This window comes from Dyella sp. 01L423 (genome assembly GCF_056399945.1).
The window spans coordinates 1,204,384-1,261,010 of the sequence record NZ_JBFTSI010000001.1; the positions used below are offsets into that span (position 1 = coordinate 1,204,384).

At 63.4% G+C, this 56,627-nt stretch carries 49 protein-coding genes and 5 tRNA genes (2 of these 54 only partly in view); 36 read left to right on the top strand and 18 right to left on the bottom strand.

All coding sequences use genetic code 11. The features are described 5' to 3' along the window. Together AC1DMY_RS05510 and AC1DMY_RS05515 are read right to left on the bottom strand one after the other, a co-directional pair. Positions 1–542, bottom strand: the beginning of a protein-coding gene (locus tag AC1DMY_RS05510; protein WP_477163981.1) for an amino acid permease. Its footprint begins 901 nt before the window's first position; the window shows 542 of its 1,443 coding nt (coding positions 1–542); it begins with the start codon at positions 540–542; its stop codon lies beyond the left edge, outside the window. 75 nt (positions 543–617) lie between these two features. Beyond that, complete coding sequence (locus AC1DMY_RS05515) at positions 618–2,123, bottom strand: amino acid permease (protein ID WP_477163982.1); 1,506 nt, start codon at positions 2,121–2,123, stop codon at positions 618–620. A gap of 245 nt (positions 2,124–2,368) precedes the next feature. Between AC1DMY_RS05515 and AC1DMY_RS05520 the strand changes: the two genes are divergently transcribed. Further along, positions 2,369–2,902 (top strand): NUDIX hydrolase, encoded by a 534-nt coding sequence (locus tag AC1DMY_RS05520; RefSeq protein ID WP_477163983.1) that lies wholly within the window; start codon positions 2,369–2,371, stop codon positions 2,900–2,902. Between the two features lie 12 nt (positions 2,903–2,914). Here AC1DMY_RS05520 and AC1DMY_RS05525 read toward each other — a convergent pair whose 3' ends face one another. From AC1DMY_RS05525 to AC1DMY_RS05535, 3 genes are all read right to left on the bottom strand, one after another. Further along, entirely contained in the window at positions 2,915–3,448 is a 534-nt protein-coding gene (locus AC1DMY_RS05525) for a 3-hydroxyanthranilate 3,4-dioxygenase (RefSeq protein ID WP_046971474.1), read from the bottom strand. 267 nt (positions 3,449–3,715) lie between these two features. After that, on the bottom strand, positions 3,716–5,605 hold the full coding sequence (gene parE, locus AC1DMY_RS05530; protein ID WP_477163984.1) for a DNA topoisomerase IV subunit B: 1,890 nt from the start codon (positions 5,603–5,605) through the stop codon (positions 3,716–3,718). 151 nt (positions 5,606–5,756) lie between these two features. Continuing rightward, positions 5,757–7,556, bottom strand: a complete 1,800-nt coding sequence (locus tag AC1DMY_RS05535; RefSeq protein ID WP_477163985.1) for an aminopeptidase P family N-terminal domain-containing protein — start codon at positions 7,554–7,556, stop codon at positions 5,757–5,759. 223 nt (positions 7,557–7,779) lie between these two features. Here AC1DMY_RS05535 and cyoA point away from each other — a divergent pair, with 223 nt between their 5' ends. The 12 genes from cyoA (at position 7,780) to truD (ending at position 20,082) form a co-directional block, all read left to right on the top strand. Further along, positions 7,780–8,763, top strand: coding sequence for a ubiquinol oxidase subunit II (cyoA, locus tag AC1DMY_RS05540; protein WP_477163986.1), 984 nt, complete (start codon positions 7,780–7,782; stop codon positions 8,761–8,763). A gap of 3 nt (positions 8,764–8,766) precedes the next feature. Beyond that, positions 8,767–10,791, top strand: coding sequence for a cytochrome o ubiquinol oxidase subunit I (gene cyoB, locus AC1DMY_RS05545; protein WP_477163987.1), 2,025 nt, complete (start codon positions 8,767–8,769; stop codon positions 10,789–10,791). A 3-nt stretch (positions 10,792–10,794) separates the two neighbouring features. Next, positions 10,795–11,427 (top strand): cytochrome o ubiquinol oxidase subunit III, encoded by a 633-nt coding sequence (gene cyoC, locus AC1DMY_RS05550; protein ID WP_477163988.1) that lies wholly within the window; start codon positions 10,795–10,797, stop codon positions 11,425–11,427. Further along, the gene (gene cyoD / locus AC1DMY_RS05555) at positions 11,427–11,795 is read left to right on the top strand and encodes a cytochrome o ubiquinol oxidase subunit IV (protein WP_426271526.1); all 369 of its coding nucleotides are present in this window, start codon (positions 11,427–11,429) and stop codon (positions 11,793–11,795) included. Before cyoC ends, cyoD begins: the two co-directional genes overlap by 1 nt. Before the next feature lie 313 nt (positions 11,796–12,108). Further along, complete coding sequence (locus tag AC1DMY_RS05560) at positions 12,109–13,779, top strand: CTP synthase (protein WP_441603372.1); 1,671 nt, start codon at positions 12,109–12,111, stop codon at positions 13,777–13,779. Beyond that, positions 13,776–14,609, top strand: coding sequence for a 3-deoxy-8-phosphooctulonate synthase (gene kdsA / locus AC1DMY_RS05565; protein WP_121879494.1), 834 nt, complete (start codon positions 13,776–13,778; stop codon positions 14,607–14,609). The genes AC1DMY_RS05560 and kdsA overlap by 4 nt, the downstream gene beginning before the upstream one ends. A 141-nt stretch (positions 14,610–14,750) precedes the next feature. Continuing rightward, positions 14,751–16,064, top strand: a complete 1,314-nt coding sequence (gene eno, locus AC1DMY_RS05570; protein WP_477163989.1) for a phosphopyruvate hydratase — start codon at positions 14,751–14,753, stop codon at positions 16,062–16,064. A gap of 18 nt (positions 16,065–16,082) precedes the next feature. Beyond that, positions 16,083–16,409 carry a cell division protein FtsB gene (gene ftsB / locus AC1DMY_RS05575; protein ID WP_477163990.1) on the top strand — a complete coding sequence of 109 codons (327 nt, stop codon included), beginning with the start codon at positions 16,083–16,085 and terminating at the stop codon, positions 16,407–16,409. Beyond that, on the top strand, positions 16,406–17,098 hold the full coding sequence (ispD, locus tag AC1DMY_RS05580) for a 2-C-methyl-D-erythritol 4-phosphate cytidylyltransferase (protein WP_477163991.1): 693 nt from the start codon (positions 16,406–16,408) through the stop codon (positions 17,096–17,098). Before ftsB ends, ispD begins: the two co-directional genes overlap by 4 nt. Positions 17,099–17,125: 27 nt before the next feature. Further along, positions 17,126–17,599 carry a 2-C-methyl-D-erythritol 2,4-cyclodiphosphate synthase gene (gene ispF / locus AC1DMY_RS05585; RefSeq protein ID WP_477164195.1) on the top strand — a complete coding sequence of 158 codons (474 nt, stop codon included), beginning with the start codon at positions 17,126–17,128 and terminating at the stop codon, positions 17,597–17,599. Continuing rightward, positions 17,596–19,014, top strand: a complete 1,419-nt coding sequence (gene mgtE, locus AC1DMY_RS05590) for a magnesium transporter (RefSeq protein WP_477163992.1) — start codon at positions 17,596–17,598, stop codon at positions 19,012–19,014. Before ispF ends, mgtE begins: the two co-directional genes overlap by 4 nt. Before the next feature lie 51 nt (positions 19,015–19,065). Beyond that, the gene (truD, locus tag AC1DMY_RS05595; protein ID WP_477163993.1) at positions 19,066–20,082 is read left to right on the top strand and encodes a tRNA pseudouridine(13) synthase TruD; all 1,017 of its coding nucleotides are present in this window, start codon (positions 19,066–19,068) and stop codon (positions 20,080–20,082) included. 605 nt (positions 20,083–20,687) lie between these two features. Here the strand turns inward: truD and AC1DMY_RS05600 are convergent. After that, entirely contained in the window at positions 20,688–21,239 is a 552-nt protein-coding gene (locus tag AC1DMY_RS05600; protein WP_477163994.1) for a Smr/MutS family protein, read from the bottom strand. A gap of 196 nt (positions 21,240–21,435) precedes the next feature. Between AC1DMY_RS05600 and surE the strand changes: the two genes are divergently transcribed. The 4 genes from surE (at position 21,436) to AC1DMY_RS05620 (ending at position 24,619) form a co-directional block, all read left to right on the top strand. Further along, the gene (surE, locus tag AC1DMY_RS05605) at positions 21,436–22,230 is read left to right on the top strand and encodes a 5'/3'-nucleotidase SurE (protein ID WP_477163995.1); all 795 of its coding nucleotides are present in this window, start codon (positions 21,436–21,438) and stop codon (positions 22,228–22,230) included. A 4-nt stretch (positions 22,231–22,234) separates the two neighbouring features. Continuing rightward, positions 22,235–22,930 carry a protein-L-isoaspartate(D-aspartate) O-methyltransferase gene (locus AC1DMY_RS05610; RefSeq protein ID WP_477163996.1) on the top strand — a complete coding sequence of 232 codons (696 nt, stop codon included), beginning with the start codon at positions 22,235–22,237 and terminating at the stop codon, positions 22,928–22,930. A 25-nt stretch (positions 22,931–22,955) separates the two neighbouring features. Beyond that, positions 22,956–23,564: a YqaA family protein gene (locus AC1DMY_RS05615; protein ID WP_046971491.1), complete on the top strand. Its 609-nt coding sequence runs from the start codon at positions 22,956–22,958 to the stop codon at positions 23,562–23,564. Positions 23,565–23,629: 65 nt separating this feature from the next. Then, a complete protein-coding gene (locus tag AC1DMY_RS05620) occupies positions 23,630–24,619 on the top strand; it encodes a peptidoglycan DD-metalloendopeptidase family protein (protein ID WP_477163997.1) in 990 nt (329 codons plus the stop codon). 108 nt (positions 24,620–24,727) lie between these two features. Here AC1DMY_RS05620 and AC1DMY_RS05625 read toward each other — a convergent pair whose 3' ends face one another. Together AC1DMY_RS05625 and yhbY are read right to left on the bottom strand one after the other, a co-directional pair. Then, the gene (locus AC1DMY_RS05625; RefSeq protein ID WP_477163998.1) at positions 24,728–25,102 is read right to left on the bottom strand and encodes an Mth938-like domain-containing protein; all 375 of its coding nucleotides are present in this window, start codon (positions 25,100–25,102) and stop codon (positions 24,728–24,730) included. 13 nt (positions 25,103–25,115) lie between these two features. After that, positions 25,116–25,412: a ribosome assembly RNA-binding protein YhbY gene (yhbY, locus tag AC1DMY_RS05630; protein ID WP_477163999.1), complete on the bottom strand. Its 297-nt coding sequence runs from the start codon at positions 25,410–25,412 to the stop codon at positions 25,116–25,118. Between the two features lie 79 nt (positions 25,413–25,491). Here yhbY and rlmE point away from each other — a divergent pair, with 79 nt between their 5' ends. The 8 genes from rlmE (at position 25,492) to AC1DMY_RS05670 (ending at position 30,626) form a co-directional block, all read left to right on the top strand. Continuing rightward, positions 25,492–26,142, top strand: coding sequence for a 23S rRNA (uridine(2552)-2'-O)-methyltransferase RlmE (gene rlmE, locus AC1DMY_RS05635; protein WP_477164000.1), 651 nt, complete (start codon positions 25,492–25,494; stop codon positions 26,140–26,142). Continuing rightward, on the top strand, positions 26,139–28,085 hold the full coding sequence (gene ftsH, locus AC1DMY_RS05640) for an ATP-dependent zinc metalloprotease FtsH (protein ID WP_441603169.1): 1,947 nt from the start codon (positions 26,139–26,141) through the stop codon (positions 28,083–28,085). The genes rlmE and ftsH overlap by 4 nt, the downstream gene beginning before the upstream one ends. 380 nt (positions 28,086–28,465) lie before the next feature. After that, positions 28,466–28,542 (top strand) — tRNA-Arg (locus tag AC1DMY_RS05645). 174 nt (positions 28,543–28,716) lie between these two features. Continuing rightward, positions 28,717–28,793 (top strand) — tRNA-Pro (locus AC1DMY_RS05650). A gap of 27 nt (positions 28,794–28,820) precedes the next feature. Beyond that, positions 28,821–28,897, top strand: a tRNA-Arg gene (locus AC1DMY_RS05655). 14 nt (positions 28,898–28,911) lie between these two features. After that, positions 28,912–28,988: transfer RNA gene (locus AC1DMY_RS05660), tRNA-His, on the top strand. 26 nt (positions 28,989–29,014) lie between these two features. Then, positions 29,015–29,090, top strand: a tRNA-Lys gene (locus AC1DMY_RS05665). 546 nt (positions 29,091–29,636) lie between these two features. Beyond that, on the top strand, positions 29,637–30,626 hold the full coding sequence (locus AC1DMY_RS05670; RefSeq protein ID WP_477164001.1) for a hypothetical protein: 990 nt from the start codon (positions 29,637–29,639) through the stop codon (positions 30,624–30,626). A gap of 222 nt (positions 30,627–30,848) precedes the next feature. Here AC1DMY_RS05670 and AC1DMY_RS05675 read toward each other — a convergent pair whose 3' ends face one another. Beyond that, positions 30,849–31,649 carry a glucose 1-dehydrogenase gene (locus tag AC1DMY_RS05675; protein ID WP_477164002.1) on the bottom strand — a complete coding sequence of 267 codons (801 nt, stop codon included), beginning with the start codon at positions 31,647–31,649 and terminating at the stop codon, positions 30,849–30,851. A gap of 356 nt (positions 31,650–32,005) precedes the next feature. On the opposite strand from AC1DMY_RS05675, the gene AC1DMY_RS05680 reads away from it, so the two are divergent. From AC1DMY_RS05680 to AC1DMY_RS05720, 9 genes are all read left to right on the top strand, one after another. Then, the gene (locus AC1DMY_RS05680) at positions 32,006–32,629 is read left to right on the top strand and encodes an XrtA/PEP-CTERM system exopolysaccharide export protein (protein ID WP_477164003.1); all 624 of its coding nucleotides are present in this window, start codon (positions 32,006–32,008) and stop codon (positions 32,627–32,629) included. Positions 32,630–32,682: 53 nt separating this feature from the next. Then, on the top strand, positions 32,683–34,206 hold the full coding sequence (locus tag AC1DMY_RS05685) for an XrtA system polysaccharide chain length determinant (RefSeq protein ID WP_477164004.1): 1,524 nt from the start codon (positions 32,683–32,685) through the stop codon (positions 34,204–34,206). A gap of 2 nt (positions 34,207–34,208) precedes the next feature. Then, on the top strand, positions 34,209–34,988 hold the full coding sequence (locus AC1DMY_RS05690) for a P-loop NTPase family protein (protein WP_477164005.1): 780 nt from the start codon (positions 34,209–34,211) through the stop codon (positions 34,986–34,988). Between the two features lie 83 nt (positions 34,989–35,071). Further along, positions 35,072–36,418, top strand: a complete 1,347-nt coding sequence (locus tag AC1DMY_RS05695; protein ID WP_477164006.1) for an outer membrane beta-barrel protein — start codon at positions 35,072–35,074, stop codon at positions 36,416–36,418. After that, positions 36,415–37,188: a serine aminopeptidase domain-containing protein gene (locus tag AC1DMY_RS05700; protein WP_477164007.1), complete on the top strand. Its 774-nt coding sequence runs from the start codon at positions 36,415–36,417 to the stop codon at positions 37,186–37,188. The genes AC1DMY_RS05695 and AC1DMY_RS05700 overlap by 4 nt, the downstream gene beginning before the upstream one ends. Further along, on the top strand, positions 37,188–38,009 hold the full coding sequence (locus tag AC1DMY_RS05705) for an alpha/beta hydrolase family protein (RefSeq protein ID WP_477164008.1): 822 nt from the start codon (positions 37,188–37,190) through the stop codon (positions 38,007–38,009). Before AC1DMY_RS05700 ends, AC1DMY_RS05705 begins: the two co-directional genes overlap by 1 nt. Before the next feature lie 2 nt (positions 38,010–38,011). Then, a complete protein-coding gene (gene galE / locus AC1DMY_RS05710) occupies positions 38,012–39,016 on the top strand; it encodes a UDP-glucose 4-epimerase GalE (protein WP_477164009.1) in 1,005 nt (334 codons plus the stop codon). Between the two features lie 92 nt (positions 39,017–39,108). Continuing rightward, positions 39,109–40,761, top strand: a complete 1,653-nt coding sequence (locus AC1DMY_RS05715; protein ID WP_477164196.1) for a hypothetical protein — start codon at positions 39,109–39,111, stop codon at positions 40,759–40,761. A gap of 58 nt (positions 40,762–40,819) precedes the next feature. Next, positions 40,820–42,352 (top strand): oligosaccharide flippase family protein, encoded by a 1,533-nt coding sequence (locus AC1DMY_RS05720; protein WP_477164010.1) that lies wholly within the window; start codon positions 40,820–40,822, stop codon positions 42,350–42,352. Between the two features lie 669 nt (positions 42,353–43,021). On the opposite strand, the gene AC1DMY_RS05725 is transcribed toward AC1DMY_RS05720, so the two are convergent. From AC1DMY_RS05725 to AC1DMY_RS05740, 4 genes are all read right to left on the bottom strand, one after another. Continuing rightward, a complete protein-coding gene (locus AC1DMY_RS05725; RefSeq protein WP_477164011.1) occupies positions 43,022–43,774 on the bottom strand; it encodes a glycosyltransferase family 2 protein in 753 nt (250 codons plus the stop codon). Then, a complete protein-coding gene (locus tag AC1DMY_RS05730) occupies positions 43,771–44,715 on the bottom strand; it encodes a methyltransferase domain-containing protein (RefSeq protein ID WP_477164012.1) in 945 nt (314 codons plus the stop codon). Before AC1DMY_RS05730 ends, AC1DMY_RS05725 begins: the two co-directional genes overlap by 4 nt. A gap of 5 nt (positions 44,716–44,720) precedes the next feature. After that, complete coding sequence (locus AC1DMY_RS05735) at positions 44,721–45,965, bottom strand: hypothetical protein (protein WP_477164013.1); 1,245 nt, start codon at positions 45,963–45,965, stop codon at positions 44,721–44,723. Positions 45,966–46,031: 66 nt separating this feature from the next. Beyond that, positions 46,032–46,664, bottom strand: a complete 633-nt coding sequence (locus tag AC1DMY_RS05740; RefSeq protein WP_477164014.1) for a polysaccharide deacetylase family protein — start codon at positions 46,662–46,664, stop codon at positions 46,032–46,034. Positions 46,665–47,102: 438 nt separating this feature from the next. Here AC1DMY_RS05740 and AC1DMY_RS05745 point away from each other — a divergent pair, with 438 nt between their 5' ends. After that, the gene (locus tag AC1DMY_RS05745) at positions 47,103–48,293 is read left to right on the top strand and encodes a glycosyltransferase (protein WP_477164015.1); all 1,191 of its coding nucleotides are present in this window, start codon (positions 47,103–47,105) and stop codon (positions 48,291–48,293) included. Then, positions 48,290–50,389, top strand: a complete 2,100-nt coding sequence (locus tag AC1DMY_RS05750) for an NAD-dependent epimerase/dehydratase family protein (RefSeq protein WP_477164016.1) — start codon at positions 48,290–48,292, stop codon at positions 50,387–50,389. The genes AC1DMY_RS05745 and AC1DMY_RS05750 overlap by 4 nt, the downstream gene beginning before the upstream one ends. A gap of 892 nt (positions 50,390–51,281) precedes the next feature. Here AC1DMY_RS05750 and AC1DMY_RS05755 read toward each other — a convergent pair. The 5 genes in view from AC1DMY_RS05755 to AC1DMY_RS05775 are tightly spaced (at most 46 nt apart) and all read right to left on the bottom strand, a layout consistent with a single transcriptional unit that may run on beyond the window. Then, positions 51,282–52,463 carry a glycosyltransferase family 4 protein gene (locus AC1DMY_RS05755; protein WP_477164017.1) on the bottom strand — a complete coding sequence of 394 codons (1,182 nt, stop codon included), beginning with the start codon at positions 52,461–52,463 and terminating at the stop codon, positions 51,282–51,284. Then, the gene (locus tag AC1DMY_RS05760; protein ID WP_477164018.1) at positions 52,460–53,575 is read right to left on the bottom strand and encodes a glycosyltransferase; all 1,116 of its coding nucleotides are present in this window, start codon (positions 53,573–53,575) and stop codon (positions 52,460–52,462) included. Before AC1DMY_RS05760 ends, AC1DMY_RS05755 begins: the two co-directional genes overlap by 4 nt. After that, positions 53,572–54,930 carry a phenylacetate--CoA ligase family protein gene (locus AC1DMY_RS05765; protein ID WP_477164019.1) on the bottom strand — a complete coding sequence of 453 codons (1,359 nt, stop codon included), beginning with the start codon at positions 54,928–54,930 and terminating at the stop codon, positions 53,572–53,574. The genes AC1DMY_RS05760 and AC1DMY_RS05765 overlap by 4 nt, the downstream gene beginning before the upstream one ends. A gap of 46 nt (positions 54,931–54,976) precedes the next feature. After that, positions 54,977–56,242 carry an O-antigen ligase family protein gene (locus AC1DMY_RS05770; RefSeq protein WP_477164020.1) on the bottom strand — a complete coding sequence of 422 codons (1,266 nt, stop codon included), beginning with the start codon at positions 56,240–56,242 and terminating at the stop codon, positions 54,977–54,979. Beyond that, a protein-coding gene (locus AC1DMY_RS05775; protein WP_477164021.1) for a polysaccharide deacetylase family protein crosses the window boundary here: on the bottom strand, positions 56,230–56,627 show its final stretch. The gene runs 709 nt beyond the window's last position; the window shows 398 of its 1,107 coding nt (coding positions 710–1,107); its start codon lies off the right edge, out of view; its stop codon occupies positions 56,230–56,232. The genes AC1DMY_RS05770 and AC1DMY_RS05775 overlap by 13 nt, the downstream gene beginning before the upstream one ends.

The window sequence follows — 56,627 nt, forward strand, 5'->3', positions numbered from 1 at the left end:
CACAGCCAGGTGAGCGCCAGCACGATCGCCACGGCGGGAAGATTCATCAGATGCCCGGTGGTGACCAGGTGTCCGTCGGTGAACGCCAGCGGCGCTTCAGTCAACGACACGGGCAGGTGGATGCCCACCTGATCCAGCATGCTGGTGAAGTAACCGGTCCAGCTGGCCGCGACGGCCGAGGCTGAAATGCCGTATTCCAGCACCATGTTCCAGCCGATAAACCAGGCCAGCAGCTCACCGAGCGTGGCGTAGGCGTAGGAATAGGAACTGCCCGAGACTGGAATCAGCGTCGCGAATTCGGCGTAGCACAGCGCGGTAAAGCCGCTGCACAGCGCCGCGAGCATGAAGGAGATCAGCACGGCGGGGCCGGCGTGTTCGGCGGCGGCCTGGCCGGTCACCACGAAGATGCCGGTGCCGATCACCGCGCCAATACCCAGCGCGGTGATGCCCCAGGGGCCAAGGGTGCGGCGCAGGGTGGGGCCGTGGGACGCGTCGTCGGCGTCGGAGAAATCGGTTTTGCGAGCGAATAACTGTTTGAGCATGCGTCGACCTGGTGCCACGAGAGGCGCGGGATTCAAAACGAGAGGGCCGGCGCTAAGCCGGCCCTTCGTGTCAGATCAGGAGTTTTGCTTGCGTAGCTTGCTATGGGAATACCCATAGAAGAAATAGATGAGCATGCCGATCACGGTCCAGCCCAGCATCAGCGGCCAATTGGCGCGGAACGACTGCCAGAACAGATACAGGCAGATCACCGAACCGAGCACCGCCACCATCCACACGCCGATCATGCCGCCCGGCACACGGAACGAGCGCGGCAGTTCCGGACGCGTATAACGCAGGATCAGCACGCCGATGCACACGGTGGTGAACGCCAGCAGGGTGCCCATCGAGACCAGTTCACCCAGGATGCTCACCGGGAACAGGCCGGCGATCACCAGGGCAGCGACGCCGGCGATGATGGTGGCGACGTGCGGCGTGCGGTGCGAGGCGTGTACGCGCGACATGCCCTTGGGCAGCAGGCCATCCCTCGCCATGCTGAAGAAGATGCGCGAGGTGCCCAGCAACATCACCAGGATCACCGAGGACAAGCCAGCCAGCGCACCGAACGAGACGATGGCCTTCAGCCAGGTCAGCTGCGGATAGAGGCTCAACGCCGTGGCCACCGGTTCCGGCGTGCCCAACATGTGGTACGGGGCGATGCCGGTGAGCGTGAGCGCCATCGCGATGTACAGCACGGTGCAGATGGCGAGCGAACCGAGAATGCCGATCGGCATGTCGCGCTGCGGGTTCTTCGCTTCGCCGGCGGCGGTGGAAACCGCATCGAAGCCCACGTAGGAGAAGAACACCAGCACCGCGGCGCGGAAGATGCCGCTCGTGCCAAAGCGACCCGGGCCTTCTTCCGGCGGAATGAACGGATGCCAGTTGGCCGGATTGATATAGCGGAACGAGAAGATCAGGAACAGCGAGATCACCAGCACCTTGATCGTCACAATCAGCGAGTTGACGAAGGTGGACTGGGTGATGCCCACGTAGCAAAGCCAGGTCAGGCCAGCCACGATCAACACCGCCGGCAGATTGATCAGCGCACCGGTGGTCACGATCTGATGCGTGTCGGTGAACTTCAGCGGCGCGCTCGACAGATAGTCGGGGAGCGCCAGCGGCAGTCCCGTCCAGTGTCCGAGAATTGACAGGCACTCGTTGAAATATCCCGACCAGCCCGCCGCCACCGTGGCGACGGCAAAGAGATACTCGAGGACGAGATTCCAGCCGATGAACCAGGCGACGATTTCGCCGAGCGTGGCATAGGAGTAGGCGTAGGCGCTGCCCGAAACCGGGATCATCGCGGCGAATTCGGCGTAGCACAGGCCGGCGAAAGCGCAGGCGATACCGGCGACGATGAAGCTGATGACCAGGGCAGGGCCCGCGTGTTCGGCGGCGGCCTGGCCGGTGATGACGAAGATACCGGCGCCGATCACCGCACCGATGCCAAGCGTCACCAGGTGACGCGCGGTCAGTACGCGCTTGAGGCTGGTTTCGCCTTGCAGGCCGTCGTGGGGCAGTTCGCCCGCGTCGACGTGTGGCGACGCTTCAATGGGATGCGTCGCGAACAGGTTTTTCAGCATGTTTCTCCCCTACCGCCGGAATGCTCGTTTCTTAAAAGCGTGAAACCGTGACTTTCGCCATGGCCATTAACGTCGCTTCCCCTGCGACGACACGGAACCATAGCCCAGCGGGCCTTGGGGGTACAAGCTGCATTGCGGCTGGCCGGGAACGCGCAGCTGGCCCGTGCCAGTCTCGGCGGCGTCTGGAATAATGCGGCCCGCCGTGCCGCAGCTGCGCGGCCGGTTTTGACTGACACGGACTATCGATGGACATGTTGTTTGCACAGCTCCAGCACTATCGCCAGCAATGGCCGCAGGAGAGCGATGCCGGGCATTTCGAGGCATTTCTGGAGGAAGGGCAGCGCGTGTTCTTTCGGGAGGCGCTGGAAGGTCACTTCACCGGGTCGGCATGGCTGGTGAGCGCCGACGGCGAGCGGGTCCTGCTCACCCACCACCGCAAGCTGGGTCGCTGGTTGCAGCTGGGCGGTCACGCCGACGGCGACACGGATCTGGCGCGCGTGGCGTTGCGCGAAGCCGAAGAGGAGTCCGGTCTGGTTGATTTGAGTGTCGAAGCTGAGCCGTTCGACCTGGATCGCCACCGCATTCCTGCGCGCGGCAACGAGCCTGAGCACTGGCATTACGACGTGCGTTACGTCGTTCGTGCGGGCACCAACGAAGCCTATGTCATCAACGAGGAATCGAATGCGCTGGCGTGGCGTTCCATTCTCGAGATCGCCGAAGATCCATCGGCCGATGCCTCGTTGGCACGCATGGCGCGCAAGTGGTTGTTGCGCGCCTGAGCGGCGCTGAATTCAGGCGGGCTGCCCGGAATACTTCGCCGGCGCCGGATTGAGGTGACCGCATTCGACGCAGGTGCGCGCGTCGATCGAGCGGTAGAAGCGCTCAAAAACCGGCGGAAAATCCCGCTCGATGCTGTCGAGGGTGAAGTACTCCTCGTACAGCTTGTGGTTGCAGCGCTCGCAGTACCACATCAGGCCGTCTTTCTCGCCCGCCAGTCGGCGGCGTTCGATCACCAGCCCGATCGATTCGGGCAGGCGCTGCGGCGAATGCGGCACGCACGGCGGCAGATAGAACATCTGCCCGGCGCGAATGGGAATGTCGCGCGCTACGCCTTCATCCTGCACCTTCAACACCATCTCGCCTTCGAGCTGGTAGAAGAACTCCGGGCCCTCGTCATAGTGGTAATCGGTGCGGGAGTTCGGCCCGCCCACGATCATCACGATGAAATCGCCATCGACGATGCATTTGTTGCCGACCGGCGGCTTGAGCAGATGCCGATGCTCGTCGATCCAGCGCTGCAGGTCGATGGGAGGCGTGAGGGCCATGGGTACTCCGGGGGCGGGAGATCATCAAGATAACGCCGGCCGCATCCTTTGGGAAAGGGTGTCTCACGGTGTAGTTGCCCCGGGGCGCCGCTATTTGTAGGAGCGCGCAGAGGCGGATCAAACTTGCCGGTCGGTTTTTTGTGTGGGAGCGCACCCTGTGCGCGACAAGCCTGCGGAGCGATACACCCAGGCGTGGCCGTCGCGCACAGGGTGCGCTCCCACAGACAAGCGCTAAGCGCGTGATCTGCGGGGGCCAGCTAAGCGAACTCAGACCTCCAGCGTCGCCAAGTCGCCCTTTTCCTCAAGCCAAGCCTTGCGATCACTGGCGCGCTTCTTGGCCAGCAACATATCCATCAGCTTGGTCGTGCCGTCGTCGCCATCCACGGTGAGCTGCACCAAACGGCGCGTGTCCGGATGGATGGTGGATTCGCGCAGCTGCGGCGGATTCATCTCGCCCAGGCCCTTGAAGCGGGTGGTATTGACCTGGCCTTTCATCTTCTCGCGTTGCACGCGTTCGAGCATCGCGTTCTTCTCGTTCTCGTCCAGGCAATAGAACACCTGCTTGCCCACGTCCACGCGGAACAGAGGCGGCATGGCGACGAAGACATGGCCCTCGCGCACCAGCGACGGGAAGTGGCGCAGGAACAGTGCGCTCAGCAGGGTGGCGATATGCAGGCCGTCGGAGTCGGCATCGGCAAGGATGATCACCTTGCCGTAGCGCAGGCCGGAGAGATCGTCCTTGCCCGGATCGCAGCCGATCGCCACGGCGAGGTTGTGCACTTCTTCGGAAGCGAGCACCGAGCCCGATTCCACTTCCCAGGTATTCAAGATCTTGCCGCGCAAGGGAAGAATCGCCTGGAATTCCTTGTCGCGCGCCTGCTTGGCGCTGCCGCCGGCCGAGTCGCCCTCGACCAGGAACAGCTCGGTGCGGGTGAGGTCGGTGGCGGTGCAGTCGGCCAGCTTGCCGGGCAGGGCGGGGCCCTGGGTGATCTTCTTGCGCACCACCTGCTTGGCGGCTTTCAGGCGCGCACTGGCGCGCTCGATGGCGAGCTGCGCGATGCGTTCGCCCAGATCCACGTGCTGGTTGAGCCACAGGCTGAAGGCATCGTGGATGACGTTCTCGACCATGCCCGCGGCGTTGCGCGACGACAGGCGCTCCTTGGTCTGGCCGGCGAACTGCGGATCCTGCAACTTGGTCGACAGCACGAAGGCGAGGCGTTCCCACACGTCTTCCGGCGCCAGCTTCACGCCGCGCGGGAGCAGGTTGCGGATGTCGCAGAATTCGCGGATCGCATTGGTGAGGCCTGAGCGCAGGCCGTTCACATGCGTGCCGCCTTGCGCGGTGGGAATCAGGTTGACGTAGCTTTCCTGCACCAGCTCGCCTTCCGGCAGCCAGGCAAGGGCGACGTCGAGGCCGTCCGCCTCGCGCTGGATGTGGTGAACGAACAGTTCGGCGGGAATGGCTTCGGCGCCGTCCAGCTCATCGCGCAGGTAATCGCGCAAGCCGTCCTCGTAATACCACTCGTTGACTTCGGCGGTCGCCTCATCGGTGAGCTTCACGCTCAGGCCGGCACACAACACGGCCTTGGCGCGCAGAAGGTGGCGCAGCTTCGACAGCGAGATCTTCGGCGAGTCGAAGTATTTCGGATCGGCCCAGAAGCGCACGGTGGTACCGGTCTTCTTCTTCGGTACCGAACCGATGATTTCGAGGTCGCTGGCGCGGTCGCCGTTTTCGAACGCCATGCGGTATTCGTTGCCGTCGCGGCGGATGGTGACTTCCACGCGGTTGGACAGCGCGTTCACCACCGACACGCCCACGCCGTGCAGGCCGCCGGAGAAGTTGTAGTTCTTGCCGGAGAACTTGCCGCCCGCATGCAGGCGCGTGAGGATCAGCTCGACGCCCGGCACACCTTCTTCCGGATGGATATCCACCGGCATGCCGCGGCCGTCATCGCTCACTTCCACCGAACCGTCGGTATGGACGATTACGTCCAGCGTCTTGGCGTAGCCGGAGATGGCCTCGTCCACCGAGTTGTCGATGACTTCCTGCGCCAGATGGTTCGGGCGCGAGGTGTCGGTATACATGCCCGGGCGGCGCTTGACGGGGTCAAGGCCAGAGAGGACTTCAATGTCGGCGGCGTTGTAGCGACTGCTCATGGGGAAGGATCGGGTTGGCTAAGACGGGGAGGATGGGTTGCCGGGGGCGGGAAGGTCAAGCATCCCTTTGTGGGAGCGCACCCTGTGTGCGAACCGGCCTTCGGCCGGCCCGGTTCGCACACAGGGTGCGCTCCCACAAGGAGGGGCAGTGTTAAAGGGGAGCGCAGTGCCGCTCCAGCCACACCAGGTCGGCATCTTCCAACAGCGGCGCCAGGGCAGCGCGTACGGTGGCGTGATAGTCGTCCAGCCATGCCCGTTCCTCCGGATTGAGCAGTTCCGGCTCCAGCGCGCGGCGGTCGAACGGGCACAGGGTAAGTGTCTCGAATGCGTAGAACTCGCCGAATTCGGTCTTGTCCGCCTCAATCACCACCGCCAGGTTTTCGTGGCGGATGCCGTGGCGGCCCGGTTTGTACAGGCCCGGCTCGATCGAGGTGATCATGCCCGGATCCAGCGGCACCAGGGTGGCGCCCGACGCCGGCGGGCGGATGCCTTGCGGGCCTTCGTGCACATTAAGGAAGTAACCCACGCCATGGCCGGTGCCGTGGCCATAGTCCATGCCGCTGGCCCAGAGCGGCGCGCGGGCCAGGGCATCGAGCTGCGGACCGCTCGCGCCCTTGGGGAAACGGGCGCGGCTGAGGGCGATCAGGCCCTTCATCACTAAAGTAGAGTCGCGGCGCTGTTCGGCGGTGGTGTCGCCCAGCGCCAGCACGCGGGTGACGTCGGTCGTGCCGCCCAGGTATTGGCCGCCGGAATCGACCAGCAGCAGGCCCTGTGGCTTCAGCGTGCTGTGGGCCTCCGGGGTGGCGCGGTAATGGGGCAGGGCGCCATTCGCCTGATAGCCGGCGATGGTCGAGAAGCTTTCGCCGACGAAATTCGGTTGCGCGGAACGCTCTTCGCGCAGCAGGGCATCGACGTCGAGCTCGGTCTGCTTCATGCCGGCGATGACGCGCTCCTCCAGCCGGCGGAACGCGCGTACCAGGGCTGCGCCATCCCGGCGCATGGCGTCGCGGACGTGTTCCAGCTCGGCTTCGCTTTTGCGCGCCTTGAACAGTGTCGACGGATTGGCTGCTTCGACCAGTGGCGTGGCTGCCGGAATCGCCGACGCCACGGCCACCACGACGCGGTTGCCGTCCAGCAGCAGTCGATCTTGCGCACCCAATTCGGCCAGTGTGTCGGTCACCGTCGCGTAGTAGGCGATGCGCACCTGGTCGGCGTGGAGCGCCTGCACCAGGGCGTCGCTGAGCTTGCCCCGGTCCACGAACAAGGTGGCGTGCCCTTCGGCCTGCACCAGCAGATGCGCGAGGAACACCGGATTGCATTCCACGTCGCTGCCGCGCAGGTTGGTGAGCCAGGCGATGTCGTCCAGGCTGGACACCAGATGATGGCTGGCGCCCAGTTTGCGCATGGCGGTGCGCAGGCGGCTGAACTTGTCGCTGCGCGACTGGCCGGCGTAGCGGGCCGGATGTTCCACGACAGGAGCGGCCGGCAGGGCGGGACGATCCGGCCAGATCAGTGCCGGCAGGTCGAGGTTTGTGCGCAGCTTCGCGCCGTTGCGTTCCAGGCGTCGCTCCAGCTGCCGCGCGGCGGACAGCGAGAAACTGTCACCGGCAACGGCCAGCACCTGGTCCTCGCTCAAACGCTCAAGCAGCCACTCGATATGTTCCGGCGCATGCGCGACGCGCTGCTTCATCAATTCGATGCCACTGCCCGCCAGTTCCGTGCCGGCTTGCGCGAAGTAGCGGCTGTCCGTCCATAGGCCGGCGTGATCGGCCGTGACCACCAGGCTGCCGGCCGAGCCGGTAAAGCCGGACAGCCATTCGCGAGCCTGCCAGTGCGCGGGCAGATATTCAGAAAGGTGGGGGTCGGCGCTGGGCACGAGGCAGGCGGCGATGCCGTGTTGCTGCATGGCTTGCCGCAGGGCGGCCAGTTTCATCGGCGTGGTGAGGTCCATCGGCGCATGTTAGCAGGGCGCTGCGCGGACGAAATTCTTCGTTTTTCGACCAAGGTCGACGCACGAATGCGGGTGCGCGCGCTTGCTTTTTCAAGTCAAGTGGTCGCGACCTCATGCGCAAAATGTTGCATGTGCGGCATTGTGTCTCTAGGAGGCGAAAACGCTCAGACAAATCGCTACCATGCCGCCCGTCCCCACGCTGTACCCCAGGTAGTCAGTGAACATGCATGCCCTTATTTCGCGCTTGCGCTACGCAGGCGTTGGCGCCGCTGTATTGCTCAGCGGTTGCAACTTGGAAGTCCTCACGCCCAAGGGCGACATCGGTGCCCACGAGAAATCCCTGATCCTGATCGCGCTGGGCCTGATGGCCATCGTGGCGATTCCGGTGATCGCGATGACGCTTTGGTTTCCTTGGCGCTACCGCAAGGCCAACAAGAAGGCCACCTACGCGCCGACGTGGTCGCACTCGAGCAAGATCGAAGTGGTGGTGTGGACGATCCCCGCGATCATCGTGGCGATCCTTGCGGTGATCACCTGGACGAGCTCGCATGCGCTCGATCCGTACAAGCCGCTGGAGTCGGAAGCCAAGCCGGTGACCGTGCAGGTCGTCTCGATGGACTGGAAGTGGCTGTTCGTCTATCCGGAATACGGCGTGGCCTCGGTCAACGAGCTGGCCTTCCCGGTCGATCGCCCGGTCAATTTCCAGATCACCTCCGATTCGGTGATGAACGCCTTCTTCATCCCGCAGCTGGGCAGCCAGGTCTACGCGATGGCGGGCATGGAAACCAAGCTGCACCTGATCGCCCGCGAGCAGGGTGCGTACGACGGCCTGTCGACCAACTTCAGTGGCGAAGGCTTCTCGGACATGCACTTCAAGGCCATCGCCACCTCGGAAGACGGCTTCAAGGACTGGATCGCCAAGGCCAAGGCCACGCCGGCCACGCTCGACGCCGACAGCTACAAGACGCTGGCCAAGCCCAGCGAGAAGACGCCGGTTGCCTACTACGGCAACGTCAGTAACGGCTTGTTCTCCAGCGTGCTCAACCAACACATGGACGGCATGTCGCATGACGCCGGCACGCATGAAGCGATGTCGATGGATATGGATCACGACGCGCCGGAAGAAAGCATGCAGATGGACATGCACGAACACCAGGACGGGGGCGCTGTGTCCTCGAACATCACCCCGGCCAAGGCAGAGAAGTAAGCCATGTTTGGAAAGCTCACCCTTGACGCGATTCCCTATCACGAGCCGATCGTGATGGTGACGCTCGCCGCCGTCCTTCTTGGCGGCCTGGCGATGCTCGCGGCTCTTACCAAGTTCCGTCTGTGGGGTTACCTGTGGAAGGAGTGGTTCACCTCGGTGGACCACAAGAAGATCGGCATCATGTACATCATCGTGGCGCTGGTCATGCTGCTGCGCGGCTTTGCCGATGCCCTGATGATGCGCTTGCAGCAGGCGACGGCAGCGGCCGATTCGGCCGGTTACCTGCCGCCGCACCACTTCGATCAGGTGTTCACCGCCCACGGCGTGATCATGATCTTCTTCGTGGCGATGCCGCTGATCACCGGCCTGATGAACATGGTGGTGCCGCTGCAGATCGGCGCGCGCGACGTGGCGTATCCGTTCCTCAACTCGCTCAGCTTCTGGCTGTTCCTGTCAGGCGTGTTCCTGGTGATGGTGTCGCTGTTCGTCGGCGACTTCGCCGCGACCGGCTGGCTGGCGTATCCGCCGTTGTCCGGGCTTGATTACAGTCCAACCGTCGGCGTCGATTACTACATTTGGGCACTGCAGCTATCGGGTCTAGGCACCACGCTGAGCGGCATCAACTTCATCGTCACTATCATGAAGATGCGCACGCCCGGCATGACGCTGATGAAGATGCCGGTGTTCACCTGGACGGCGCTGGTCACCAACATCCTGATCGTCGCTGCGTTCCCGATCCTCACGGTGACGCTGGCGCTGCTCACGGCCGACCGTTATCTCGGCATGCATTTCTTCACCAACGATCTTGGCGGCAACGCCATGATGTACGTGAACCTGATCTGGATCTGGGGCCACCCTGAGGTCTACATCCTGGTGCTGCCGTGCTTTGGCGCGTACTCGGAAATCGTCGCCACGTTCTCGAAGAAGCCGCTGTTCGGTTACAAGTCGATGGTGTACGCCACCTCGGCGATCGGCGTGCTGTCGTTCCTGGTGTGGCTGCACCACTTCTTCACCATGGGTTCGGGTGCCAACGTCAATGCCTTCTTCGGCATCATGACGATGATCATCTCGGTGCCTACCGGGGCGAAGTTGTTCAACTGGTTGTTCACCATGTACCGCGGCCGCGTCGAAATGACCGTGCCGATGCTGTGGACGATCGGCTTCATGGTCACCTTCGTGGTGGGCGGCGTCACCGGCGTGCTGATGGCGGTGCCGGGTGCGGACTTCGTCCTGCACAACAGCGTGTTCCTGATCGCGCACTTCCATAACGTGATCATTGGCGGCGTGGTGTTTGGCTGCCTGGCGGCGATCAACTACTGGTTCCCCAAGGCGTTCGGCTTCCGCTTGAACGAGGCCTGGGGCAAGGCGTCGTTCTGGTGCTGGCTGGTGGGTTTCTACGTGGCCTTCGTGCCGCTGTACATCCTCGGCCTGAAGGGCATGACGCGTCGCATGAACCACTATGCGAACCCCGATTGGCAGCCCTACTTGGTCGTGGCCGCCATCGGCGCGGGAATCATCGCAGTCGGCATCTTCTGCATCCTCATGCAGTTCTACGTCAGCGTGCGCGACCGCAAGAAGCTCACCGATCCCAGCGGCGACCCGTGGGGTGGCCGCACCCTGGAATGGTCGATCAGCTCGCCCGCACCGTTCTACAACTTTGCAACGCTGCCCCAGGTCCGTGAACTGGACCAGTTCTGGGAAGACAAACAAAACGGAGTCGCCTACGTGCAACCTGCCAAGTACGAAGACATTCACATGCCCCGCAACACCGGCGTCGGTGTGGTCATGGGCGCGTTCGGTACGGTCCTGGGTTTTGCCCTGGTGTGGCACATCTGGTGGATGGCGGCGATCGGCCTGCTTGGCATGATTGCCTCCTTCATCGTCCGCGCCTACGACCGCGACATCGATTACTGGGTGCCGGCGGCCGAAGTGGAGCGCATCGAGCGTTCGCGTCACGCCCAGCTCAAGCAGTTCCAGACCACGCAGGTGGCTCCGGTGGGCGCGCCACAGCGTCAGAAGGTGGCGTAAGTCATGAGCAGTCCTGCAGTAAGCGCCACCCACGGCGCGCTCGACGGCATCTCCCACGGGGGAGATGCCCATCACCACGACGATGGATCCAAGACCCTGCTGGGGTTCTGGATCTATCTGATGAGCGACTGCCTGATCTTCTCGGGCCTGTTCGCGACCTTCGCCGTGCTGGCCAACGCCACCGCGGGCGGCCCTGGCGGCAAGGAGCTGTTCGAGCTGCCGTACGTGCTCGGCGAGACCATGCTGCTGCTGATCTCGTCGGTCACCTTCGGCATGGCCATGCTCGCCATGCATGCCGGCAAGAAGAACCGGCTGCTGGCGTGGCTGGCGGTGACGTTCGTGTTCGGTGCCGGCTTCATCGGCATGGAAGTGCATGAGTTCGCCAAGCTGATCGCCGACGGCGCCGGCCCGAGCCGCAGCGCGTTCCTGTCGAGCTACTTCACCCTGGTCGGCACGCATGGTCTGCACGTGACCTGTGGCCTGATCTGGCTGGTGGTGATGATGGATCAGATGCGCCGCTATGGCCTGACTGACGCGACCCGTCGCCGTCTGTCCTGCCTGAGCCTGTTCTGGCACTTCCTGGACATCGTCTGGATCTGCGTCTTCACCTTTGTCTACCTGCGGGGTGCCATCTGATGTCCGCCCATCATTCGTCCCACGACGCGGCCCATCACGACGCCGCCCACGGCAGCACCAAGTCCTACCTCGTCGGCTTCGTGCTGTCGGTGGTGCTGACCCTGGCCTCGTTCGGCGTGGTCATGAGCGGCAAGGTCCCGCACGACCTGATGATGCCGGGCATCATCGTGTTCGGCGTGGCCCAGCTGATCGTCCAGCTGGTCTACTTCCTGCACATGGGAACCTCGCCGTCGCAGCGTGGCAATCTCGCCATCATGCTTTTCACCCTGCTGATCCTGGCCATCGTGGTGGTCGGCTCGCTGTGGGTGCTGCACAACATGAATGTGAACATGATGCATCCGACGTCGCAGATGGTGCCGGTGGAGTAAGCCGGGGCTGCTGCGTGACGACAAGGGCGCCTTCGGGCGCCTTTGTTGTTTCTAGGACAGGGCGTTTCGGTCCTTACCTCCCTTCGGTGTCACCCCACCGTCATTCCGGCGGAAGCCGGAATCCAGTGACTTCCGCACTGCCTCAAAGGCGCTGGATTCCGGCTTCCGCCGGAATGACGGGGAGGGGCATCGGGCGTTGGGGCGGGCGGGGCTGGGCCCCAAACTTGAACGCGCCAGTCATCTAGCCACCGCAAACCCTCGCGGTTAAACCGTTCTTCCTCTAAAATACATATTTCCAGCACGGCTGCATCCCATGACCCCCCTGATTTTCGTCACCGGCGGTGTGGTGTCCTCTCTTGGCAAGGGCATCGCCGCGGCGTCGCTGGCTTCCATCCTGGAAGCGCGTGGCCTCTCGGTCACCATGATGAAGCTCGATCCCTATATCAATGTGGATCCCGGCACCATGAGCCCCTTCCAGCACGGCGAGGTCTATGTGACCGACGACGGCGCGGAGACCGACCTGGACCTGGGTCACTACGAGCGCTTCGTCAATACGCGCCTCACGGGCAAGAACTCCATCACCACGGGCAAGATCTACGAATCGGTGATCCGCAAGGAGCGCCGGGGCGACTATCTGGGCGCCACCGTGCAGGTGATTCCGCATATCACCGACGAGATCAAGCACTGCATCCACGAGGCCACCCGCGGCTACGACGTGGCGATGGTCGAGATCGGCGGTACCGTGGGCGACATCGAGTCGCTGCCGTTCCTGGAGGCGATCCGCCAGCTGCGTATCGAGCACGGCCCGGAAAAGGTGATGTTCATGCACCTGACCCTGGTGCCATACATCAAGGCCGCCGGCGAGATCAAAACCAAGCCCACCCAGCATTCGGTGAAGGAGCTGCGCTCCATCGGTATCCAGCCGGACGTGCTGCTGTGCCGTTGCGAGCAGCCGCTGCCCGATGGCGAGCGCCGCAAGATCGCTCTGTTCACGAACGTGCCTGAGAACGCCGTGATCAGCGCGGCCGACGTGGACGTCATCTATAAGCAGCCCTTGTGGCTGCACAAGCAGGGCCTCGACGAGATCGTGGTCAAGCGCCTGGGCCTGCAGGTCGGCCCGGCGGATCTTTCGTCGTGGGTGCGCACCGTCGAAGCGGTGGAGCATCCCAAGGACGAGGTCACCGTGGCCATCGTGGGCAAGTACGTCGAGCACAAGGATGCCTATAAGTCCCTGGGCGAGGCCTTGCGCCATGGCGGCATCAAGCAGCTGACCCGCGTCAATCTCAACTGGGTTGATTCGGAGCAGGTCGAAGCCGAGGGCGCCGCCAAGGCGCTGGGCAATGCCGACGCCATCCTGGTGCCGGGCGGCTTCGGCAAGCGCGGTTTCGAAGGCAAGGTGCTGGCCGCCAAGTACGCCCGCGAGAAGGGCGTGCCGTATTTCGGCATCTGCTACGGCATGCACGCCGCCGTGGTGGATTTCGCCCGCAACGTGGCCGGCCTGACCGAAGCCGACTCCAGCGAAAACGACCGCAACAGCCCCGATCCGGTGATCGGCCTGATCACCGAGTGGACCACCGCCACGGGCGAAGTCGAGCAGCGCAGCGAGCGCTCGGATCTGGGCGGCACCATGCGCCTGGGCGCCCAGGAATGCCGCCTCAAGGCCGGCACGCTGGCGCGCGAGCTGTACGGCCAGGACGTGGTGCGCGAGCGCCATCGTCATCGTTATGAATTCAACAACCGCTACCGTCAGACCTTCGAAGATCTCGGCCTGGTGATCTCGGGCAAGTCGATGGACGATCTGCTGGTCGAAATCGTCGAGTTGCCGCAGCAGAAGCACCCGTGGTTCCTCGGCTGCCAGGCGCATCCGGAATTCACCTCGACCCCGCGCGACGGCCATCCGTTGTTCATCGGCTTCGTGCAGGCCGCCCGCGAGTTCAAGGCGGTGCGCGAAGGCGAGCGTCTTGCGAAGGAGTCTGTCGCATGAAGTTGTGTGGCTTCGAAGTCGGCCTGGACCAGCCGCTATTCCTGATCGCCGGCCCCTGCGTGGTCGAGTCCGAGCAGCTGCAGATGGATACCGCCGGCAAGCTCAAGGAAATCACCGGCAGGCTCGGCATCAACTTCATCTTCAAGTCCAGCTTCGACAAGGCCAATCGCTCGTCGGGCAACAGCTTTCGCGGCCCCGGCCTGGAAGCGGGCCTGAAGATCCTGGGCGAAGTGAAGCGCCAGCTCGGCGTGCCCGTGCTCACCGACGTGCACGAATACACGCCGATGAACGAAGTGGCCGCCGTGGTCGACGTGCTGCAGACGCCGGCCTTTCTGTGCCGCCAGACCGACTTCATCCAGAACGTGGCGCGCGCCGGCAAGCCGGTGAACATCAAGAAGGGCCAGTTCCTCTCGCCGTGGGAGATGAAGAACGTGGCCGAGAAGGCCAAGGCCGTCGGCAACAACGACATCATGGTGTGCGAGCGCGGCGCCAGCTTCGGCTACAACAACCTGGTGTCGGATATGCGCTCGCTCAGCGTGATGCGTGATACCGGCTGCCCGGTGGTGTTCGATGCCACCCACTCGGTGCAGTTGCCGGGCGGGCAGGGCACGAGCTCGGGCGGTCAGCGCGAATTCGTGCCGGTGTTGGCGCGTGCGGCGGTGGCGGTGGGCGTGGCCGGCTTGTTTGCCGAAACGCATCCCGATCCTTCCAAAGCACTCAGCGACGGCCCCAACGCCTGGCCGCTGGACAAGATGGAAGCGCTGCTGGAAACCCTGCTCGAACTGGATCAGGTCACCAAGCGGCACGCTTTTCTGGAGCACACGCTTTAGGAAAAAGATCGTCATTCCAGCGAAGGCTGGAATCCAGTGTCTTTCAACGTCTGCCAAGACACTGGATCCCAGCCTTCGCTGGGATGACGGGCACAGGATGTCTCCCCCTCGCTTCATTCACCTCATCAAGCAACGGATCCCATGAGCACCGAAATCACCCGCATCCACGCACGTGAAATCCTCGATTCCCGCGGCAACCCCACGCTTGAAGCGGAAGTGACGCTGGCCGGCGGCGGCTTTGGCCGCGCTGCCGTGCCGAGCGGTGCGTCGACGGGTTCGCGCGAAGCCGTGGAGTTGCGCGACGGTGACAAGGCCCGTTATCTGGGCAAGGGCGTCAAGAACGCCGTGGGCAACGTCAACGGTGCCATTGCCAGCGCGCTCAAGGGTTTTGACGCTGCCAACCAGGGCGGTCTCGACGCCAAGCTGATCAACCTCGACGGCTCGCCGAACAAGGGCAAGCTGGGCGCCAACGCCATCCTCGGCGTGTCCATGGCTGCCGCGCATGCCGTCGCCGCGCAGAACCGCCAGCCGCTGTGGCAGTACCTCGCCAGCATCAACGGCACCACCGGCAAGCCCGGTTCGCTGCCGGTGCCGATGATGAACATCATCAACGGCGGTGCGCATGCCGACAACAACGTCGACGTGCAGGAATTCATGGTGCTGCCGGTGGGCCTGCCGACGTTTGCCGAAGCGCTGCGCGCCGGCACCGAAATCTTCCACGCGCTCAAGAGCGTGCTGAAGGGCAAGGGTCTGAACACGGCGGTGGGCGACGAAGGCGGCTTCGCGCCGGACCTGCGTTCGAACATCGAAGCGCTGGACACCATTCTCGAAGCGATCAGCAAGACCGGCTACAAGGTGGGCAGCGAAATCCTGCTCGGCCTTGACGTCGCCAGCTCGGAATTCTTCAAGAACGGCAAGTACGACCTGGAAGGCGAAGGCAAGGTCTACACCCCGGAGCAGTGGGTCGACGTGCTGGCCAGCTGGGCCAAGCAGTACCCGATCGTCACCATCGAAGACGGCATGGGCGAAGGCGACTGGGACGGCTGGAAGCACCTCACCGACAGGCTCGGCCAGAACATCCAGCTGGTCGGTGATGATTTGTTCGTCACCAACCCGACCATTTTCCAGGAAGGCATCGACAAGAAGATCGCCAACGCCATCCTGATCAAGGTCAACCAGATCGGCACGCTGTCCGAAACGCTGGAAGCGATCGCCATGGCCGACAAGGCCAAGTATGCGGCGATCGTCTCGCACCGCTCGGGCGAGACGGAAGACACCACCATTTCCGATATCGCCGTGGCCACCACCGCGACCCAGATCAAGACCGGCTCGCTCTGCCGCACCGATCGCGTGGCCAAGTACAACCAGCTGCTGCGCATCGAAGAGGCTCTGGGCTCGGCCGCGCGTTACGCCGGTCGCGACGCGTTCCCGAATCTGGCCAAGCTGCCCGGCTAACAGGAGCACATCTCGCCCATGCTGCGTTGGGTCGCCCTGGTCCTGGTCCTCGTGCTGATCGCCCTGCAGGTGAAACTGTGGGGCGGCAACGGCGGCGTGCACGGCGTGGAAACGCTGCGCGCGGCCGTCAAGAAGCAGGGCGAGGACAACGACAAGCTGACCCAGCGCAACCAGGCGCTGGGCGCGGACGTGAGCGACCTCAAGCATGGCGAGCAAGCCGTGGAGGCACGCGCCCGCGCCGAGTTGGGCCTGATCAAGCCAGGCGAAACGTTCTACCAGGTCGTTGAAAAGCCGGGCGCCGCGCAGGCGCCCGCGTCCGCCACCTCGACCACCGGCAACCCATGAACGCGCCGCTTTGGTGCGTGGTGCCGGCGGCGGGGCGCGGCACGCGTGTTGGTGGCAGCATCCCCAAGCAATACCTGCCGCTGGCCGGCCGGCCGTTGATCCTGCATACGCTGGAGCGCCTGGCGTCGCATCCCCGCATCGCCGGCCTGATGGTGGTGCTGGGCGACAACGATGGTCATTGGCCGGGCGTTGATCATTTGTACGGCAAGCCGGTGCTCACGACATTGGGCGGAGCGGAGCGTTGCGATTCGGTGCTGGCAGGCGTGCGTGCGTTGCCCTCCGAGATCACCGACGACGGATTCGTGCTGGTGCATGACGCGGCACGCCCTTGCGTGCGCGACGGCGACATCACGCGTCTGATCGATCTGGGCATGCCGGCGGGCGGTGGCCTGCTTGGCGCGCCCTTGCGCGACACGCTCAAGCGCGCCGGTGACTCGGGGCGCAGCGAAGTGACCGAGCCGCGCGATCACCGCTGGCGTGCATTCACGCCGCAGATGTTCCGTCGCGGCGAGCTCTCGGCGGCACTGCAGGCGGCTTATGCTGCCGGCGTGACGGTGAGCGACGAGGCGATGGCGATGGAGCGCGCCGGTTTTGCGCCGCTGCTGGTCGAAGGCGCCGAAGACAATATCAAGGTCACCACGGCAACGGATTTCGCGCTGGCGGAGTTCCTGTTGTCGCGTATGAGATAAGCCGCGAGGCTGCGAGGAGTTTCCATGATGCGCATCGGACAGGGCTTCGACGTCCACACTTTCGGCGAAGGCGATCACGTGATGCTGGGCGGTGTGCGCGTGCCGCACACGCATGGCGTGGTGGCGCACTCCGATGGCGACGTGGTGATCCATGCGCTGTGCGACGCGATTTTCGGCGCGCTGGCGCTGGGCGATATCGGCCGGCATTTTCCGCCGAGCCAGGAACAGTGGCGCAATGCCGATAGCCGCGTGTTCCTGCGCCATGCTGCCAAGCTGATGCGCGAACAGGGCTATACGATGGGCAACGCCGATGTCACCGTGATCTGCGAGGCGCCCAAGGTCGGCCCGCATTCGCTGGCCATGCGCGAAGCCGTGGCCGAGGAGCTGCGTTGCGAACTCGGCCGCATCAGCATCAAGGCCACCACCACCGAAAAGCTCGGCTTCACCGGGCGAGGCGAGGGCATCGCGGCGCAAGCCTGCGTGCTGCTGGTCCTGGCATGAGCGAGATAGGAGGCCGTAGTTCGGCCTCGCGTCTACACGATCAGCTGGAGGACATCGCCGAACTCTTGCGGCGACTGCGCGGCCTTGGCCAGCTGCCGGAACCCGACAGCGACCAGGGTTTTCGCGAAGCGCAGGTCGAGCTTCAGCGCCTGCTCGAGGCACTGCATCCGGCCGATATCGCCTTTGTGCTCGAAGCGCTGCCGCTGGTCGATCGCCTGGCCGTCTGGCAGCGCGTCAAGGCCGATCGCGACGGCGAGATCCTGCTGGAAGTCTCCGATGCGGTGCGCGAATCGCTGATCGCCGACATGGACGATCACGAGATCCTCGCGGCCGTCGAACCGTTGGATGCGGATGAACTGGCTGACCTGGTCGACGACCTGCCCAGCGAAGTGCTGCCGGAACTCATGGCCAGCCTCGATGCGCAGCAACGCGAGCGCGTGCAGGCCGCGTTGTCGTATCCGGACGATCAAGTCGGCGCTCTGATGGATTTCGAGATGGTCACCATCCGCGAAGACATCAGCCTGGAAACCGTGTTGCGCTATCTGCGCCGTTTCGAGGAGCTGCCCGCGCAAACCGACAAGCTGTTCGTGATCAATCAGGACAACTTGCTCACCGGCGTGCTGCCGCTGAACTGGCTGCTGGTCACCTCGCCCGAAAAGCGTGTGAGCGAGGTGATGGCGCCGGACGTCAACACGTTTCATCCCACCGAGGATGCCTATGAAGTCGCCCAGGCATTCGAACGCTACGACCTGGTCAGCGCACCCGTGGTAGATGGTAACGGACATCTGATCGGTCGCATCACCATCGATGCAATGGTCGACGTGCTGCGTGAAGAGAGCGAAAGCGAAGCCTTGAACCGCGGCGGCCTGCGCGAAGAGGAAGACGTATTCGCCTCGGTGTGGAAATCGATCCGCAACCGTTGGGCGTGGCTGGCCATCAACCTGGTCACGGCGTTCATCGCATCGCGCGTGATCGGCCTGTTCGAAGGCTCCATCCAGCACCTCGTGGCGTTGGCCACGCTGATGCCCATCGTGGCCGGCATCGGCGGCAATTCGGGCAATCAGACCATCACCATGATCGTGCGCGCACTGGCGCTCGATCAGATCACCGCCGCCAGTGCGCGGCGGCTGTGGCGCAAGGAAATCGCCGTGGCCCTGATCAATGGCCTGGTGTGGGGCAGCGTGATCGGCGCGGTGGCGTGGTGGCTTTACGGCAACTTCCCGCTGGGCCTGGTGATGACCACCGCGATGACGCTCAACCTCGTGCTTGCCGCCTTCTGTGGCGTCGGCATCCCGCTGCTGATGATGCGCATGGGGCGCGATCCCGCACTGGGCTCCAGCGTGCTGATCACCGCCATGACCGACTCGGGCGGCTTCTTCATCTTTCTCGGTCTCGCCACGCTGTTCCTGATGTAATGCGCCCCGCGCTTTTCTTCTTTTTGTTGCCGGTCCCGCCGGTGGAGTCCCATGTCCGATCTCGAACTGCCCTATGCCTATGGCAACCCGCCGCTGACCGCCGTACTGCGCAGTGCGCCCGAAGATTTCCAGGTCGAGGAAATCCTGGGTTACGACGCCGACGGTGAAGGCGAGCATGCCTTGCTATGGGTGGAAAAGCGTGGCGCGAACACCGACTGGGTGGCGCGCGAGCTGGCAAAGTTCGCCGGCATTGCGCCGCTCAACGTGGGCTATGCAGGACTGAAGGACCGCCATGCGGTGACGCGACAGACCTTTTCCGTGCAACTGGCGGGCAAGCCCGATCCCGATTGGTCGACCTTTGCGGCCGAGGGGGTGAAGGTGCTGGCGGCGACGCGCCACACGCGCAAGCTCAAACGCGGCGCCTTGCGTGGCAACCGCTTCGTGCTGGTGTTGCGTCAAGTCGATGGCGATCGTGCAGTGGCCGATCAGATCCTCAAGCAGATAGCGCAGCGCGGCGTCCCGAACTATTTCGGCGAGCAGCGTTTTGGTCGCGAAGGCGGCAACGTGGCGCAGGCGCGCGCGATGTTTGCGGGGCGGCGCGTGGATCGCGACAAGCGCCACTTCCTGCTGTCGGCCGCGCGTTCGCACATCTTCAATGGTGTCCTGGCTGCGCGTGTCGAACGCGACGCCTGGGATTCGCCGATGGAAGGTGAGATCTGGTCGTTGGCAGGCTCGCGTTCGTGGTTCGGGCCGGAGCCGTTCGACGCAACGCTGTCGCAGCGATTGGCCACCGGAGATATCCATCCCTCGGGTCCCCTGTGGGGACGTGGCGAGACGCCTGCGCAGGCTGAGGTGGCGTCTCTGGAAAATGCCGTGGCTGCCGACAATGCCGATCTTGCCGATGGCTTGGTAGCGGCGAAGATGGATCAGGAGCGCCGTGCCTTGCGGATGATTCCGCAGAATCTTTCCTGGCGGTGGCTGGAGGATGGGGCGCTGGAGTTGAGTTTTGAGTTGCCGGCGGGGGCGTATGCGACGACGGTGGTGAGGGAGTTGGCCGTTACGGGCTGATTTTTTGCTCGTCATCTCTGCGAAGGCAGGGATCCAGGGACTTTGCGCTGCGATTGTCGCGTTGAGGCTAGCGTGCCGCCTACGCAGCGGGCGTTTCGAACGGCTGCCGCCGCTCGAGTCACTTTTCTTTTGCTGGCCCACGCACGCGCAGGAGCGCGTGCGAACGGCGAAGCCGGCCCGAAGGGCGGAGGGCAGGATGCTCGGAGTAAAAGAAAAGTGACCCAAAGAATATGGCCTGATAACGCGCGCAGCATGGTGTTGGGATAAGCCCGAACGCTCGAGGTGCGCTGCTGTGGGACAACCTCCGAGGGTACACAGGGGTACCTCAATGCGCCGCGCAACGCGCCCGAATCACTGAGGACTTAAAGCGAAGCTTCGCATCGACCTTAGGCGTCGCTCATTTCCTCTGCTAGGCCAGCTTGTCTGTGGGAGCGCACCCTGTGCGCGACAGCCACGCCTCGATGTACCGCTCCGTAGGATCGTCGCGCACAGGGTGCGCTCCCACAAATAGACGCCTCGGGAGACGTTGCCCGCGACAACGAAACGCCCTTTGATCGCTCGTATCCCGATCGCTGTTGACCGCCACGCCAACTCAGGCAAAAAACCTACCGCCCCTTCAACAGCACCACCACCGCCCCCGTCCCGCCTTGCATCGGCCGCGCCGACGCAAACGCCACCACATCATCCCGGCGTCGCAGCATGCGATCGGTCAGCACTTTCAGCACGGGTCCGGCGGCGCGAGAGCGCAGGCCCTTGCCGTGCACGATGCGTACACAGCGGATGCCCTGGTGTTTGGCTTCGGCGAGGAAATCGGTGATGCAGGCCTGCGCGGTGGCGGCGTTCATCTGGTGCAGGTCGATTTCGTCCTGGATGCTGTACTGGCCGCGCTTGAGTTGACGAAGCAGCTTGGGCGGATAGCCGTCGCGCAGATAACTCAGTTCCTCGCCCACTTCGAGGATGGTCGGGTCAAAGGCCATGTCGAGCAGTTCGCCCGGCACCGCCGCTTCGTCCGCTTCCAGCATATGCGCCTGGGGCTCGGGCTTGGGCCCGGCCGGGGTCGGTTCGACCGGATCGAACGCACGCACCTGGTCGCCCAGGGCCTCGCGGAAGAGGCGCGCGTCATCGTCGGAGACCGGAGAGGGCGGGCGATGTTTCATGCCATGAATCCTAATGCACGGGCGTCACGCCTGTGTCGCGCATCGGTTGAGCCGGTGGCAACGCCGGGCCATTGGAATCGGGCGCGGGTGCTCGCTTGTCTGATGTGAAACCGCCGGTCCGGTCCGGTAGACTTCAAGCTTCACCGGCAGACGCAGTCCCATCCGCGTCGCCGCGACTGGCTTTGAACGGATCATCATGCGAGTTCTTGTTTCCAACGACGATGGCGTGGATGCACCGGGCATCCGCGTGCTCGCCGAACGCCTTGGCGCGGTCGGTCAGGTCACGGTAGTGGCGCCCGACCGCGATCGCTCCGGTGCCAGCAATTCCTTGACCCTGGACGCCCCCATCCGCGCCCTGCGGATGGACAACGGGTTCTACCGCGTGGCGGGCACGCCCACCGACTGCGTCCACTTGGCGCTGGCCGGCATGCTCGACTACGAGCCGGACATGGTGGTGTCGGGCATCAACAACTCCGCCAACCTCGGCGACGACGTCATCTACTCCGGCACGGTCTCGGCGGCAATGGAGGGGCGTTTCCTTGGCCTGCCGGCGATTGCCGTGTCGCTGGTCACCAAGGATCACAAGGGCGAGCATTACGATTCTGCCGCCAACGCCGTCGTGCTGCTGATGCAGCAGTTGCTGGTCGATCCGCTGCCGGCGGACACCATCCTCAACGTCAACGTGCCCGACCTGCCGTGGGATCAGATCCGCGGCTTCGAGGTCACGCGTCTGGGCAAGCGCCACCGTTCGGAGCCGTGCATCAAGCAGACCGATCCCCGCGGCAAGGAAATCTGGTGGATCGGCCCGTCGGGCGCCGTCGATGATGCCGGCCCGGGCACGGACTTCAATGCGGTGCATCGCGGCTATATTTCGGTCACGCCCATCCATGTCGACCTGACGCGCTTCCAGGCGCTGGAAAAGGTCAGCAGCTGGATCGGCGGCTTGAACAAGAGTGTGGCCGGCGGCAAGCCGGCTGATGAGGCAGCGTGAGGGCATGAACGTGCATCCTTTGCCGCCATCCGCACTGAAAGGCGAGGGCATGACCTCGCAGCGTGCGCGCGATCGTCTCGCCGTGAAGCTCAAGGAAGAAGGCATCCGCGATCAGCGCGTGATCGACGTGATCCGCAATACGCCGCGTCACCATTTCATCGATCAGGCGTTGCACTCGCGCGCTTACGAAAACACCGCGTTGCCGATCGGTCACGGGCAGACCATTTCCCAACCCTGGGTGGTGGCGCGCATGACCGAAGCGCTGATCGAGCGTCCCGACGGCAAGCAGGGCGTGCCGCGGAAGGTGCTGGAGATCGGCACCGGCTCCGGTTATCAGGCGGTGGTGCTCGCGCAGATCGTGCCGCAGGTGTTCACCGTGGAGCGTATCGAGGAGCTGCTGCGCCAGGCGCGTCGCCGCTTCCGCCAGCTTGGCCTCAACAACATCCGCTCACGTCATGACGACGGCAAACTCGGTTGGCCCGACGAGGCGCCGTTCGACGCGATTATTCTGACCGCCGCCGGCGATGCGATTCCGCACGCCGTGCTCGACCAGCTCAGCCCCACGGGCGTACTGGTGGCACCGGTCGGCTCGCCCAGCAACCAGACCCTGATCCGCATGCGTGGCGACGGGCAGGGCGATTTCATCCAGGAAGAACTGGCCGCCGTCAGTTTCGTGCCGCTGCTTGGCGGCATCGGCTGATGCGCTCACAAGGAAACGTTTAAGCATGCGTCTGTTCGGACCGCTTTACGCGCGTGCACTCACGTGGGCGCGCCACCCCAGGGCTGTGTATTACTTGTGCGGCTTGAGTTTCGTCGAGGCTTTCATCTTCCCGATCATGCCGGAAGTGATGCTGGCGCCGATGATGCTCGGCAAGCGTCACAAGGCGTTTTTCTACGCCAACATCAGCCTGCTGTTTTCGTTGCTGGGTTCGCTGGTGGGCTACGCACTCGGCCATTGGGCCTTCCATGCGCTGTCGCCGCTGCTCGACAGCCTGCACCTGCTGGCGCCGATCGAGAAGGGCGTGGACAACCTGCGCCTGCAGATGAACCAGCATTGGCTGGGCTTGTTGCTGGTGCTTGCGCTGGCTGCCTTGCAGCCGGTGGTGCCGATGAAGTTCGTTACCTGGGCCTCGGGCATCGTCGGCGTGCCGGTGATTCCGTTCCTGGTCTGCATGGCGGTGGGCCGTGGCAAGCGCGTGTGGCTGCTGGCCTTGCTGATCCGCATTTTTGGCGAGCGTGCCGAGCGCATCCTGCACAAGCATATCGAGCGCATTGGCTGGGCGGCGCTGGTGATTCTGGCCGGCCTTTTGGCCTGGTGGTTGCTTTCGCGCTGAACGCTGGCCGGCGGATTCAAGCGACCGTCGCCGCAATACGCATGAAAATGACGCGTCCCCTAGTTATGCTGACCGATATGAATGGATATCTCCGGTCACTGATCCTGACCTCCGTCGTCCTGCTGGCTGCCTGTGGCACCCAGCGCTCCGTCGTGGTCGAGCCATCGGCCGGCAGCTCGTCGCGCGTGGTCGCGCCGGCGGCACGACCGACGCCGGGCGGCACCTATAAGGTGGCCAAGGGCGACACGCTGTACTCGATTGCCTTCCGCAATGGCGTGGACTTCCGCGACCTGGCGAGCTGGAATCACATCGATTCGCCTTACACGATCTGGCCGGGGCAGGAACTGAAGCTGGCCCCCGCCGACGGCAGGCCGCCGGCAGCGGCGGCCATGCACACCGCGCCCGTGGTGGCGACGGCGACCAAACCACCGCCGTCGACCGGTCGCGTGGTAACGCCCGCGCCGGAAGCTCAGGCTGGCTTCCAGCCGGCAGCAGCTTCCACCGCAAGCACCGCTGCTGTCGTGACGCCGCCTGCGCCGACTGCGGCACATCCGGCCACGCCGGCGCCGGCTACCAGCACCACGCCGGTGGTACCGGTGGCCGGCGCACCGACTGCCACCGCGGCCAATACACCGCCACCCGCTCCGCCGGTACCCGCCGCTCCGGGTGCGACGCGCAGCAATGGCGGCGTGAACTGGCGTTGGCCGGCAGACGGCACGCTGATCAAACGCTTCCAGTCCGGCGATGCCATTCCGGGTATCGAGATCGGCGGCAAGTCCGGTGATCCGGTGCGAGCGGCTGCCGATGGGGTGGTCGTCTACAGCGGCAATGGCCTGGTCGGCTATGGCGAGCTGGTGATCGTGAAGCACAACGACAGCTATCTGTCGGCCTATGGCCACAACAGCAAGCGACTGGTGAAGGAAGGTCAGCGCGTCACGGCAGGCCAGCCGATTGCGGAGATGGGTTCAACGGGCGCGTCGCGGGACGAGCTGCAGTTCCAGATCCGCAAGGATGGCAATCCGGTGGATCCGCTGGGATACCTGCCGCCGCGCTAAAACCGAAGTTGGAACACTGTGGGAGCGCACCCTGTGCGCGACAGGTCTTGCCTCAAGGTTCAAGGCCGTCGCGCACAGGGTGCGCTCCCACAGGAGAACCAGGTGCTTTTACGCGGGCAGGATAAACGCCGCCACGACGCGCCGGCTCTCGCCAGCCAGCAAGTCATAGGTACGCGCCGCCGCAGCGTTGTCCATCACTTCCACACCCACGCCTTTGCGCAGCAGCGCGGCCATGAAGGCCTGGGCCGGGAACACCTGGCGCTCGCCAGTGCCCACCAGCACCACTTCCGGCTTCAAGGCGAGGATGGCGTCGATATGGCTGGCGTCCAGCTCGGCAGCAGCCGCGACCGGCCAGTCTTCCACCAGGCGCTCGGGCGACAACAGGAAGCTGCGGGTGAACTCGCGGTCCACCACGGTGATGCCATGGGCGCCGACACGACGCACAAAGAGATAGCCTTCGGGACGATCGAGCGACAGGTCCATCGCTGCGCGCCTCTCAGCGGGGCAGGGCGAGCTTGGGCTCGTCCTCGTTGCGACGGAACAGCACCACGATATGGCCGATCTGCTGCACGCTTTCGGACTGCGTGCCTTCAGTCAGGAAATCGATCTGCTGCTGACGCTCGTCCTTGTCGCCGCCGGACAGCTTCACCTTGACCAGCTCATGCTGGGACAGCGCAAGATCCAACTCCTTGCGCACAGCCTCGGTTGCGCCCTTGGCGCCCAGCAGGATGACGGGGCTGAGATCGTGCGCAAGGCTGCGCAGGTAGCGGCGCTGCGAATTGGAAAGTGCCATGCGTTCAGTCTCGGATTCACTGCGATAGGACAGGTAAGGGTATCATGCGGCCATCTCCCCCGTATCTTGGCAACTGTCGATGGCGCGCAGCAAAAGTAGTTCCCGCTGGCTGCGGGAGCACTTCGATGATCCTTATGTGAAGAAAGCCCAGGCCGAAGGCCTGCGTTCGCGCGCCGTCTTCAAGCTGGAAGAGCTGATCGACAAGGATCGCCTGCTGAAACCCAATATGCGCGTGGTCGACCTGGGCGCCGCCCCGGGCGGCTGGTCGCAGCTGGTACGCCAGCGCCTGGGCGACACCGGCCACGTGGTGGCCATGGACATCCTGCCCATGCAGGGTATCGGCGGGGTGGACTTCCTGCAGGGCGATTTTCGTGAGGAATCGGTGCTGCGGGAGCTGGAAAGCCGCCTGCAGGGGCAACAAGTCGATCTTGTGCTGTCTGATATGGCCCCCAATATGAGTGGTGTGGCCCTGTCGGATCAGATCCGGGCGATGGACCTGGCCGACCTGGCGCTGGATTTCAGCCGCCAGTGGCTCAAGCCCGGAGGCTCGTTTCTGATCAAGTTGTTCCAGGGGACTGGTTTTGACGACTACATCCGCAGCTTGCGCGCAGACTTCACCCGCGTAACGATGCGTAAACCCAAGGCCTCCCGCGCACGTTCGCGGGAGGTGTATGCATTAGCTGTGGGGCGAAAGGTCCATGGCGGGCAATCCGGCGAGAACCGTGCATGAATGAAATGGCGAAAAACCTGCTGCTCTGGCTGATCATCGCGGTGGTCCTGCTCACCGTGTTCCAGAGCTTCAACCCGCATGGCGCCTCCTCGTCGGACCTGCCTTACAGCAGCTTCGTGCAGAGCGTCGACAACGGGAACGTGGCCTCGGCCAACATCAGTGCCGACCAGCCGGCCGCCATCAGCGGCAAGCTGAAGGACGGCAGCTCGTTCCGCACCGTCGCGCCGGTCCTGGGCTGGTCCACCAACGGGGTGGTCAAGCAGATGCAGGACAAGGGCGTCGAGGTCCGCCAGGAGCCGTCAAACAACGGCTTCTCGCTGCTCGGCCTGCTGCTCAACTGGCTGCCCATCATCCTGATCGTCGGCGTGTTCATCTGGTTCATGCGCCAGATGCAGGCCGGTGCCGGTGGTCGCGGCGCCATGAGCTTCGGCCGCTCGCGCGCCAAGCTGCAGGGCGAGGATCAGATCAAGGTCAATTTCAGCGACGTCGCCGGTTGCGACGAAGCGAAGGAAGAAGTCGGCGAGCTGGTCGAATTCCTGCGCGATCCGGGCAAGTTCCAGAAGCTGGGCGGCAAGATCCCGCGCGGCGTGCTGATGGTCGGTCCCCCGGGTACCGGCAAGACGCTGCTGGCCAAGGCCATTGCCGGCGAAGCGAAGGTGCCGTTCTTCTCGATCTCCGGTTCGGACTTCGTGGAGATGTTCGTGGGCGTCGGCGCCAGCCGCGTGCGCGACATGTTCGAGCAGGCCAAGAAGCACGCGCCGTGCATCATCTTCATCGACGAAATCGACGCCGTCGGTCGCCATCGCGGTGCCGGTCTGGGCGGCGGTCATGACGAGCGCGAGCAGACGCTCAACCAGCTGTTGGTGGAAATGGACGGTTTCGAAGGCACCGAAGGTGTCATCGTGATCGCCGCCACCAACCGTCCCGACGTGCTCGATCCCGCGCTACTGCGCCCGGGTCGCTTCGACCGTCAGGTCGTGGTGGGCCTGCCGGACGTGAAGGGCCGCGAGCAGATCCTCAAGGTGCATATGCGTCGCGTGCCGATTTCCTCGGACGTCGATGCGATGACCATCGCGCGCGGCACGCCGGGCTTCTCGGGTGCCGATCTCGCCAACCTGGTGAACGAAGCCGCCTTGTTCGCTGCGCGCGAGAACGCCCGCGACGTGCGCATGATTCATCTGGACAAGGCACGCGACAAGATCCTGATGGGTGCCGAGCGCCGCTCGATGGCCATGAGCGAGGACGAGAAGAAGCTGACGGCGTATCACGAAGCCGGTCACGCCATCGTCGGCCGCCTGGTGCCCGAGCACGACCCGGTCTACAAGGTCACCATCATCCCGCGCGGTCGCGCGCTGGGCGTGACGATGTACCTGCCGGAAGGCGACAAATACAGCATGAACCGCGTGGCGATCGAATCGCAGCTGTGCTCGCTGTACGGCGGCCGCGTGGCCGAAGCGCTGATCTTCGGCGAGGACAAGGTCACCACCGGTGCGTCCAACGACATCGAGCGCGCCACCAAGATGGCCCGCAACATGGCCACCAAGTGGGGCCTGTCCGACACGCTCGGTCCGGTGACCTATGGCGAGGAAGAGGACGAAGTGTTCCTTGGCCGCGCCGTCACGCAGCACAAGAACGTGTCCAATGAGACGGCGCGCAAGATCGACGAGGAAGTGCGTGCCATCCTCGATCGCAATTACGCCCGCACCAAGCAGCTGCTGACCGACAACATCGACAAGCTGCACGTGATGGCCGACGCGCTGCTGCAGTACGAGACCATCGACGCCCGCCAGATCGACGACATCATGGCTGGCCGCGTTCCGGGTCCGCCGGCAGACTGGTCGAAGAACTCCAGCGGCTCCACGCCGCCGCCTCCGCCGCCGCGTGGCGACAGCGGCGCCAAGGTGGGTGATCCGGCCACTCAGAGCCGCGTTGCCGATCGCTGATCGTTGTCGACACATGAAACGAAAAAGGCGGCCCTGGGCCGCCTTTTTCATGCGCGTCCTCAACCCAACATATGCGCTCTCTTGTAGGAGCGCACCCTGTGCGCGACCACGACGAAGCGAACACCACGCACCGCCTCATTCGCCGTCTGCAAAAAAACATCTCGCTCTATTCGCGCAAAGGTGTAGCCGAAAGTGAAACAGAACGCTAAAATAAGCGGCTCGAGTGAAGTGCATGCATCGCCGAACGTGAAGATTTCCACACGGCAATGCAAAAAATCTGAAAAAAAGAGTTGACGCACCGCCCTCGAATCTGAATAATTCCGCTTCTCGCTTCGGCGCTTTCCACCTCGGTGGTTAAGCGACAAGGCAAAAGTTAAAACGCGCCCGTAGCTCAGTTGGATAGAGTACCAGGCTACGAACTTGGTGGTCGGGAGTTCGAATCTCTCCGGGCGCGCCATATAACAGCAAGGTGTGATGTTCGCATCACGGCTTGCACCGCAAGGCAATGAATCGCCAGGCGGTCCGAACGTAAGGTTTAGAAGTTCGGTGTGCTTTGATACGGATTGACTAGGCTAGGCGTCACCCGTAGCATTTCAAAGCTTCAGCCCGAACAGGTTGAGGGTTTCGAAATCGGGGTATAGCTCAGCCTGGTAGAGCGCCAGCTTTGGGAGCTGGATGTCGGGGGTTCGAATCCCTCTGCCCCGACCATGCAGATGCTATGCACAATGTGCACAAGCGCCTGTAGCTCAACCGGATAGAGCATCGGCCTTCTAAGCCGACGGTTGCAGGTTCGATTCCTGTCGGGCGCGCCAGTTCAAAGTTTGCGGTGGATGTAGCTCAGCTGGTTAGAGCATCGGATTGTGATTCCGAGGGTCGTGGGTTCGAGTCCCATCTTCCACCCCAGTTGACAGTAAGTACAAACAGTTTCAGGGCCGTTAGCTCAGTTGGTAGAGCAGTTGACTCTTAATCAATTGGTCGAAAGTTCGAATCTTTCACGGCCCACCAATTGGAACAGGCGCTTAGAGAAATCTAGGCGCCTTTTCTTTTGCCTGCGGTAAAACCCCCATAGAGCCCGGCTGATCATTCACGGCGATGTGGCCTGGAAAATCAGGCCTTTTTCTTCGTTTGCGCGTGCCTCACTACCGCTACTGCGTGACCGTATCGGGTGACCATTTGATCCGTCTTGTGACGCTGGCGGCCTTCTTCGCTTCCTTTCTATCGGCCCTGTCGGTGAGGCTGGGATGCTTCAGGTCGTGCATGATCAAACGCTGTTTATGCGCGCGATGAAGCCCTGGTCTTCAGGGCGGGTCGGAAGCTCTTTCTTCAGTCGCGTCCAGGGCCATTTTCGATAGGCAGCGGTTGCATCCCGGGTTCCTTCGAGCGCCGGCGGGCGGCGAACAGCATCGCTCGGCCTACACGCCGCTGAGATGTGCGTCACATTCCCGCCATTGACAAGAAATCGCCCACAGAACGTAAATAATTACGTCAATCGCAGTAAATGGTGATCGGCCCGGGGATGTATGGAAACGCAGTGCCATGGAGGGAAGGGCCATGTTTAAGTCGGCAATATCGATATTGCTCGGGCTGGCGGCCTTGCAGCTGGCCCCAGAGGCGCACGCGCAAGTCGTGTCTAGGGTGGCCTATAGCTGCGATGGTTGTATCTCGAGCGGCAAGCTAGACGATATGGATCTGGAAGGGGCGCTTGCGATGAAGCAAGTGGGTTCCGGAACCTATTTCTTCGCGGTGGACGGCCCCGACAACACGTCAGTGGTTTACCAGGCAACGACGGTCACGGCACTCGATTACCCATGGCAGCCCAATCGTGAGCTGGCTGGCGGGCGCTACCTGGTGATGAAACCCGTGGCCAACCCTTTCGCTGGCCTGGCCGGCACCATGCTGTCCTTCTATCAGGCGCATCCCGCCGGTTGGACCAAGGAATTTACTCCGTCAGCCAGCCAGTTGTTACTGGCGCGAGGGGTCGTTGCTCTCTCCGAGACCGCGCCGGTCGCTTCGCTAACTTATCCCGACCCTTCCATCAATGTGTGGAATGCGACCGAGGGCGGAACAGGTCAAAATGCGATCCTGAGCTGGGCAAATAGCCGGATGACCGGGCAGGTCGCAGTCGTGCAGCAGTTCCTGCATGACGTCGCACAGAATTTGGCGACGTCCGGCACTTACGGCTCGCCTCCCACCGTCGTTATCACGCTGCGCTTCATCGACGGCAGCAGCATTAAGCTGGTGGCCAATACGAACTCGCCGACAGGGCAGTTCCAAATTGATCGTTCGTATGGATCGGCACGAGACAAGAACAACAATAACGTACCGATCAGTAGCTCGCAGGTGGGTGGAGACAAGGTCGGCGATACGGCCATGTACTACTACAACAATGACGCCGCAGATTGGCAGAAATTCCTTCAGCGCGCTCAGCTCTGGAACGTAACGTTCACCGGCACCCCCACTCAGCCTCAGGGTCCAACCCTTGGTTGCACCGCTACGATCGACGAGCATGGAAACATCATCCTGCATTGCCAGTTCTACTGATTTGCATGCGAAGCCCGGAATAAATTCCGGGCTTCGTACTTTTGGCGAGCTTTGTGATGAGGATCGATGGAGCGGCGCCTGCACATGCTTGGAGGGGTGCCAGCGTCTTTCACGGCTCACCCAATCGATAGGCACCCTGGAGAAATCCGGGTGCCTTTTTGTTTGTGCGCTGTTTGGCGAAGCGAGCTGGAAGACGTGGCTCCGCCATGAGGCGCCATCTCGCTACACATACTGCATCTTTACCGTCATCCCACCGTCGACCACGAAATGCTGGCCGGTGACGAAGGACGATTGCGTCGAGAGTAGGTAGACGGCCAAAGCGCCGATGTCCTGCGGCGTGCCGACGCGGCCGGCGGGGTGTTGGGCGTGATCGCGGCGACTGAGTTTCGGAGCGGTGCGTTCGGCAGGTTCGCGCCATGCATCGGTGGCGATCCATCCCGGAAGAATGGCGTTGACACGCACTTCGGGGCCTGCGCTCACGGCCAGTGCGTGTGTGAAGGCGAGCATGCCGCCCTTGGTGGCGGCATAGGCTTCGGTGTCGGGTTCCGATTGCAGTGCGCGGGTGGAGGCGATGTTCACGATGCTGCCGTGTTGGTGCTGAAGTGACGGCAGTGCGTGCTTGCTGCAGAGGAAGGTGCCGGTGAGGTTGGTGGCCAGGTAGTGGTTCCATTGTTCCAGCGACAAGTCACTGAGTGGGCCGCTGTGCGGATTGGCGATGCCGGCGTTGTTCACCAGTCCATCGATGCGGCCGTAGTGTCTGAGCGCGCTGGCTACCCATCGTTTGACGCTCGCTTCGCGCGACACATCAAGCATCGCGTAGCGGGCGCGCTCGCCGACGTTCCATTCGTCGAGGCAGGCTTTGCCGGCCCCGGCATTCAGGTCGCCGATCAACACATTTCCGCCGGCGCCGAGCACGGCCTGGGCGATGCCGCGGCCGATGCCTTGCGCGCCTCCGGTCACCAGGATGGTTTTGCCCTTGAGCGGTTCGGCGTCGAACGGCGTGATGGCGGGTGTTTGCATCATGGCGGTGTCCTGGCGGGTATCGGCAGCAGCTTGGCGAAGGGCATGCATAGGCGGGGTCGACAGTGTTTCGCGACTGCGACAGGGCGCGGCTGCAGGAAGGTGGTTTTCCGGGCTATCGGCCAAACGGCCTAAATCCGGCCGGCGCCACAAACGGGCGGCAACGCAGAGATCCCCGTTCCCTTTGACCGGACTGGCGTTGCCATCGACGTGCCGTCCGAACTTCCCTTCGCGCCAACGCGTTTTCGCAGAATCCATGTGCGGCAAGACATAGAACGAATGGTTTTGTCAAGTTTTCTTGGGCCGTGGATATACTCGTAAGTGACGCAGTTCACACTTTATGCGCAGGGGGCCCCGCCATGAAAATTCTCACTCTGTTGTTCGCTGTTTGCGTAGCCGCGGTGCTGACCGGTTGTGCCACCGGACGTGGCTCGACCGAGGCGCCGAAGATCGATCCGGCCGCGCAAGCGGTGTCCACTTACAAGATTGGCGTGGACGATCAACTCCAGGTCACCGTCTGGCAGAACCCCGACCTGAGCGTCAGCGTGCCGGTAAGGCCGGACGGCAAGATCACGGTGCCGTTGATCGGTGACGTGATGGCCGGTGGCAAGACGCCTGAAGAAGTCGCGGCCGAGATCAAGGAAAAGCTGCAGTCCTATGTGCGCGATCCGCAGGTCGCCGTGATCCTCACGGCCTTGCGCAGTCACGAGTATCTATCGCGCGTACGCGTGACCGGTGCCGTGCGCACGCCGGTATCCATTCCGTATCGCCAGGGCATGACCGTGCTGGACGCGGTACTGGCAGCGGGCGGCACGACGGAGTTCGCGGCGCCCGATCGCACCGAGTTGTATCGCGAAGACAAGAACGGCGTGACCACGCCTTATGCCGTGCGGTTGGACAACGTGCTGCAGAAGGGCGATCTCGCCACCAATTACCCGGTGCAACCCGGGGATGTTGTCACCGTACCGATGCGCGCGTTTTAACGCCGCTCGCAGGGGAAAGGGAGGACGTCGCCATGAGTGGAGAACTCAGGCCGATGGCAAGCCTTGTGCCGGCACTGATCAATGAGGCGCGTCGCCGCCGTCTCATGCTGGGCATCGCGTTTGCCTTGATTGCGCTGGCTGCATTGACTGCCGGCATGTTGTGGCCGCGCAAGTTCGTCGCTTCGACGACGATTCTTGCGCAGGAAAGCAGCATCATCACGCCCTTGATGGCGGGTGCTGCCGCACCGACGGCCAACCAGAATCGCGCCAGCATGGCGCGCGACGTGATCTTCAGCCGCAAGGTGATGGCGAAGATCCTGGAGGCGGGTGGCTGGATGGCCACTCATCCGTCGCCGGTGGAACAGGACCGCATCGCCGAAGGCATCAAGTCGCGCACGCAGGTGCAGATCTCGCACGACAATCTGATCACGATTGCCTATAGCGACAGCAACGCCAAGCGCACGTTCGATGTGGCGCACGCGTTCGCGCAGCTGTTCATCAGCGAAAGCCTCGCATCGAAGCAACGCGAGAGCCGCGAGGCCTACGAGTTCATCAACAGCCAGGTCGAGGCCTATCGCGCCAAGCTCACCGACGCGGAAGACAAGCTGAAGGCCTACCGCGACGCCAATGCCGACGCACGGCCCGGCAGCGAAGCGGATACCGCGGCACGCATCAGCCAGTTGCGCACGCAGATCGAGTCCGCGCGCATGGACATGATGGAGCGTCGTTCGCAGGAAGGCTCGCTGGCATCGCAGCTCAACGGCGAATCGGAAGTGAACACGGTGCAGACGGCCGATGGTCTGTTGCAGGCGCAGTTGGGCGAGTTGCAGGCGCAGCTCAACAAACTGCTGTTGACCTACACCGATTCCTATCCCGATGTGGTGCGCATCCGTCATCAGATGGAAGACCTGAAGCGGCAGCTTGCCGCTTCCGATCAGCGCCAGCAGGCGGCCCAGCTGGCGGGTACGCCCACCGCGTTGGACAGCAACGTCTCGTTCAACCCGGCGTATCAGCAGATCAAGACGCAGCTTTCCTCGGCCCGCGCGGCAAGTGCCGCCGCAGCCGCCCGTATGGGGGCGAGCGAGTCGATGCTGCAGACCGAGTTGCAACGCAGCGCGCGGATTGCCAACTCTGAAAACGTCACGGCCGAACTGACGCGCGACTACAACGTCAACCGCGACGTTTACCAAGATCTGCTCAAGCGGCGCGAAAATGCCCGCGTGTCGATGAATCTGGACGCCGAACAGCGTGGCCTGACCTTCCTGGTGCAGAACCCCGCCGTGATGCCGCTGTCGCCATCGGGACTGCGCTTCATGCATTTCGGCCTGGCGGGCATGGGTTTGTCGCTGGTGTTGCCGCTGGGTCTGCTGGTTGCCCTGGTGTGGTTCGACCCGCGCGTGCGTTCGGTGTGGCAGCTGGAGCAGGCCATCGGCGCGCCGGTGCTGGCGACGATTCCGTTCTATCCCACGCCAGGTGATCGCCGCCGCGATCGCATGCGCAACATGATCCTCGGCCTGATTGTGATCGGGGTGGGCGCTGTCTATCTCATTGCCGTCTGGATACGGCTGAAGGGATGACCATGAAGAATATCGAAGACGACAACATGTCCGACCGTATCAGCGAAGTGTTGGAAGCAGCGGCGCACAACCTCGAGTTGCGCAAGACCTCGAGCCAGTCCATCGCGCGCATGCACGAGGAGGGCGGCGCGCTGGCGCCGATCCAGCTCGAGCAGCGGCGGATGATCCATCGCGAAGAATCGGTGCGCCAGCAGTCCGATGCATTTCGCGAAATCCGCACGCGCCTGCTCGCGATGGGCGGACACCACAACTTCACGACCCTGGTGGTGGCGGTGAGCCCAGGTTCGGGCAGCAGCTTCGTGGCGCGCAATCTTGCCGCCGCCTTTGCGTTCGATGAAGCCAAGACCAGTCTGCTGATCGACTGCAACGTGCGTTATCCGAACCAGCACAAGGTGATGGGCATCGAGCCGGCGCGCGGCGGACTGATCGACCTGATGGATCATCCGGCCATCGGGATCGAGTCGATCATCTATCACACCGGCGTGCCGCATCTGCGCCTGATACCGGCTGGCAAGTCGCGTGAAAGCAGCAGCGAGTACTTCACTTCGCATCGCATGCGCGCGGTGATCGATTCGCTGCGTTCGCGCTACGCCGACCGTTACATCTTCCTCGATGGTCCCTCGATCAAGGGTGCACCGGACGCGCGGATTCTCGCCGACCTGGCTGACTTCGTGGTGGTGGTGGCGGGCTACGGCAAGGACACGCCAGGCGCGATCAGTCAGGCACTGAGTCATTTTGAACCGAGCAAGCTCGCAGGAGTGGTGTTCAACCAAGCGCCCTAGACCAACAGGAATGGCGGATAGGGAAGGAGGGGCCGTCACAGCGTGGGACGGCGCCTTGGGGGGTAACGGTCAGAGGAATGGATATGCCGGCTTACAACAGGCTCGCCCGCGCCACCATGATCGCGCTCGTCGTCGTGCCTGGCGCTTCGTGGGCTGGCGACTTCGCGTACTCGGTGTTCGGCAGTGTGGAGCACAGCGACAACATCGCGCTGTCCACGGAGAACCCTCAAAGCACCAATGTGTTCGTTCCCGGCGTCAACTTTGCCTATCGGCAGGTGGGTTCCACGCTTCAGGCCAACGTGGTCGGTACGGTGGAATACCTCGACTACAGCAACAAGAATTTCGACAGCCAGGTGCTGGGCACGCTGGGCGCGCAGGCCAACTGGTCGGTGATACCGCAGCGACTGGATTTTTCCATCGAGGACGACGCGGGCGTACAGCCGGTCGACACACTGGCCAGCAATTCGCCCAACAACGAGCAGCAGACCAACGTGCTGTCGTTGGGGCCGATCCTGCATTTCCAGTTCAACGGCTCCACCCGCGGCCAGGCTGAGCTGAAGTACCTCAACAGCTATGCCTCGAAGGTGGACGATTTCGATTCGTCGCGCGGGCTGGGCGCATTCCGCGTCATTCGCGATGTGAATCCCACCACCCAGGTGTCGCTGAACGTGGAGGCGCAGCGCGTCGACCTGAAGAACAACGACGCCGGCCCCGACTACACCCGCAACGAGTTCTACGCGCACTACGTGCATACACTTCGCGACTTCGACGTGGATGCATCGCTGGGCTGGGCGTACATCGACTTCACCCACGCTCCCAGCGCCTCCAAGCCCCTGGCAAATGTCACCGTGGGTTGGCGGCCGAGCGTGGACAACAGCTTCAGTCTTACCGGGCGCTACGAGTACTCGGATGCGGCGCAGGACATGCTGTTGCAGCCGGGCCAGACCATCGTCGACAGCATGACCAATGTGCCGACCAACCCGCTGGATCTGATCAACGATCCGACCCGCGGCGGCATCAACACCGGCACGATGGTGGTGGACTCGGAGGTGTATCTGGATCAAAGCCTCGAAGGCACCTACAGCTATCGCGGCGATCGCCTTTCCATCACCGTGCAGCCGCTCTATCGAAAACTGACCTACCTGAATGACACCGAGTTCAATCAGAAAGAGAAGAGCGGCGCCGTCAGCGTGGAGTACAAACTGCGGCCCACGTTGTTTCTATCGGCCTTCGCCAACTACCAGCACCTCGATTACACCAACATCATCCGCACTGATAAGACCACCCGTTTCGGTCTGGCCCTCAGTCATCAATTCACTCAGCGCTGGAGCTGGCGCGCTGCCTATACCCGCCAGCTACGCAATAGCACGGCAGCTCAGCAGAGCTACCACGAGAACGAATTTCTCGTGTCGCTGGTATATCACCGATGAAAGCGCGCATCGAAGCCGAACTGCCGTTTTACTTCGGTCCCGGAAGGGAGCTGTTCGGTTTCTATCATCCCGCTGCCGGCATGCGGGCGGCGGTGTTGCTGTGTCCGCCGTTTGGCGTCGAGCAGATCCGCTGCCATCGGCTGTATCGGCAGTTGGCTCATGGCCTGGCGGAAGCGGGTTTTCCCGTGCTGCGCTTCGATTATTTCGGCACCGGCGATTCGGCGGGTGAGAGTCACGCCTTTGAATGGACGCGCTGCCTTGCTGATGTGGTGACTGCTGCAACGGAGTTGCGCATGCGTCACGGCAGCGGCCGCGTGCTGGCGTTTGGCGCGCGGCTCGGCGCCAACGCCGCACTGGCAGCGGCGCAGGCGGCGCGATTGGATGGCGTCTTGGCCTGGGATGTGATTACCGATGGCTCGGCCCTGGTAAGGCAGTACGACCGTATGCAGGAAGCGCTGAAGGTCGACCTGAACCGATTCGAATGTGCGCGACCGGCGCTCGACGTCAGCACGCAGTGGCCGGGTTTTGAGACCAGTGATCGCCTGCGCGGGCAACTGCTGGATCTGCGCCTGCTCGACCCTGGCATTGCTTCGGCGTGGCTCGCCTCGTCCGTGCCGGATGAGGCATCGCAATTGGACGAGCGTTATGCCGGCAAGTGCACCAGTGTGGAGGTATCGCCGCGCTGGGACGATGTCGACAGCCTCGAGCTGGCGATACTTTCACATCCGTTGATCGATGCGGCGAAGCGCCACCTCAAGGAGATGGCCTGATGCACGAGCAGGCCTTCCGCTTTGGTGGCGCCCGGCATCTGGTCGGCGTGGTCGGTTTGCCCGCGCTGATCGACCAGGGCGTGGGCGTGATCTTTCTCAATGCCGGCATGGTGCATCGCGTGGGGCCGTTCCGACTGCATGTGGAACTGGCGCGGGAACTCAATCAACTGGGTTACCCCACGCTGCGTTTTGATCTGTCCACCATCGGCGACAGTGGCGCAAGCGGGCGGCGCCTGTCGCGTCCCGAACAGGTGGTCGCCGATGTGCGCGACGCGATGGAGCTGCTCAAGCACCAGTCCGGGTGCACGCGCTTTGTGTTGTTCGGGCTTTGTTCCGGCGCGCAGAACGCACATTCGACGGCCTTTGCCGACGAACGCGTGGCGGGTGCGTTTTTCCTCGATGGCTACGGGCATCGCACGTTGGGGCAACGCGTTCGTCACTACCTTCCGCGCTTGTTGAGCCTGTCGGCATGGCGCCAGCGCTTGACGCGTCGTGGAGCGGCGATGGCACAGCGTCCGGCCGAGCCAGCCTTCGTGGTCGAGCCCTTGCCGCCGAGAATCGTACGCGCGCAGCTCGCCGACATGCTCCAGCGCGGACTCAAGCTCGATTTCATCTACAGCGGCGGCGTGGCGCGCTATTTCAACCATGTCCGCCAGTTCCGCGAGTGCTTTGGCCGTCTGGCCGATCACCCGGGCGTGAGCGTCAATTATTTCAAGCAAGCGGACCACACCTACGTACTCAGCGGTGACCGCCAATTGCTGCTCGAGCACGTCGCGCAGTGGATGGGTCGCCATTTCCCCATCACACGACCAGGTACGTGATCATGCACAAGGTACTCGTCACCGGCGGCGCCGGCTATATCGGGAGTCATGTCGTACAGCAGCTGACGTCACGTGGCGAGCATGTGGTGGTGATCGACAACCTGAGCTCGGGTTATCGCGAAGCCGTGCAGGGCGCGGAATTGGTGGTGGGTAACGTGGGCGATACCGCGCTGGTGGCCGCCGTGCTGCAGCACCACGGCATCGATGCCGTGTTGCATTTTGCCGCGCATACGGTGGTGCCCGAATCGGTGAGCGATCCGCTCAAGTATTACGGCAACAACACCTGCAATACGCGCAACCTGCTGGCGGCCTGTGCGGATTCGGGTGTCGACAAGTTCATCTTCTCGTCCACCGCAGCCGTTTACGGCCTGACGGAGCGCGGCGTCGCCGACGAGGACACGCCGACCCAGCCCGCCAACCCGTATGGTCGCTCCAAGCTGATGTCGGAGATGATGCTCTGCGATCACTGCGAAACGGGGCAGATGCGTCATGTGATCCTGCGCTACTTCAATGTGGCCGGTTGCGATCCCAAGGGGCGCATCGGTCATTCGGCGCCATCGGCGACCTTGCTGATCAAGGCGGCGTGCGAGCATGCGGTGGGCAAACGCGCCTCTCTTGCCATCTATGGCACAGACTACGATACGCCCGACGGCACCGGCATTCGCGACTACATCCATGTGGAAGACCTGGCCACGGCACATCTTCGCGCGCTCGATTACCTTCGCGAAGGTGGAGATTCGCTTAAGCTCAACTGCGGCTATGGCCATGGTTACAGCGTGCGCGAGGTGCTTGATTCGGTGGCGCGGGTGGACGGGCACGCGCTGAACATCGTCGAGCTTCCGCGGCGAGCCGGCGATCTTGGCATGTTGATCGCGTGCAGCGACCGGCTCAAGCAAGTGCTGGACTGGCAGCCGCAATACGACGATCTCGACTTCATCGTACGCACAGCCCTGCTGTGGGAACGCAAGCTGGTGAGCAAGCCCGCGCCATTGTCGTCGGTGGCGTGATGATGGGAAGGGCGCTCGCGCTGGTTTCGCGCCCGATACGGGGACGCAGGCGTGTTGCAACTTCATTGTTGTGGCTTGCGCTCTTGCTGCCGATGACTTGCTGGGCTTCGCATTCACACAAGTCGCATGGTGCGCCCTCCAAGACCACCGAAGCGCCCGCGGTTTCTGCACCTGCCGATAGCGCAGCGGCGCAACGCATCGTGGTGCACCAGAACGTGGGCGACGGCCCTGAGGTTCGCGTATCGGTGGGCATTCCTTTTCCGCCCTCGGTGTTACGCGATGTGCAGCAACTACGCATACTCGATGCGGCGGGTAACGAAGTGCCATCGCACGTGGACGCGACCCTGCTCTGGTATGCCCGTGACCGCAGCATTCGTGCAGTGCGAGCCCAATTCCGCGCCCAGTTGACCAAAGGCGAGGGCACCTATTACTTCTCGATCGGCAAACCGCGCAGCCGCGACGCGCCTGGCTGGCCGTATGCGCAGGAACTGGTGACGGATGGGCAAGGCGTGCGCGTGGCCGCTGCCTTGGCCACGCTGGATCCGGCCTGGCTTTGCGCGTCGCTGATTGCCGGACCGCAGACGCCCGCCACCAAGGGTGAGGCCTACGCCAACTATGTGTCGACCCAATTCGATTGGGCGAAGAAATTGCCGACCGACGATCACACCGCCTGGCTGTTCGATCGCCCCAGCACATTGTTCAAGGCCTATGTGCGCACGGGGCGTTTCGACTATCTGCAAGCCGCCGATCAGAGCTATCACTTCTACATGAAGTACATCAAACGGGATGGCATGCCGTTCAGTCCCTTCTGTGGGGGCGGCTGGACCATGGGCAAGGAGCCGTGCGACGTGAAGTACGTCTACGTCGAGCCCATCCTGCTGGCTCTGGCGCTTACCGGCGATGACAGCGAGCACGATGGGGAGACCGTCGCCAAGATGGTCACGCTGTGGCAGCACGGCGGCTGGAGCGGAACGCCGGGGCCCTATACGAATCCGGGTGAACGCTTCACCGAGCGCTTGGCGGGGCTTGGCTTGCTGGCCACCATCAACGCCTACGAACTGACCGGCGACACCCGCTATCTCGGCTACGCGCGCGAACGCGTGGGCTGGCTCTACGACCATCAGCGCAGCAATCCGGACAAACTCGGCGACGACGGTTCGTGGCGTAACAGCTGGAACCTGCACGAGGACGATTCCTGGAACCCGCAACACGATGTGCGCGGGTCGTCGCCGTGGATGAGCGAGAACATCATCGATGGCCTTTGGCACACCTGGCTAGTCACGGGCGACCACCGCATCCCGGACATGATCACCGGTTTTGCGCGCTACCTGGAGCGCTACGGCTGGATCGACGTGAACACTATTGTGCAGGGCCACGAGTGGCGCAATCCGTGCTCCGGCGAGAAGGGGCAGATCGCCTGGTATTGGGCATCCTCGGGCGCCAGCCGTAGCAAGCTGGCCGAGATCGAAGATTCCGACGGCTGGTACAGCGACTCGCACAACGTCGAGTTGGTGATGCCGGTGGCCGCAGCCTATTACTTTGAACGCGATCCGGCGCGCAGCGATGCGCTGAAGCGTCGGCTCGACGCACTGGCTTCCTCCTACAACACCGAGTGCGCGCAGATTGGCGAGACGGTACGGCGCTTCAACTGGAACAACCGCGGCAGTGGCGTGGCGATGTGGTTGCTGCAGCAGCCGCCGGGCAGCGGATCAAACGCGCCCGTTGCGGTACACACATCGCCCTAGGGCTTGGACTGAACGATCGGCAAGGCATGAGCAGGGGCAGGTTTAGATGAATCGTCGTATGGCAGCACTTCGGAGCATGGCGCTGGTATCGGCTTCCACCTATGTGGAATACGCACTGGGCCTGTTCATCAGCGTGTGGATTGCGCGCGCGCTGGGCCCGGCGGATTTCGGCCGTTATGCGTTCACGGTGTGGCTGTGCGGGTGGTTGATGACGTGCAGCAACCACGCGTTGACCACTTCGTCGACCAAGTTCATTGCCGAGGCCTACGGTGCGGAGATGCCCGAGGTCGCCTCGCATATCTCCTATCGGCTGATGCGCAATCAGATGTGGAGCTGCGCGGTGGTGATCGCGCTGTTCTTTGCCGGCGTGGCGATCATCCGTCCGCAGGAATGGGCGGGCTTTATCTTGCCCATCACCGTGTTGGTCGCCATCGGCGTGGTGGCCAAGGCCAATTACAGCCTGCTGGTGGCCATCTCGAAGGGGCAGGAGCACTTCGAACCGGTGTCCATCGCCACGGTGATATCGGGTGTCATCATGCTGGCCTTGGTGGGACTTGCCACGTGGTTTCACGCAGGCCTGCTCGCCTTTGTCGGCATCTTTGCGGTGTCCTGCCTGACCTTGAACCTGATCAATCGCATGGCGTATCGCCGTTACTGTCTGCCGTTTGGCCCCGGCGCTGTGCCCGATGAAATGTCCAGGCGCTTGACGCGTCATTTGCGTCTTACTGCCGTGCTGATCTTGCTGATTGCGCTGAAGACGAACACGATCGAAGTCTTCCTGCTCAACACTTATGCCAATTCCACGGCCGTGGGCTTTTTCGCCATCGCCGGCACCTTGACGCGCGGCGCGGTGGAACTGTTTTCGGTGGGCCTTACTTCGACGCTGCTGCCCTACATGGCGCGCGCCTTCGGGCAGAGTGGACAATCGCAGGCGACCCGTGTGCTGTCGGAGGCGACGCGTTTCTATTGGGCCACCGGCCTGATGATTGCGGGACTTGGTTTTGTCACCACGCCGGGACTGGTCACGCTGATGTACGGCAATAAGTACATCGATGCGATTCCGGCCATCGAGGTCACCCTGGTATTGGCGGGGCTGCTGCTGATCACCAACAGCATCGCTGCCTTTCAGGTGGTGACGGATCGTCAAGGCGATCGCCTGCGTATCTCCGGATCGGCCTTGATCATCAACGTGATCCTTGGTTTCAGCCTGATTCCGCATTTTGGTCTGCTGGGCGCGGTGCTTTGCTACGCAGGCACGCGTTTGGCTGAGCTGGCGATCTGCACGTTCTATATTCGTCGCGTGGCGAGTGCTGGGCTGCCGATTGCACCGATGCTGAAACTGTTGGTGGTGGGGTTGCTGGCAACGGGTGCGGGATGGCTGGTGGCGGCGGTGACGCCGGGTCACTTTGCTTTCATGACGGGGGCGGTGACGTTTGTCGCGGTGTTCTTGCCGGCCAGTTTCCTGGTGCGTTACTGGAGCGAAGAGGATTTCCTGTTGATGGGGATGATTACGGATAAGTTGGGGCCGGTGGGGCGTGTTGCGAAGAGGGTGTTGGTGGTGTTGCAGGGGCCGGTGCCTAGGGCGCCGTGAGGTTTGGCTTGCCGTAGGGGCGCAGGCGGACTTTTAAGTCGTCATCCCGGAGCAGGCCGGCCTTGCTCGTCATGCCGGCGAAGGCCGGGATCCAGGTGCGTCGGTCTTCGGTTGTCGCCTCGAGGCCAGCGTGCCGCCTACGCGGCGGGCGTTTCGAACGGCTGCCGCCGCTCGAGTCACTTTTCTTTTGCTGGCCCAAAAGATCCCACGGGACTAGCTTCGCGTCGAAAGTAACCCAAAGAAAATGGCCTGAAGAGCTGGCAGCATTACGCGTGGATAAGCCCGAACGCTTGAGGTAGGTCGTTGCTTGGCAACCTCCGCCGCTACACAGCGGGTAGTTCAAAGCGCTTCGCAACGCGCCATGGCGCTGAGGACTTAAAGCGGAGCCTCGCTGCGCATTGGCTTTAGCCCCGTCGCCTTCGTGCCGGCTTGTCTGTGGGAGCGCACCCTGTGCGCGACCGCCACGCTGGGGTGTTTCGCTCCGTAGGTTTGTCGCGCACAGGGTGCGCTCCCACAAAGTGCGGGTCGGCACAGGTCTGGGTGTTCCCTTGTAGGAGCGCACCTTGTGCGCGACCGCAGCGCTGGGATGTACCGTTCCGTTGGTTGGTCGCGCACAGGGTGCGCGCTCCTACGATGGCATTTCCATTCGCGCAGAGGATGCTTAAACCATCACGCCATCCGCTTCCTCATCGCCTCCCACGCGTAATGGCACATATGCTGGGACGAGGAGAGCCAGCTGAGGTGGGCGATGTCGCGGTAGATGCGCCACTGCCAGCACGCGGCGCGCCATTTGTCGGCGGAGACGGAGCCGTCGCGGACGCAGTAGTAGGCGAGGGGCTGGTCGCCGGGAACGCATGAAGCGGAGCCGGCGCGGCGCACCATCTCCAGCCAGAACACGTAATCCTCGTGACCTACCGAGCGGAATGCCGCGTCGCCCAGGCTGCGATCATAGAGGCCGGTGAGGTTGCCGATATGGTTGCTGCGCAGCATCTGCTCATAGCTGACGGAGGCCGGTGGCCTGACGCAGGAGAGCAAATGGCCTTGCTCAGTGACGCGGTCATACGGCGTGTACGAGACACGTGCGCGCGTCTCCTCCATATGTTCCATCTGCCACTCCAGCTTGCGCGGATGCCAGCCGTCGTCGCTGTCGAGAAACGCGATATGGCTGCCGCGGGCCGCTGCAATGGCGGCATTCCGTGCCGCTGCTACGCCGCCATTCTCCCTGGCGTGAATCACGCGGACGCGATCGTCCACTTCGGCAAGCGAGTCGAGTAGGGCTGGCGTCTCGTCGGTGGAGCAGTCGTCTACGATCACCAGTTCCCATGATGCATAGGTTTGGGACAGCACCGAAGCCACCGCACCGCGGATGTACTTCTCCGCGTTGTAGGCAGGCATCACCACGCTGACCAGGGCGGCGCTCATGGCCTGGCCTCGGACCGGCCCTTTCGGCCGATGAAATCAATCGAGGTCACACACAGGCGTTCCGGCGGAATATGGGCGAACTGCGGATGCACCTGCATCGCCGCCAGTTGCGCAAGGCGCGATTCACGCGCGCACTCGGTGTTCAATACGATATCGAAACCCACCGCTTTGGCCCGATCGACGAACTCATGGGCACGCATGCGGTTCTGGTAGAGGAAGGCATTGTCCCAGCGCCGCCATTCGCTATCGGAGTACTTCAGATAGTTGAGCTGGTTGATGCTGCGGTCGACGTAGGCGTAATGGTCGCCGCAGTTCACCGAGTGGAACATGATGCCGCCGGGCGCCAGGATGCGCAGGGCTTCACGAAAAATCCCGTCGACCGCGTCCGGAACGACATGCTCCAGCACGCTGTTGGAGAAAACGCAATCGAGCTCCTGTGAGCCGAGGCTGGTACGCGATGCATCCGCTGGCGCCTCGTAGACCACCACGCCGTCGGTGGCGGCGCTCACGTCGTCGCTTAGCTCGAGGCGCGCCACCAGCAACTGCTGGCGCTGTTGAACGATGCGCTCGGGTACATCGCAGGCTTCGGCAATCAAGGCGGTGTGGCGTTCCAGATGGCTCGCGCATTCCCTGACCAGATCCAGCTTGATATGCCGGTTCAGGTCGACCGTGATCACCTGCCTGGCACCGCCGAGATAGCAGGCGAACGGAAAAGTGGGATACCAGCCGCTGCCGATCTCGAACAGCCGCGCGCCGTCGATCGGAACACCCGCCTCATGCAGGTGACCGGCCATCAGGCGCCAGTCGTCCATCTTGATGTCGAATTCGCGCGTGAAGCCGCGCAGGCCGCCGAAGCGGCGCTGCAGCTCGTAGTGCGCGCGCTCGCCGCCAGGCACGTGCCCCAGCACTTTCTGCAACACGCCTTTGGCTCGCCAATGCATCGTGCCTACTCCATGCTTGGAACGTCGACCATCGCAACGCTGGCGCGCTGTTCGGGCGATGATGCCGAGGACGTCCACCGGGTGACGCCCGGTGGCGGGGGGAGTTCGAAATCGCGGTAACGCGCCGGGTTGCCCTGCATGCCGGCTTCGGCGGCCTTGATGATGTTGTACATCTCGCGCGAGGTGACGTAGTGCAGCACGTAGCGCTGCCCGTCGTTGTACGCCGACTCGAGATGCTCGTGCATGGCGTGCATGGGGCCGCCGAGCAGCGTCTCCATATCGCGTTCCTGCGTGCCGTGCGTGTGGATCTTGATGAAGATCCATTCCGGGCGGCCTTCCACGTGGATGCCGGTGCGTACCCAAGCATCGACACGCTCCGGCGTCGGTGGACAACTGTGGCGCACGTCGGAGTTCTCGATGCGCGGCATGATCAGTTTGCGCCGGCGTTTCCAATCGAGCCCGAGCGGGCCTTGCACGATCATCAGGTCGCCCGTTGGCGCTCCGTCGACGCGCACCGGCATCCCGGTGTTGTGCGATTTCGGACGGCAGGGATCGTCGGTGGCGTAGTAGATCGAATTGATTGCACGCGTCTGCGTTTCGCTGGGGGCGGAGGGCAGGGTGAAATCGGCGTAGCAGCCTAGCTCGCGCAGCAGGATCAGCTCATTGTTGAGCCCGCACCAGCGACCGTCCGCGCGTGAGTTGTCCAACGACCAGTTGCCATGGATGAAGCCGAAGCGCAGCTGGCCTGTATGCGGATCGCGCGACAGCGCCCCGTGTCGCGCGTGCAGCAACTCGTTGAAGCGCGAGATGGTGGCGCAGAAGTTTTCCGGCGTGTCGTTGTCGTGGTGAAGATGGATCTCGATCTCGCCATAGCCGTTGGCGCAGAGCTCGGCGATCTTGTCGAGGTGTTCGGGCAGGTATTCTTCCTCGGGATAGAAGAAGGTGTGCTGGGGCGGGCGGCCATCGGCGTCGCGATGGCGCGAGGCCATGGCGGGATAGCCGCTGTGCCAGCGGTCGACGCGGCTGCGCTGGGTGTCGAGATCCACGCGCCCCCAGGCCGGCTCATAGTGATCCACGAAACAGAACATGATGTGCGTGGGACCAGCCACGGCAGGCCGTGGCCTTCGACGCAGATAGCTGCCCAGCCATACCTGCATGTTGCGCGAACGTATGGCCATCCACGCAACGATGCAGAACGCGGCTGCAAGCACCACCAACACAAGCAATGCCAGGCCTGTCGATAGGCTCATTTCACATCCCCTGTCAGCGGTCGCGGTGCCATGGCACGCGCGGTCCGCATGGTGCGCTGCCGAGCGTCATGCAGGTAGCGCGCGAAAGGTAAAACCGTGTTGCTCCCATTCGGGCAGCAGTTGCTCCAGCATGCGGCGCGAGCAGTCGCTGTCGTCATGCATCAACATGACGTCACCTGCGCGCGGCGGCTGTGCGCGCAGGCGTGCAGCGAGTTCTTCCGGCTCGCGGCCTTGATAATCGAGCGTGTCGTACGACCAGTAGGCGAGCTTGCGCTTGCTGAGCGCGAAGCGCAGCGTCAGCAGCAGCGAGAACACGCCACGCGGCGGACGAAAACCGTGATGGCTGAGTCCGTCGAAATTGGACAGCACCTGATCGGTGCGCTCGACCTCCACCCATTGCTCGGTGTGGGTCAGCGCGTCGAACATCGGGTGGCTATAGGAGTGGTTGCCCAGCGCATGCCCTTCTTCGACGATGCGCTCCACCAGCTGCGGATAGCGCTCGGCTTCGCGCCCGATCAGGAAGAACGTGGCCTTGGCGCCGTGCCTGCGCAGCAGTTCGAGCAGGGCAGGTGTGTGGTCGGGATTGGGGCCGTCGTCGAACGTGAGATATAGCGCCTTATCGGCGCCAGGCGCGCGCGTGAACACCACCGCATGCGGTATCCATTGCAGCAACTGCATCTTTTTCGGCCGGAGCGTCATGACGACAGTTCGCACGGAAAGGATGTGAATGGGCGAGCGCCGGAAGGGCGTCCATCAGCGGCGGAGACCACGAACGGGCGCCGTCCTGCCAGGCTCCACTTTGTCGCCAAAGGCCCGCGATATCCATCGAGCACATAGTCAATGGGGCATGCCACCGACAGGCTATGGCGAACGGCCGATAGCCCGCGCTGCGGCCGCGCGTGGTTGTGCAGAAACGACGGGAAACAAGGCATTTGGCGCCGTTTGCCTTGGCAATTCGACGGATGGGAGGGCCAGGGGCGTTGGGTTAGGCTGCTGCTATCGAATAGTGGACGGAACAGTTTCCGTACCTAACCGGCGGCGCTCATGCTTAGTGCGCCGCTCTTCACTTCTGGTGATCAACCTGGACAGGGGACAGGCCATGGTGGTTGTACGCCCGGCCCTCGCGCGGGAGCTGGCATGCTAGAGCATTACGGCGTGGTCTATTTTGGCAACGACTGGTGGGCGGAAAACCGCACCAGCAGCCATCACGTTGCCACGCGCTTGGCCGCGCATATGCCGGTGCTATACGTGGATTCCCCGGGCATGCGTGCGCCGCAGGCCAGCGGACGCGACCTGCGACGGGCATTTCGAAAATTGCGCGAAGCCTTTCGCGCGCCGCAGCGTGTCGACACCAATTTCTGGCATTGCACGGTTCCGCAGCTGCCGTTTCGCCGGGTTCCCGGTGTGCCTTTGTTCAATCGCCTGTTCAGCCAGTGGGCGCTGCGGCGCGCGATGCGCGTGCTGGGCACCCGGCGTCGCATTTCATGGTTCGTGACGCCGCATCCGGGCTTTCTCGCGCGGCGTCTGGGCGAAAGCTTCTGTGTTTATTACTGCATCGATGACTACGCAGCTCATCCGGGCGTGGATGCCGAGGTCATCGCTGCCAGCGACCTGGCGCTCACTCAGTGCGCGGACATCGTCTTCGTGGCGCCGCCCGCCTTGTTGGCCACCAAGCAGGCGCAGAACCCGCAAACGCGCTACTCGCCACACGGCGTGGACGCCAAGCTGTTTGCCCGCGCGGCCGATCCGGCGACCGAGGTCCCCGCCCTGGCGCGCGACCTGAACGGCCCCGTGGTGGGCTATTTCGGTTCGATCCACGAATGGATCGATGTGGAGCTGATTGCCTGGCTCGCACGGTCGCGCCCCCAATGGACTTTCCTGCTGGTGGGCTACGCCGCCATCAAAGTGCCCGAACTGGAGGCGCTGCCGAACGTGGTGCTGGCCGGCGCGCAGCCCTACGGCAGCCTGCCCGGCTGGGCCAAGGCGTTCGACGCGGCGATTATTCCGTACCGGCGCAATCGCCAAGTGGAAAACGCCAATCCGCTGAAGCTGCGCGAATACCTCGCCACCGGCAAGCCCATCGTGGCGGTGAGCAATCCGGAAATCGCGCGATTCGCGGCCGTCGTGCGCATCGCCGACGGCCATGAGGATTTCCTCGCCGGTCTCGATCAAGTGTTGGCCGATGGACCGCTCAAGGGCGCCGCCGAACGCATGGCGGCGGTAGCTGATCAAACCTGGGATCGCCGTGTGGAAGACGTGCTGCGCGAAGTCGCCACGTCGCTGGCCACGGCGGACATGACACTGGCTGACCGTCGGGTACCTGGATGAATTTTTCTGTCGACAACCGTCTGCGTATCGGCATCGTGGGTGCCGGCTATGTGGCGCGCTATCACATCGAGGCGCTGAAGCGACTCGACTTTGTCGAGATCGTCGGCATCTGCGATCTTGATGTGGAGGCTGCGCGCAAACTCGCGCAGACGTTCGGTATCGAGCGGGTGGTTTCGGATCTTGCCGATCTCGGCGAAGCTCGCCCGCATGCCATCTATGTGCTGACGCCGCCGTCCAGTCATTGCCCGTTGACCCTGCGTGCGCTCGACATGGGTTGCCACGTCTTCGTGGAAAAGCCGATGGCCGATTCGGTGGCCGAGTGCGACGCCATGATCGCCAAGGCGCGTGAGAAGGCCTTGGTGCTATCGGTTGATCATTCGGACTTGTTCGATCCCATGGTGATGCGGGCCAAGGCGCTGGTTGACGCGGGTAGCTGCGGCGACCTGGTGGCGGTGGACGTATGGCGAAGCTCCGACTATCCGCCGTATGGCGGCGGCCCGCTGCCAGGCATGGTGGCGCAGGGCTCCTATCCGTTCCGCGATCTGGGTGTGCATGGCTTGTACACGCTGGAGGCGTTTCTCGGTGAGCTCGCGCAGGTCGATATTCGATATCGCTCGACCGGCAAATCCACCACGCTGAAGTTCGACGAGTGGCAGGCCACGGCAGAGGGCGCGGCCGGCACCGGGCGCATCATGCTCTCGTGGAATATCCGGCCGATGATCAACCGCATCGTGGTGCAGGGCACGCGCGGCGTGATCGAGATCGATCGTTTCCTGCAGGTGTGCCATGTACGTCGCGTGTTGCCGGGACCGAAATTCATCGGCATCGTGATGGGCGCATTCTTCGGTGCTGTGCGCGATGTGTTCCGCATACCGTGGAACGTGCTTCGCTTTGCCACCGGCCGGTTGCGGCCGTCGCCGGGCATCCAGGCTGGCGCCCAGGCGTTTGCGCAGGCTTTGCGTGATGGCAAGGCGCCGCCGGTGAGTGCGGAAGATGGTCGTCGCCCCATTGCCCTGATGGAGGCGGCCTGCCGCCGCGCCGATGAAGAGCGCAGGCAGGAGCTGGAAGCACGGTACGCCGCGCTCGAACCTGTCGATGTCTTGGTGACCGGTGCATCGGGCTTTCTAGGTCGTAGCTTGCTGAGTGCGCTCCGCCGCAATGGCCAGCGCGTGCGTGTGTTGGTACGACGACCCGATCCTCGTCTTGTTTCGCTAGCCGAGCAAATCGTGGTGGGTGACCTAGGTGACCCGCGCATCGTGGAACACGCCGTGCAGGGTGTACGCACGGTCTATCACGTGGGTGCAGCGATGGGCGGTGGCCCACGCGAGTTCGAAGCCGGCACGGTGTGGGGCACGCGCAATATCGTCAACGCCTGCCTGAAGCACGCGACGCAAAGGCTGGTGTATGTGAGCTCGATGAGCGTGCTTGACCATGCAGGGCGCGATCCGGCCGTGGCGATCCATGAGGGATCGACGCTGGAGCCTCACCCCGATTGGCGCGGCAGTTACACGCAGACCAAGCTGACGGCGGAGACGTTGGTTCGCGACGCGATCCGCGATCACGGACTGCCCGCGGTGATCATTCGCCCCGGCCAGATTGTTGGCCCAGGCTCGGAAAACACCACACCCAATGGAACGCTGGGCATCGCCGGTCGCTGGATTGCAGTGGGTTCATCGTCGCAGACGCTGCCGCTTGTTTATGTCGACGACGTCGTGGATGCGCTCTTGCTCGCCGCGCATGTGCCGGCAGCGCAAGGGCGGGTGATTCATGTGGTCGATCCGGCGATCGTGACGCAGGGCGAATATCTCGATGGTGTGCGCAGCAAGCGCGGCAAGGGATTGCGACTGATGCGCTGGCCGACAGGCTTGTTGCTCATGCTGGCCGTGGGCGTGGAAGGGCTGGGCAAGCTGCTGCATCGGAATGTTCCGCTGACCCGCTACCGGGTGAGGTCGTTGCGACCGTTGGCGAATTTCGATCAGCGCGTGGCGCGTGACGTGTTGGGGTGGGAGCCGCGGGTTGGCTTGCGGCGAGGGATGGATTTGATGTTCGGGGATGTGGCGGTGGGGGATGTGTTGGCGCCGGCTTCGGACAAGTAGGGGTGGGGGCGGGCGGTGCATTCAATACTCGCTCGTCATCCCGGCGCACCCCAAAAGGGGGCGAGGGACGGAGGCGCTTTTCAACAGCCGAATGGCTGGTCATCCAGTGACTTTGCGTCTTTGTTGTCGCGTTCCCGCCAGCGTGCCGCCTACGCGGCAGGCGTTTCGAACGGCTGCCGCCGATCGAGTCACTTTTCTCTTGCTGGCCCACGCATGCGCAGGAGCGCATGCGAACGGCGAAGCCGGCCCGAAAGGCGGAGGGCAGGATGCCCGGAGTAAGAGAAAAGTAACCCAAAGAGAATGGCCTCAAGAGCTGGCAGCATTACGTTGGGATAAGCCCGAACGCTTGAGGTGTGTCGTGGCTTGGCAACCTCCGCCGCTACACAGCGGATAGTTCCAATCGCTTCGCAACGCGCCATGGCGCTGAGGACTTAAAGCGGAGCCTCGCTGCGCATCGGCCTTAGCCTGTCAGCCATCGCGTGCCGGCTTGTCTGTGGGAGCGCACCCTGTGCGCGACTGCCACGCCGAGGTGTGCCGCTCCGTAGGCTTGTCGCGCACAGGGTGCGCTCCCACAAAAAAAGCCGATCGCGCCGCATGGCCCTGCCACACCCTTGTAGGAGCGCACTTGTGCGCGACCGCAGCGCGTGGGTGTACCGCTCCATAGGCTGGTCGCGCACAAGTGCGCTCCTACAAAAAAATACACCCGGTAACACCGGCCGTTGCGCGGCTCTCGATGTGGCTTTGGCCCTCGGGGCGCCCTTTCTTTTTGTTACTTTTCTCAGGGCAAGCAAAGAAAAGTGACCCGGTCTCCGGCAGGAGGACGGAAGCCCGCGGAAGGCGAGCGAGACTGCGACGGCTGGGCGTACGCGCAAAAACCAATCAAACAGGCCGCTCACGACGCCGAATACTTCACCTCTCCCGCTCGACTCATCGCCGCCGCCTCAAGAATGCCGCTCAACTGTTGAACGTTCTCGTCCCAACGAAACCGGTTCGCATGCGCAGCAATGCGCTGCGTATCCCACGCCTTGCCAAGCGCATCCACCAGCGCACCTTCCAATCCAATCCGATCACGCACATCCACCAGCATGCCAGCATGCTCCGGCAACACTTCGGGAATGCCTCCCACGCGGGTGGCGACCACAGGTGTGCCGCAGGCCATGGCCTCAAGTACCACGTTGGGCACACCTTCGTTGTGGCTGGGTAGACACAGCAGGTCAGCAGCGCGGAACCAGTCGCCGAGTGCGTCGTGCGCGATGGCGCCGACGAGGCGTACGCGCTCCTGGCAACCCAGCGCGGCAGCGCGCTGCAGTAGTGGCTCGCGGCTCGGGCCGGAGCCGATGAAGACCAGGTTGGCGTCTGGATGCGTGGCCAGTACGCGCGGAAAGGCTTCGAGGAGGTCGAGGCAGCCCTTGCTGTCCTTGAGATTGCCCACGTAGAGCAGGATGCGTTCGTCCTGCGGCAGCGACAGCTTGCTGCGCGCCTCACTGAGTGAGCCCGGCGTAAACAGGTTGGGCTCGACACCGTTGTACAGCACGTGCACGCGCGAGGGATCCACACCGAGCGCGACCGCTTTGTCCGCCAGCGCCTGGCTCACCGCCACCACCGCCTGCGCACCGCGCAAAGCTTGCCGGATCTGCGGGCGGATCAGGCCCTGCTCGGCTTTCACGTTGAGATCCGTGCCGTGCACCTTGACCACATAGGGAATGGCCAGATGTCGCGCCATCCAACTCGCTGCCGCGGCATCAGGGTAGGCCCAGCTCAGCAGCATGCAGTCGTAGTGGACGCGACGCAGACGCCGCCATTTCTGGGCCAGCAGGGAAGCCAGCCAGCAGGCGGCATGCAGCGAGCGGCCGATCACCGGCGGATAGAAGAACACGAACTGCTCGCTGTTGACATGGTTCACGCGGAACGGTTGGCGCTTGCGGCCGAAACGTTCGCGAAAGTCCACCGCCGTGATCACGTCCACCTCGTGGACCTCGCCCAGCCGCTCGAGCTGCTGGCGGTTGAACGGACTGCGCAGTGGGTCCCAGGGCGAGGGAAACAGATTGGTCAGTACGAGTACCTTCAGGCTCACGCCGCGCACTCCACGGCCTGATACAGGCGCTCGTAGCGGTCGGCCATGGCTTCCAGCGAACCATGTTGCTCGACCCAGCTGCGTGCGGCACGCCCGTAAGCCGAGGCGCGATGCGGTTCGCGCAACAGCAGCAGGATGGCCTCGGCCAGTGCGTCGGCATCGCCCGGCGGGACCAGCTGGCCGGTGCGGCCGCTCTGGATGATCTCACCATTCCCGCCGACGTCAGTGGCGACGATGGGCAGCGCTACCGCGCAGGCTTCCAGCAGCGCCATGGAATAGCCTTCGCTGGCCGAGGACAGCACGAACAAGTCCAGCCCCTGCAACAAGTCGCGCACATCGTTGCGGTCGCCGAGAAAATGCACCGCCCCGCGCACACCTTCCCCCGCGGCACAGACTTCGAGCTGGGCACGCAGTTCGCCGTCACCGATCAGCAGCAGCGCGGCCTGCGGATGCTGCTCATGCACCTGCCTGAAGGCGCGTATCAGCCCGGTCTGGTCTTTGGTCCAGTTCAGGCGACCCACGTTGCCGATCAGGAAGGTCTGCTCGTCCAGGCCCAGCAGGTGCAATACGTGCTGGCGCATGGTCCGGGATGCGGGGACGAAGCGATCGACCGCAATGCCATTGGGCACGACGCGCGTCATCGCCTTGGGCAACATGCCGCGCGAAACGCCGTTGCGTCGCGCGGCTTCGCAGACGGTCACGACAAGGTCGGTGCGAGTCAACGCCCGCCGATAAAGCCATTCTTTTCGGCCAGTACGCTGGCCTGCGCCCATGCCATGCCGCGTATTGAGTATGCGCAGCACGTCGAGGCCGCAGGAGGCGAGCACGGCCTGGTAGTGCGCCACCGCGTTGTGGGTGTGCAGCACGTCGGTCTCGTGGCGATCGATCGCCCAGCGTGCGCGGGCCAGCGCACGCAGGTCGATGCCGCGCCCCTTGTTGCAGGCCACCACGGGTATGCCGGCCGCATCGAGCTCGTGGGCCAGCGAGCCGGATTCATACAGGCATACCACCTGGCACTGATGGCCTTGCTGCTGCTGCAGTTGCACCAGGTCGAGCACCATGCGCTCGAGGCCGCCGCGATTGAGGTTTTCAACCACGTGCGTGATATTCATGCCAGTTCCGAAAGCGTCACGCGGCGCTTGCCGCTGCGCGTCAGTGGAATCTCATCGACGAAGCGATAGTCCAGCACCACGCTGTCGCCTAGCACCTTGGCGGTTTCGCGCTTGATGTAGGCGAGTGAGTCGTCGTTGAACTCACCGCTACGCACAATGGAGAGCTCCAGCCGGTCGAGCTGCCGTTGCACCAACTGGAAGCGCGACAAGCCCGGCACATCCTTGAGCATATGCGGAAAGAATTCGCCGGGAAGGATGCGTCCGTCCGGCGTGCGTATGGCATCAAGCACGCGTCCATCGACGCGCTCCAGAAGGGGCAGCCCGCGACCGCAGGGGCAACTTGCCGCACTCGACGCCGTAGCAAGATCGCCGTTGACGTAGCGAATGAACGGCATGCCGTCGTTGGACAGATCGGTGATGGCCACTTCGCCGGGGCCGTGCGCGGCCGGCTGGCCGTCGCCATCAAGCAGCTCCACCACCAGGTGATCGGCATTCACGTGCAGACCGTGGTGATGGGCGCATTCGGAGGCGATCAGCATGAATTCGCGGCAACCGTAGGTGTTGTAGACCGGGCTGCCAAAGGCCTGCCGTATCGTCTCGCGCTGATGCGGATGCAGCGCTTCGGCGGCACCGATCACGGCGTCGGGGCGGTGCACCTTGCACCCCGTCTCGACGATCCACTGCGCCAGCTGGGCCAACGGATTGACATAGCCCACCAGGATGGAGGGCCGATACTGGTCGATGGCATCGGCGTAGGAGGCGAGATTGGATTCCGTCATCTCGAAGCTGTTGAGTACACGTCGCGCAAACACCGCGTTGTAGATGTTGTCCTTGAGCTGGTGCGCACGCCCGGGCGTACCCACCGTGCCAGCCCACAAATACATAGTGCGACGTCCCGGCCGCGAACCGGCCCAGCCGTAGCCGCGCCACATCACGGCGATGCGCCGATCGTAGCTCTCGCGCGTATAGCCCAGTTCCAGCGGTTCGCCGGTGGAGCCGCCGGTGCGCTTGAACAGCAGGCGGCCAGTCCAGGAAGACGCCTGCAGGTCTTTGAAGTTTTCGCGGATATCGGCCTTGGTCAGCACCGGCAGCCGCGCATAGTCCTGCAGATTGCGGATGTCATCCGGTTCGATGCCAAGTTCGCGCCAGCGCTGCCGGTAGTAGGGCACCTCGCGGTAGCAGTGTTCGAGGAGCGTCTTCAGGCGGCGGAACTGCAACTCGGCAATGGCCTCGGGCGAGTACCACTGGTCGCGCTCGTAAGACGCCAGCCAGGACAGCGTGCTGCGGCGACGAAGGCCGCTCTCATACGCAGGATAGAGCACGCGGCGGAAAGCCTGCTCGTACCAACCACTCATGGCGAATACTCCATCGAACCGTTCTTCGACATCGATCGTGTTGTAGTCATCCCGTCGTCCTCAGCAGGATGCTCACCAGCACGAACAGTCCTGCGATGCTGCCGACCGCGGCAGGAATCCAGCGCACGCCGCTTTCGCTCATGCTGAAGGCGGGCAGGCCTTCGACGCGCTGGCGCGCGCCCAGATAGAAGCCGGTGACGATGGCCAGCACCACGTACAGCACGATCATGTAGCTGCGGCTGAGGAAGAACGCGCATACAAACATGCCGCACAATGACAGCAGCAGGGTCAGCGCCATCGGCCGTTCGGCGCTCCACGCAGCGTATCGCTCGGGTTCGGCGGCAGCGTCCGGCTTCAGGCGCAATACGGCCGCCATCATCCAGAAGCTGTAGCCGATCAGCGCCAGCCACAGCAGGTAGCCCACGAAACCGGTCTCCGCCAGCACCAGCACGAAGGAGTTGTGTGCGGTGAGATGGTTGTAGTCGGTGAAATTGCCCGGGCCCACGCCGAAGATCGGGTGCTCCTTGAACATCTGCAGGCCTTCGTACCAGGCGTCTACGCGGCCATTGGCCGATTCCTCGCCGGCATCGAGTTCCTGCATGCGCGAGGACAGCATCTTCATTGCCGCCAGGCCGATCGCGCCAAGGATGCCGGCAACCACGAGCCCACGGCGGTACCAGATGTAGGCACCGACCACCACCAGCACGCCGAGCATGGCGCCACGGGAATTGGTCAGATAGACGCCGTACAACAGCGTGAGAATGCAGGCCAGCCAGAACAGCTTGCCGATGAAGCCCGCGCGCTTGCACAGCAGGGCGGCCATGGGGAAGACAGAAACGAACAACATGCCCAGGTCATTGGGATCGTTGAAAATACCCACGTATTGGACACGCCCATCCTCGCCGATAGGAATGCCGGTCCAACCGACGCCGCTGTGCGCCTGGCCGACGCTGTGCAGCGCGAGCACGGTCGAGCACAACACCATCACCGCCATCAGGATCAGGATGCGTCGCTGGGTCGTGCATGCCGCCGCAATCATGAAAAAGGTGAGCACGATGGGGCCGAACTTGCCCATCTCTTCCTTCACACCGCCGAGCCAGCCGTTGGCGACCTCCGACACCATCAGCACCAGGAAGAAGGCCAGCAAGATCCCATACTGCGGTGCACGCGCCGTGCGCAGACCGGACGCCAGCCACGCGGCAAACGCCAACACCAACACCACCGGCAGCACCGGCAAGCCGATCAACGCGGGGATGTATTCCTGCGGTCGGACGATGGTGAGTACGACGTAGAAGAGGATCAGTGGGAACATGATTCGTCGGTCGTGGCCAGATGAGCGGGTGTCGGGTAGCCGATGAGACCAGGCAAAGTGAGCAATGCGGCGAACCACGCCTTGCCGTAGTAGCGCTCCACTGCGATGCGATAGAGCGAATAGCGGTTGGCTGCCGGCTGCAGGTTGGTGCCGCTGATATAGCTGCAGGCCAGATCAAACCCCGCATCGCGGGTCACTTCGATCACCTGCTGATCGAAGGCGCGGTTGCTGCCCACCGGGTATGACATCAAAAGCGACATCGGTCCCAGTTCGCGCAGCAACGCATTGCGCGAGTCGAATACTTCACGTTCCAGCTCCGCGCGTGGCAGCTTGGACAGCATCCAGTGGTTGACGCCATGCGAGCCGATTTCCAGGCCCGCCGCGC

Excerpts from the sequence above, each read along its gene's own strand:
- AC1DMY_RS05515 (WP_477163982.1), bottom strand. The coding sequence starts at position 2,123 with ATGCTGAAAAACCTGTTCGCGACGCATCCCATTGAAGCGTCGCCACAC.
- AC1DMY_RS05520 (WP_477163983.1), top strand. The coding sequence starts at position 2,369 with ATGGACATGTTGTTTGCACAGCTCCAGCACTATCGCCAGCAATGGCCG.
- AC1DMY_RS05525 (WP_046971474.1), bottom strand. The coding sequence starts at position 3,448 with ATGGCCCTCACGCCTCCCATCGACCTGCAGCGCTGGATCGACGAGCAT.
- parE (WP_477163984.1), bottom strand. The coding sequence starts at position 5,605 with ATGAGCAGTCGCTACAACGCCGCCGACATTGAAGTCCTCTCTGGCCTT.
- AC1DMY_RS05535 (WP_477163985.1), bottom strand. The coding sequence starts at position 7,556 with ATGGACCTCACCACGCCGATGAAACTGGCCGCCCTGCGGCAAGCCATG.
- cyoA (WP_477163986.1), top strand. The coding sequence starts at position 7,780 with ATGCATGCCCTTATTTCGCGCTTGCGCTACGCAGGCGTTGGCGCCGCT.
- cyoB (WP_477163987.1), top strand. The coding sequence starts at position 8,767 with ATGTTTGGAAAGCTCACCCTTGACGCGATTCCCTATCACGAGCCGATC.
- cyoC (WP_477163988.1), top strand. The coding sequence starts at position 10,795 with ATGAGCAGTCCTGCAGTAAGCGCCACCCACGGCGCGCTCGACGGCATC.
- cyoD (WP_426271526.1), top strand. The coding sequence starts at position 11,427 with ATGTCCGCCCATCATTCGTCCCACGACGCGGCCCATCACGACGCCGCC.
- AC1DMY_RS05560 (WP_441603372.1), top strand. The coding sequence starts at position 12,109 with ATGACCCCCCTGATTTTCGTCACCGGCGGTGTGGTGTCCTCTCTTGGC.
- kdsA (WP_121879494.1), top strand. The coding sequence starts at position 13,776 with ATGAAGTTGTGTGGCTTCGAAGTCGGCCTGGACCAGCCGCTATTCCTG.
- eno (WP_477163989.1), top strand. The coding sequence starts at position 14,751 with ATGAGCACCGAAATCACCCGCATCCACGCACGTGAAATCCTCGATTCC.
- ftsB (WP_477163990.1), top strand. The coding sequence starts at position 16,083 with ATGCTGCGTTGGGTCGCCCTGGTCCTGGTCCTCGTGCTGATCGCCCTG.
- ispD (WP_477163991.1), top strand. The coding sequence starts at position 16,406 with ATGAACGCGCCGCTTTGGTGCGTGGTGCCGGCGGCGGGGCGCGGCACG.
- ispF (WP_477164195.1), top strand. The coding sequence starts at position 17,126 with ATGCGCATCGGACAGGGCTTCGACGTCCACACTTTCGGCGAAGGCGAT.
- mgtE (WP_477163992.1), top strand. The coding sequence starts at position 17,596 with ATGAGCGAGATAGGAGGCCGTAGTTCGGCCTCGCGTCTACACGATCAG.
- truD (WP_477163993.1), top strand. The coding sequence starts at position 19,066 with ATGTCCGATCTCGAACTGCCCTATGCCTATGGCAACCCGCCGCTGACC.
- AC1DMY_RS05600 (WP_477163994.1), bottom strand. The coding sequence starts at position 21,239 with ATGAAACATCGCCCGCCCTCTCCGGTCTCCGACGATGACGCGCGCCTC.
- surE (WP_477163995.1), top strand. The coding sequence starts at position 21,436 with ATGCGAGTTCTTGTTTCCAACGACGATGGCGTGGATGCACCGGGCATC.
- AC1DMY_RS05610 (WP_477163996.1), top strand. The coding sequence starts at position 22,235 with ATGAACGTGCATCCTTTGCCGCCATCCGCACTGAAAGGCGAGGGCATG.
- AC1DMY_RS05615 (WP_046971491.1), top strand. The coding sequence starts at position 22,956 with ATGCGTCTGTTCGGACCGCTTTACGCGCGTGCACTCACGTGGGCGCGC.
- AC1DMY_RS05620 (WP_477163997.1), top strand. The coding sequence starts at position 23,630 with ATGCTGACCGATATGAATGGATATCTCCGGTCACTGATCCTGACCTCC.
- AC1DMY_RS05625 (WP_477163998.1), bottom strand. The coding sequence starts at position 25,102 with ATGGACCTGTCGCTCGATCGTCCCGAAGGCTATCTCTTTGTGCGTCGT.
- yhbY (WP_477163999.1), bottom strand. The coding sequence starts at position 25,412 with ATGGCACTTTCCAATTCGCAGCGCCGCTACCTGCGCAGCCTTGCGCAC.
- rlmE (WP_477164000.1), top strand. The coding sequence starts at position 25,492 with ATGGCGCGCAGCAAAAGTAGTTCCCGCTGGCTGCGGGAGCACTTCGAT.
- ftsH (WP_441603169.1), top strand. The coding sequence starts at position 26,139 with ATGAATGAAATGGCGAAAAACCTGCTGCTCTGGCTGATCATCGCGGTG.
- AC1DMY_RS05670 (WP_477164001.1), top strand. The coding sequence starts at position 29,637 with ATGTTTAAGTCGGCAATATCGATATTGCTCGGGCTGGCGGCCTTGCAG.
- AC1DMY_RS05675 (WP_477164002.1), bottom strand. The coding sequence starts at position 31,649 with ATGATGCAAACACCCGCCATCACGCCGTTCGACGCCGAACCGCTCAAG.
- AC1DMY_RS05680 (WP_477164003.1), top strand. The coding sequence starts at position 32,006 with ATGAAAATTCTCACTCTGTTGTTCGCTGTTTGCGTAGCCGCGGTGCTG.
- AC1DMY_RS05685 (WP_477164004.1), top strand. The coding sequence starts at position 32,683 with ATGGCAAGCCTTGTGCCGGCACTGATCAATGAGGCGCGTCGCCGCCGT.
- AC1DMY_RS05690 (WP_477164005.1), top strand. The coding sequence starts at position 34,209 with ATGAAGAATATCGAAGACGACAACATGTCCGACCGTATCAGCGAAGTG.
- AC1DMY_RS05695 (WP_477164006.1), top strand. The coding sequence starts at position 35,072 with ATGCCGGCTTACAACAGGCTCGCCCGCGCCACCATGATCGCGCTCGTC.
- AC1DMY_RS05700 (WP_477164007.1), top strand. The coding sequence starts at position 36,415 with ATGAAAGCGCGCATCGAAGCCGAACTGCCGTTTTACTTCGGTCCCGGA.
- AC1DMY_RS05705 (WP_477164008.1), top strand. The coding sequence starts at position 37,188 with ATGCACGAGCAGGCCTTCCGCTTTGGTGGCGCCCGGCATCTGGTCGGC.
- galE (WP_477164009.1), top strand. The coding sequence starts at position 38,012 with ATGCACAAGGTACTCGTCACCGGCGGCGCCGGCTATATCGGGAGTCAT.
- AC1DMY_RS05715 (WP_477164196.1), top strand. The coding sequence starts at position 39,109 with ATGACTTGCTGGGCTTCGCATTCACACAAGTCGCATGGTGCGCCCTCC.
- AC1DMY_RS05720 (WP_477164010.1), top strand. The coding sequence starts at position 40,820 with ATGGCAGCACTTCGGAGCATGGCGCTGGTATCGGCTTCCACCTATGTG.
- AC1DMY_RS05725 (WP_477164011.1), bottom strand. The coding sequence starts at position 43,774 with ATGAGCGCCGCCCTGGTCAGCGTGGTGATGCCTGCCTACAACGCGGAG.
- AC1DMY_RS05730 (WP_477164012.1), bottom strand. The coding sequence starts at position 44,715 with ATGCATTGGCGAGCCAAAGGCGTGTTGCAGAAAGTGCTGGGGCACGTG.
- AC1DMY_RS05735 (WP_477164013.1), bottom strand. The coding sequence starts at position 45,965 with ATGAGCCTATCGACAGGCCTGGCATTGCTTGTGTTGGTGGTGCTTGCA.
- AC1DMY_RS05740 (WP_477164014.1), bottom strand. The coding sequence starts at position 46,664 with ATGACGCTCCGGCCGAAAAAGATGCAGTTGCTGCAATGGATACCGCAT.
- AC1DMY_RS05745 (WP_477164015.1), top strand. The coding sequence starts at position 47,103 with ATGCTAGAGCATTACGGCGTGGTCTATTTTGGCAACGACTGGTGGGCG.
- AC1DMY_RS05750 (WP_477164016.1), top strand. The coding sequence starts at position 48,290 with ATGAATTTTTCTGTCGACAACCGTCTGCGTATCGGCATCGTGGGTGCC.
- AC1DMY_RS05760 (WP_477164018.1), bottom strand. The coding sequence starts at position 53,575 with ATGAATATCACGCACGTGGTTGAAAACCTCAATCGCGGCGGCCTCGAG.
- AC1DMY_RS05765 (WP_477164019.1), bottom strand. The coding sequence starts at position 54,930 with ATGAGTGGTTGGTACGAGCAGGCTTTCCGCCGCGTGCTCTATCCTGCG.
- AC1DMY_RS05770 (WP_477164020.1), bottom strand. The coding sequence starts at position 56,242 with ATGTTCCCACTGATCCTCTTCTACGTCGTACTCACCATCGTCCGACCG.